Source organism: Mycoplasmopsis columbinasalis (assembly GCF_900660705.1).
Lineage (GTDB): Bacteria > Bacillota_I > Bacilli_A > Mycoplasmatales > Metamycoplasmataceae > Mycoplasmopsis > Mycoplasmopsis columbinasalis.
This window is the reverse complement of sequence record NZ_LR215043.1, coordinates 807,400-849,456: the sequence shown is the minus strand read 5'-3', so window position 1 is coordinate 849,456 and position 42,057 is coordinate 807,400. Positions and strand designations below refer to the sequence as shown.

Below are 42,057 nucleotides of genomic sequence, written 5' to 3'. Positions count from 1 at the left end.
ACTACCTTTAAAAATGTCAGCTCAAAACTCTGTAATTTCCAAGTTGATGTTGTTGGCAGCAAAGTCGTAAGGAGCATTAGCTTTGCTTCAAACAAAGGTCGGAAAAACAGACCATTGTGCTAGATTATTGTTTTGATTTGGGTTTGCCAAAAGGTTTTGCTTATTCGGAACTTCTACACTAAGCGAGGCAGCAAGTTTATTTAAGGCCACTGTGGTAGCGCTTTGGAAACCAGTGAGCGTAAAAGTTTTAGTAAGTTCTGTGGTACCGGCAAAATCGTTAGCAAGTGCTACTTCGAGTGTAAGTGTACCAGTTTGGTCGTGTGGAGTTAAATTTTTAATTTTAGCTCTGCGATCTTTGAGGGCACTAAAGTCACTATAAGCAGCTTCGTTTGCTGTTCATAGTATTAATTGCTCAGGTTGAACTTGACTTGGTTTAGTATTACTTGGATTTCTATTAAAAGTAACTCTAGTAATTGCTGCTAATTCTTCGGCGGCAACTTGACTAAAAGTTCTAAAGTAATTATTGAATGTTATTTCTTTAGTAGCACTTAAGGTTGGGTCTTGCTTGTTAGTAAAAGTAACACTAACTACAAAGGTGCCACTGTCAGGGTCGGTGCTACTAATTTGATAAGCAACATCAAAAAAGTTTTCTCAGTCGGCAATTGTGCTAAGTGCTCCTACTTTTTGCAAAATTAAGTCATTACTTTCAAGTTGGTAGGCCACAGCTTTCGTGCGGTCAACACGGTCACTGAAACTAAAGTTTTCATTAGTCACAGCGGCAATTAATTGAGTTAACATTCGTTTAGTAGTAGTTGTTAAGTTTGTTAACGCAAAACGTTTTTGTTGCGCAAAGTTATTGATTGTGGCGGTAATAATAATTGTAAGTGTGCCAGCATTATCATCAACATTTTCAAAGGTATAACTAAGTTTAATGTCAACAGCTGGAGCACCCTCAGGTGTTGGGTTGGTGCTTGTATCCAAAGTCAAAATTGTATCATGTTCTTGGTCTCATGTTTGCAAGGCTGAAACTGTTTCTGAAGGTAATGCTTCTGAATCGTTAATTTTTATGCCTTTAATTTCATTTAAGGCTCGTTCAAGTAGGTGATTGTAATAAAGATCTGCAGGCGCAAAGCCAGCTACACTTACACCTGTTCGAGTTTGTGTTGCAGTGTAGGTTTGTTCTGCTTGTGAATTCGAGTAACTAAGAACAACGTCAAAGAAAACCAAGCCATTAGCGTCATCAGCGCGAAAGTTAGTTAAATTGAGCTTTAAGTGTGTGTCAGGATTCACAAAAGGTTGTTCATCAACACCAAATGGTTGAAATCTTTGCTGAAGTTCTGGACTTGCAACAATTTGGGAAGGTAAAAAGTTTTGTGCAGACTTTTGTTCAGGAGCATTTCATTTAAAGGCTGCTAGTTGTCTCATCGCTGAATTCACTGCATAAGTTTGCTTAGTTTCTAACTGTGAAATTTTAAAAGTTTTTTGTGTAGTTGCACTAAAGTCGCCGGCAATAAATTTAACTTTAAAAGTGACAGTGTCGACAAATTCATTGGCAACTAAATCAACAACTTCATAATTTAAAACTGAGTCAAAAGTAAGTTTTTGTCCATCACCGTTCAAAAATGTTAACTTGCTAGCAATAAAGTCGGCTAAATTCGATTGTGTGAAAAATTCATACTGCTTAGTACCTTCGTAATTGATTTCAACTGCTTGTTTAGCAGCATTATTCACAAGTTGTTCAAGTTGGTGATTTGTTTGTGTTTGTAAACCGGTTAAGAATAAAGTCTTTGGACTTTGAATGTTAGGGAAATTTGTATTGCGAAGGAAAAAGTTAACTGCAATTTGACCTTGCTGGTCTTTTGGTTCGATGTTAGCTGGTTCAACTACTAATTTAAAATCATTATTATTGTTGTACTGTGTTGCTGATAATTCATTATTATCGATAACAAAAATTAGGTTTTGCACAATTTCTTGTTGATTAAAACTTGATGGTAAGTTGTTTGGAAATTTTGCGGCTAATTCGTCAACCACTTTAGCTGCAGTAATTTTATTTAATTCTGTAGCTAAAATTTCATAGTCTGCAGTCTCTTTGGTTTTAAAACCTTCAACAATAAAATCTCTTGAAGCTGTCGCTTGGCCTTTAGTAAGAGTCACAGTAACTTTTACACTGCCATCCGTAGAAGTTGGTTCCGCCACAATTGTCTTGGTGATTAAATTAAGAGCAACTTCATTGTTATTTTGGTCAATAAGTAAAAAGTTGTCATTTGGATTGTTATTGATTGCCTCAGCAACTCTGATTTTACTTTTGTCGGTGCGATAATCTACTTTCGCAATATCTTGTTTAAATGTTGAATCAACTAATTCTTTGTCTGCATCAGCTTGTGTTTTAAAACCAGACAATTTAAATTTGCGTGTTTCTGTTTGGTAAATTTCGTTCATATTAGCGACTTTTAGTTGCAAGTTAACTACCAATAAGCCATTAACATCGCTACTTTCGTTTCGATCAATTGCAAAAACCGGAGTAATAGTTGAAGTTTGATCTTGATACAATTCACTAAAACTAACAAACTGACCCGCATCTGTAAACTGGCCAAAACTAAAATCAGCATCACTTACTGCTGAAGGTAAAATTTCTTTTTCGTTTTTAGTATAAACAACTTGATTTTTAGGATTTTTGATTAGAGTATCTGCAAATTCATTTAAGTTTTGACTTGCTTTTTGTTCAACTTTAAAGCCAGTAAAAAGTTCTTGTCATTCAAATGTTTGTTTAATAGTTTGGTCGTTTTTACTTCTAATCGTTAAAATTAGACGCGCAGATCCAAGCTCTACAAAATATTCGTCAGGTTTAAAAGCAAAAATCACTTCATATTCAGGATAAGCTACTTCAAAATTAACACTTGTACCGTTTGATGTGTTTTCGTACAATTTAAAATTACTAAGTTTTGCTTCGTTTAAGCTAATTTCATTTAATTTTTGGTTTGGAATTTCACTTTGGTACTTAATAGTAAATGAATTGGTTTCAAAATTTGTCTTAATAATCGTTTGCAATTCATTACTAATTTGTGTTTGTTGATTAGTTTTGATTTGATTTTCGTTTTGTTTTTTAACTAGAGTGTAAGTTGTACCGCTAATTCCTCCTGAGAGCGCAAGAATGCTGCCAATAACTCCAAGAGAAACAATTTTCTTTCTGGACATAAGTACTCCTTTAGTCAATTTTATTTAGTTACTTGTATTACTAATATTTATATATACAAAATATACTGTTTTATTACACATACGTTAATGAAATAGTTAAATTAAAAAATCTTTAAATATATTTTATGGTTTTATTTTTATTTTTCATTCCGGAAATTTTTAGATGTTCTTTTCGCAAAGTTTAAAACCTATATTCTCTCCGATAGGTATCAGTATCATTGGGTGTTCTTCAGAGTTTGATCTTATATGTACGTATTAAAGAAACTTTAACAATACTTTCTTCGTAACCTCAATTAATTCCGCGATCATTATCAGGATCGGGTAAATTAGTGTATTTGTAAACCAGTGTTTGTAATTTTTCAAGGATTTATTATTTCTTCAAAAATTTCTTGGCCAATTTCATCAAGTTTTTTAATTGTTAGAGTTCATCTGTTTCTATAGTTTAAAATGCATCTGCAAAAATTATATTTTGTTTTATTCGGGTGAACAATTATGCGTGAAGGAAACTTATGAATTCAAAATTTTTTGTGCGGTTGCATTTGAAAGATCAAAATCATCAATGGTAAAAGTAAATGTTTTAACTATTGAACCGTCGCGCAATTACACAATTACATCGAGTGAACCGGTTTCATAATTTTTTTGTTCGATTTTATTTAACAAAATTTTGAGTTTAATTTTATTTTATTAATTGTTAGCAAATAGTCTTTTTCCTTACGATTGAAAATTTTCAGAACTATTGTTTATTCAGGCAAAATTTTAAAAAAAACACACACAAATTTTGTGTGTGCTGACAAACTTATTGGTTTGTTTGCGTTAATCTTTATTTGGTTTCTGAATTTTAGTATCAAACTCAACGTTACGATATGCATAAACTGGGCTCATATAACTACGTCATCCAAATTTACCTTCGTAACTATCAAAATTAGATGGATCAGGTGAAAGTTGTAATTCCACATCTGGTCCTGAGAAATCTTTTCAATCCAGTGTGTCTTGTGCAACAAAGTATCCAATATGGTAAATTTCATTATATAAAAAGGTAGCTGTGTAATAAATTTGCAGAATTGGTTTGCGTTCACCATTTGGTAAAGTAAGATGCGTAGCAACCAGTTTTTGAAATCTGATTCATGCTGTGTCAACATTGATGCCTTCGCCTGACACTGGATCGCTAAGGTATTTTCCTTCGCCGAAATATTCGTCTCTCCCAAAGAATTTATTAAGCGCAAAAGGAACAGGTGAAGCAGGTTGACCAGTTTCAAGGTCAAGTTCGTTCGTATACTTGCCAGTTCCTCACAAAGTCACTCTCTCAGAATCACCTTGCCAATCAGTTACGTCAAAAACACCAGGCAATAAGTGTCAGTGGTAGCTATCGTTGTCATTTATAGCGGCATTTTTAGGAAGAAACTTAATTCTTAGTGAGTAAAGCGCATTCTCATTGCGACCTTCATTTAGATTTTGGTTACGCAATTTCTCAATAAATTCCACAGGACTAAGTTCTGTTGGTTCGTTTTTATCTTTTGTCCGAATGATTTTAGTAGGTAACTCCGTGTTAGTGTCAGTTAAGGTGTTAAATATATTGTTTTCGTTGGTGTCGGAATGAAAACCCACTAACGCAGTCGACCAGTTGGCAAGATATACATTTTTAATAGTTACGCCCGAATCTACACTTAATCAGCCTGGCGTTTTGAACTGGAATGCAAAATGAAAAATTTTAACTCGATCATATGGTGGTGAGTAAGATAAACCTCCGTTAAGTGCCATTTCATAATCAGCGCGTGAAGCAAATAATAGGATCTCAGGATAAAGACTTGTATTTTTTGCAAAAATGAAATAACCAGCATCTCATGGATTAACGTTGTTTTGGTCTGGATTTCGGAAGGTTAAGACTCAATTATTACGATTTTGTTCCGCTAAAGATTCCTCAATGGTAATTTGACTTTGATTTTCACCCATATAGTTAAGATCGTCAATTAATTCTAATTTCTCCATACTTTCTTGGTCGTTTAATTTAAAACCACTTAATTCACAAACAACTTTAGTTGTAACATTGTTTATAGTTAAATTGATGTTTGCTACTAATTTGCCTTCCACAGATTCAGCACGATTCCAACTATCAAAAGTAATTGTCGCCCCAGTTTGAGCAATATTGTTGTTATTGAGTAATTTGATAAGTTGGTCCTGACCATTTTTAAAGTAGAATAAATTCTCTGGTTGATAGCTTGAGTTATGGCTATTTTCATTTAGTAAGTCTATAAATTCACTCGGAGTGAAGTAATAAAAATCTAAATGCGCTTGGTCTTGGAAAAGCGCTTTTGTGTCTAGACTAGCTTTGCGAATTTGTTCTGTTCATAAAGCAGTTAATTCGGAAGGAAGCGCCAAGCGCGGTTCGCCAAGTTCAAATTGAACTTCATTTGTATCTGTCATTTCAATTGCTTGAATTTCGAAAGAAGCTTCTAAACGAGTCAGTGATGGATCTGTTCTTAAAGAATTCAATTCAATAGAAATACCTTTTTGTCTAAAGTAATCATTATTAAGTAATTTTATTAAGTTGTTATTTGCATCCTGCACATAAATGAAATTTTCGATTTGATAAAGTGCATCCGCGCTATTATTGTGTAAAAGGTTAAGGAATTTTTCTGGCGTAAAGTACTTAAGACCGCCAGCGGCTTTTACAAGAGGTAGTTCAGCGGCGGTTTCCCAAGAAAATTTAACCTTGCGGTTGTTAAAAAGTCTTTGAAGTTCTTCGAATTCAGCTCGTACTTGTTCTGCGTTAGCAAAACCATCAAAAGTGAAGTTAAGTTCACGCATATAGGTGCCAACTCGTAACACAACGACAGCTGTAAGTTGTGTTTGTGCCACGGGATCAGCATCACTTGTCGGCGTGATTCAATTGCGGAAAGTAAAGTGAATTCCATGTTCAGCGAGTTTTTGGTTTCCTAATAATTGAGCTAGATTATAAGTAGGTGTAGTCAAACGAATGATATCAACACTTCTATAACCGGCGTGATTAGCATATTCGTTGAAAATTCGAACAAATTTTCGTGGTGTATAAGATGCTAAAGTACCTTGTTTATTTAATTCAGGCGCACTAGTTGTGTTTAATTGTGCGTGGTAAGACAAACTTAATCAGTAATCAAAAACACTTTGGTCGGTCCCAAAAATATCATCTAAGTAAATGTCTTTGGTTTCTGATTCTAAGTTATAAACTGTATCAACTAATTTGATTGTAAAAATAATTTTGTCATTGGCAGTGTCATAAGTTGTGTTTGTAAGTACGATAGCAAGATCTTGAGGCAGTTGGTAATGATCAAAATTATTTTGGTAGAACAATTGCACATCTTGGAAAAAGTCCACTTGGTGATTAAATAACCCTTGCGCTGGTGTGGTACCTTTGTATGTAGCGAATCTACCAATTTTATTGAGGTTAGCTGCTAATTCAAGGCGTTTGAATTCAAGCAGTGTTAAAGGTACATCAGGTTGATTTTGTGGGTTGGTTTCAGAAGTATTCACGGCGTTAAAGCCAGTAAGTTCAAAATATTTAGTGCGTACGAAGTCGTCTTTGCGAATAGCTATCGCAAAGAATAAGGTTCCGGTTTGATTGTCGCTAGTTAAGTTTTCATAAGCGACTGTAAAACCATCTTGCGCTAAAGCTTTAAGATCAACTGGTTGGTTGTTTTGGTTAACAAAAGTTAACAACTCATTAGCAAAGAAATTTTCTCTTAGTGTTGCTTCCACTGTACTTGGTCAAAGTGTTTGCTTGTGTGTGATAGTAGCCGTTAGGTTAGTCAAAATTGTTTCGGCACGGTGTTGTGCTTGCGTTTTAAAACCATTGATTTGAGTTGTGAAGGTAAAGTTAATGTTGGTGTTGACTACAACCAAGTTTTGTTTGTAAGTAACACTACTAGTGTCATCGTGTGGAATTAATTCAGCTGGACCTGCAAGAGCAAAGTGAGCACTTGGTACATATTGTGTATCACCATTTAATAATGTGAAAGTGTTATTTTGTTGGTTTCGCACCGCTTGACTTGGCAAAAAGTCACTTGCAGTGCCACTAAAATGTGCTCGTAAGTTAGCTTTTTCACGAGCAATTACATCTGCTAAGCGTGCAAATCCTGCTATTTTAAAGGTGCGTTGGTCAGATCAAATATTTTGACGACCTAGTTGAACAACTAAAGTTAAAATTCCATTTTCAATATCAAGTGTTGGGGTTGCTTGCACTTGTAACGAATTTGCTTCACTAGTCAAGTTCAAGACTTGACCGTTAGTTGTTCACGCTAAGTTAAGTTCACGATCTCAACTTTCTTTGTTAAAAGGCATTGTTGGGTTGAGTAAGGTGTTACTTTTGTTCGCAGCATCAATATTAAGTTGCGCAAGTAATTGGTTGAGTTCTAGTTTTTGTGCACTATAAAAACCACCTAAACTTAAGGTTTTTGTTAATTTATTACCATTGTCACCAGTTGGAGTTGCGCCTTGATAAGTTAATGGCACGGAAATTGTAGCTGTTACTTCATTGCGTGCTTCATTTGCTTCAAGCGTTTCAATTGTTGGCACTAAACCAAAAGCTGCCAAAACACTTGCTTGATATTTATTAGTATTGGTTCAAAGTTCAAATCAACTTTTGTGCGCGGCCGCCTGTGTAGCAGTGAACTCATTAGGCACACGATTTTCGCTTAATTTCAGTGCAGTAATTGAATCGAAAACTTCGTGGGCAAAGGCTGCAAAAGTTTTAAAGCCAGTGAATGTTAACGCTTTGGTTTGGCGTAGGTTTGGTTGATTGATTGGTCAAAAACTCACTGTCACAACCACAGCGCCAGCATTAGCATCACGCTGTGTGATTGTGTAACTAACGTCGAAGTCATCTTTGTATTCACCAAGAATATTGGTGAAAATGTCATCTTTAAAGATTAAATCAGTATCAGCTAACACTAATGGTGAAGTTACTTCTTTGTCAATAGTAGCACTAAAGGCAACGCTCTCAGTGGTTGTTGCGGCAACAAGTTTGTTCAAAAGATTTTGGTTGAAAGTTGTAAAACCTGTAAGTGTGAAAAGCTTTTGGGCGCTGAAGCTATTTTTAGTCGCATGCACATAAATTTGCAATTGGCCAGTAGTCTCATCGAAGTTGCGCACACTAAAACTTAATGTCACATCATTTGGTGATTGGTAAGTAGTAGTTTGTTGTTCGTCACGATAAAGTTTAATAACTGTTCTTGCTTGAGTTGGATCGGCAACAATTGCGGCGGCTTGCGAGGCTAACATTGCATAATTAGTAAAAGCAACAGTTTTAATTTGTGCTAATTCATTTTGTAAGAAGTTAGTGTAGAAACTATTGCTGGTAGCAAAACCATAAACTTCAAAGTTTTTAGTAATGCTCTTTGCGACACTGTCGCCTTCGCGATAATTAAAGCGCGTTTCAAAAGTAACAGCACCTTTCTTATCGTCAAAAAGGAAATTAATCGTGGTGATTGTAAGGTGTTGATTTTGGTTCTCGAAAACTTGACCATTTGGTTGGTAGGCAACAAAACCTTTGCGTAATTCAAAGTCGCTAACCACTTCTGATGGTAAGTGGGCGCTGGCTGGACTTTGGTCTGGCGTGTTTCATTGATAATAACCTAATGAGTTAGCCGCTTGTGTAAGTACATAATCTTGGCGAGTCTCTAAATTATTGATTGTTAATTCTTTTGTTTCCAGTGCAAAATCATCATAACTAACACGTAATTTAAAAGTAACACTCTCATGGAAAGGACTAGGATTAAAAGCGACTACTTCATAGTTTAAAGCAGAATCGTAACTTAACAATTGATTATTACTATCAAATGCTTTGAGGTTGTTGAGTATTAAAGTAGTTAAAGTTGCTTGGTCAAGCGCAAGAAAGTGCTGATAATCTTTAGAAAGTGGAAATTCAATGTGGTCAAGAGCATGCACTCAAGTTGTGATTGCTTGTTCTTTTTCTAGCTTATTTGCGGTTTTGAACCCACTTAAAGTAAAAGTTTTGACTTCACTTTTGAGTTGACCGTTGTCAAAATTCGTGTTAGTAAGATAAAAATCAACTAAAAGTTGGCCATTTTGATCAACAGGACGCATTGCTGTTTTTTCAACATTAAGTTTAAAATCATTATTGTTGTTGTACTGAAGAATTGTTTTTTCACTCTCGTCAACACTAAAAATTAAGTCTCCCAAAATGAGATCTAAGTCAAATTGCGAAGGCAATTTTTGTGCGAATTGTGTTTGTAAATCTGCAGAAACGCGTACTCTAGTGAACTTATCAAGTTCAGCCGCTAAGCTTTCTTCTTGCACGTTCCGTACAGTTTTAAACCCTTCAACAAGGTAAGTTTTAGTTCTAGTCACATTATTTTTGCTTAAAGTCAAATTAATCTTTATGCTACCAGCAGTAGCTGATGTTTCAAGCACTTCTTTGGTTGCAAGTACATCAGCAGGTAAAACTACTGGTTGGTTTTGGCTATCATATAAACCAAAATTATCCAATTCTGTTTGTGCTTGAGCTACTAAGACCTGATTTTTAGTTTCTGAAATGTAGTCCAAAGTTTGAATTGTTGTTAAAAGTTGTTCAAGTTGTGCGCCGTCTGCATCAGTTTGTGTTTGAAAACCTGAAAGTTTAATTCATTTGACTTTAGTTTCATAACCAGTAGCTGGAATTTTTAGTTGCAGAGTAACTGCAAGTTCACCTGTGCGATCGTTACTTTTTGCTTGATCAATACCTAAAACTGGGATGATGCCACCTGTTTGATCACCGTAAGTTGTACGAAAGTCTTCGAATGTATTTGTTGCCGTAGTAAAACCAAACACAAGTTTTGTAGCAGAGGCTTGTGAAGGTAAAATCTTAGCAACATCGCCATCATAGACTACTGTAGCAGCAGGGTTAGTTAACAGATTATCCGCAAATGTTGGTAAGTCTGTTGAACTGGTTTGTTCAACTTTGAAACCGCTAAAAAGTTCTGGTCATTCAAAAGTTTTTGACACGTTGTGATTTAGTTTGTTGGTGATGGTAATAATTAACTTTGCCTTACCTAGAGCAACATAAAACTCGCTTTCTTTAAAAGCAAAAGTAACATCATAATCAGGATAAACTTGTGTAAAAACAGTCGCAACTCCGCGATCATTCGTAATCAATAATTGGAAATTATTGAGATCAGCTTCAGCAAGACTGATGTCAGCCAATTTTTGTGTTGAATTTGTTGGAGTATAAATTACATTTAAAACATCCATTTGGGTGTTAGTTTGTAATTCATTTTGTAGCTGTTGTTCAACATTATGTTGTTGCGCAAGTTGAGTTCGATTTTGCACAAGTTTGTATGTACCAGCACTAATTCCGCCTGAAAGTGCTAAAATTCCGCCAATAACTCCAAGTGTGATAATTCTTTTTCTTCCCATAATTACTTCTCTTAAGCATTTATTCAAGAGCCATTTATAGATTAGTTTTTGTCAAGAAAACTATCTTTTTTTGTAAATAGAAGGTTAATTAATACGAATCATTTCTTTTATTTTATTATAAATAAATAGTAATTTAGCAAATTTTAGAAATAATGCTTACAGCTTAATTAATAAACGCAAAATTTTTAATTTCAAATTAAAAAACACAAATTGTTTAGGAGTGTTCTTGAAACTCAAACTAAAGCTTAAAAGTATGTTGTCTTTTATGTTACTTTTTGTTTTTTTGTTTTTACAAACAAACTAAATACGTTTGCTTTGTTTAGACTTGTTTGTTACAAGAGTCGCTCTGTTATAGTTAAAAAACATTTTTGTAGGTGTGCTTTTCTCGGCAATCTTTATTTACTGCTCAATCACAAAGCAAAACAATAACTTTTATGTGTTTAGTTGTAATTTTTTTAGATAAAAACCACGGATTTATCCGTGGTTGTTTACAAATGAGTAAGTTGTTGTTGTTTTACAACTTGTAATCTAGAAACACACGCTAATAATTTTCATATGTTTTTGGGTTGGTTTTGCTTAATGTCGATATCATCTACGCTCTATCGGTTTTGTGTCAACATTAAAAGGTTGATCTTCAAGAACATCCGCTAAATATTGACGCAATCCATATTCGCCATCAATTTCATCAAGCGCAACTGGATCAGGTGAAAGTTTTAATTCTACATCTTCACCGTCAAAATCTGCTCAGTCCCGATCATCCTGCGCGATGAAATAAGCTGTGTGGTAACTATTATTGAATGAAAAAGTGACTGAAAAATAAATTTTAAGCACAGGAACTCGTCGTGGCAAGTTAGCATAATCAAGGTGTGAGGCAACAAGTTTTTGAAATCTGATGTAAGCGTTTTTGATTTCAATTTGATTATCCGGGTTGTTTCGATCTTGAAGTGTAACATTAGAGTTAGAGAAGAAATTATGTAAAGCGCTTGTAACATTGGCGTTATTACTGAGTGGAGTTACGATTCAATCACCAATATTGGCACTACGCACGCTGCCACTGCTAAGAAAAGTTATTTTTGGTTTGTAAACAATTGGAGCATCTGGATCAGCATCGTGTTGGTGCCTTATTTTTTTCAATGAATTCAACTGGACTGATTTGGTCAGGTTCGTTATCATAAAGCGAACGAACAATTCCTTCAAGAGGTAACTCTGTACTTGGGTCTCAAGTTTTAAAAATATTTTTTGTACTTGTTTCGTTGGGAGCAAAAGCAACTACGGCTCTAACTCAATTACTTTGAAATGATTCTTTAATAATTTTACCTTCTGGACTATCTAGTCAAGCGGGAATTCTAAAGTTAGAAAAAGGAAAGTCTTTACTTGGACTATTAGCTGCCGAATTGACCGCGATATGCATAATACTGTCACTACCTACAACTTCTGGTCGGATAAAATATCCGTGTGCTCATGGGTTTGTGATTGTTTCAGTTTGGTCGGAATCGGTTTGGAGTGTTAATTGTCACAATTCCCGATTATTTTCGGCTGTTGCTTCGTGAATTGTTAAGTTTTCGGATTCGTAACCAGTATATCTTAGACCGATGATTTGTGTAAGTTTATTGTTTTCTTCCTCACTATTCAAAGCAAAACCATCAAGTTCTCAAGAGAATTTTGTGCCAAAGTCTCGGGTACCTGGGGGAGCATCTACGTACCTGAATTCAAATTCACCAACGAGCTTGCCGCCAATTGATGCTTGTGTGTTTCAGCCTTTAAAGGTAATGTTAATACCAGTGACTTTTCTACTTTCATTATCAAGTAATTTGTAAGTTTCGTCAGAATCACTTGGACTGAAGTAGAACAAATTCTCTACACTAAATGCTGGTTCATCGCGATGCGAGTTTAACAAATCGATAAACTCTTGTGGTGTGTAATTAGCTAATGATCCGCGCTCCAAAATTGGTGTAAGTGCTTCTAAATTAAGTTTAGCGTTTCGAATATTGGCGCTTCATAAGCTAAGCAATTGCATAATCTGTGAAAATGACCTAAATTCTTTTTTCACAATTTGTTCAGCGTCGCCCACGCTAAGTTTGAAAATAGCAACCGCAGTTTTAGAACTAAAGTAGGGAAGCGAAGTGTCTTCTTCTTCTCAACCTTCTAAAGTGATTTTTATACCAGATGCTGTAATCCCATCATTCTGAAGTAAATTTCTATGTCCAAATGATTTAGCAATACTGTCACCTGAAAGTGAAAATAAATATTCTAATTCTGAATTAACAGCAGCAGTATTTTGGTTTCACGCTTTGATAAAGTTACGCGGCATGAAATATTCAATACCGTGTTGTTCTTCAACTATTGATAAGTAAAAAGGAGTAAAAGAAACATTTTTAATTTCTTGTGTTCAAAATTCAAACAATTTGTTTGGTCTTGCGAATTGTGCAAAACTAACTTGCACAGTTTCAGTGAGATCGGCCACACTCAGAGTGAAATTTGCCACTACTGTTCCATTAGTTGAAAGTGTTTTGTCTCAACCAGCAAACGAAATTGTAACCCCAGATTGTTCGAACTGTTTATTCTTGGTAATTTCAATTAAATTGTCATTTGTATCACGAATAGAAAAAATTGGTGTACGTGCAGAAGCTGGATTGCCAGTCTCTTCTGTTTCCATCAAATTAATGAAAGCTTCCGGTAGATAATAACCAAACAAGTCAGTGTTGCGAAAAAGAGTGCTGCCAAGCTGTGCTGTTTGCGATTTTTGTGTTCAAGTGTCAACGAGTTCAATTGGCGTAGCAAACCCGCTAAAGTGAATTTGAATTTTTTTGGTCGTCTCGGAGAGACCAAGCACTAAATTAGCAATCACTTCATTGCCGCTGGTACTTCAGTTGTCAAAGGTAATATCAAAACCAACACGAGTAAATTCTTGGTTTTCAAAAAGTTTGACTACTTGGTTTTGTGAATTAGTCACATAAATTAAATTTTCCGGTTGGTAAGCTGGTTCATTTGCATGTGATGTTACGAGGCCAACAAAACCTTCAGGAGTCAAGTTAGCAAGACCGCCTTGCGCTGCGGGTATGGCACTAACATCAAGAGTTGCAGTTTGCAGTTTTGGTTTTCAGAGGTCAAAAATTTGCGGTATTTTGCCAAAACCAACAAAACAACCCTCAACAACTACGGAAACACCATCAACTTGTGCATTCAAATGAAGACATATATGTTCAGCATCAAATTCTTCACGTTCTCACCTTACAAAGGAAAAGGTAATTCCAGCTGCAGTAGTCATTTGATTATTATTTAGCAGCACTAACTGACCTTGCTCATCTGGGATAAATAATCAGTTTTCTGGTGCGTATTGACTTTGGTCGGCGAGTTCATCTCAGTATGCTAAAAATTCTATAGCTGTCATTTTATCAAGACCACCCCCGCGCTTGGACAAATGGTAAGTCGTTCACTTTGATTACGTTAGATTCGAGATCTTCTAGTTTAAGTTTTCAAAATGAAAGCAGCTATACTGGTGAATTAAGTCCAGATAATGTGATTAGAAAATCATGGACATACGTACCAACTTTTAACTCAATTACCGCTTGGAATTTACCTTCCGCATGATCTGGGGTGTTAGTGTCGGGAAGTTGCCAATTTTTGAAACTAAAGTGAATGCCACGAGCTTCGAGCGTTTGGTTTTCTAATAGTTGTGTTGTAGGATCTTGTGTGTTAGTCACACGCAGAATATCTTGTGGGCGATAACCTTCAGCGTTGTTGTATGCTGCTAGTTTAGATAATAAATTATGTGGCGTAAAAAACTTAATTTACCCAACTTATTGAGTTCAACTGCACTAGTAAGATCTAGTTTACCTTCCAGATTCAAATTCGAATAGTAATTAAAAATAGTTTCATCGGTACCAAATTGTTCATCTAAACGAATTCTTTTCGCAGCAGAACTTAAATTTGCTTGACGATCAACTAACTGGATCGTAAAGAAAATCACCGGTAAGTTATCAATTTGTTCGTAGGAAGTGTTGACTAATACTAATTCCAAACCTGCGGGCACTTGGTATTGGGTGTTAAATTGGTTATTGACCAAACCAACATCTGTAGAAAAGTTAATAAATTCCTTCCTGGTGGCAGTAGCAGGCATTTTGCCTTGGTAGCGCGCTTGTGTGCTAATTTTAGCTAGTTCAGCATCTAATTTTTGTTGCACTTGTGTTTGCGTTAACGGAGTCAAACCTGTTAAGGTCATCAATTTTTTGGCACTGTAGTTACCTTTGCTAAGCACTACGAAAAATTGCACTTGCCCTGTTAAATCGTTAGTGGTGACAACTTCAAAGCTGAGCTCGAAGTTTGTTTTAGGTTCAAATACAGTTGTTTTAGCTGCGTCTTGATAAAGTGTCAAAAAGTTGTGCACTTGGTTTGGATTGCTAATGAGTGCCGCCGCAGCTGTAGCGCTCATGTCGTAATTATTGACAGCGCTAGTTTCAATTTTGGCTAATTCACTTTGTAGTAAGCCTGCGTAATATGTATTGGTTTGTGCAAACCCACTAACTTGGAAGTGTTTGAGTTGACTAAATGTGGTTGCCTCTCCACCTTCGCCTGGACCTTGGTATTTAATTTCCACATCAAAGTCAACTTGCCCGGTGTCATCGTTAGCACTAAAGTTAGTTAGTGTGAGTGAAATTTCTTTGCTGATACCTTCGACCAACTGTCCGTTAGTTTGGTAAGGTGCAAATCAACTTTTGAAAGTAGAACTAGCAATTATTTGTGAAGGTAAATGTGTTTGTGGTTGTGAATTATCTTGTGGAACTCATTGGTAGTAAGCTAAAGTCTTTTGGGCTTGACTTATAATGTAGTCTTTGTATGGTTCCAAATTAGGAATAGTTAAAGGCTCGCTTTGCGCGCTAAAGTTTTGGTAACTAACTTTTAATTTAAATGTAGCTTGTGTGTCATAAGGATTAGCACTAAAATCAATTAATTCATAGTGTAAATCAGCATCGCGAGCAAGTAAATTGTTGTTAGCATCAAACATTTTGATGTTATTTAGTACTAATTCTTTTAATTCGTTTTTACTTAAAGCGTTAAAGTTCAAATAATTTTTTGGTAATGGGAATTCAATATGGTCAAGCGCTGCAGTTTGGGCTACAATCGCTTCTTTTTGTGCACGTAAAGCTGTTTTGAAACCAGTTAGTACAAAAGTTTTAGCTTCACTTTTGAGTTCACCTGAAGCTATGTTAGTAAGGTAAAAACTACCACGTAATTCACCAGTTGTATCATTTGGTTGGGAAGCAGTTAAATCTACGTGAAGAGCAAAATTATCGTTATAGTTATATTGCGTTACACTTTGTTCAGTGTTGTTGATAGTAAAAATCAAACTTGAATCTAAACCATTCAAATTAAATTTTGAAGGTACTTGGCTAGCAAATTGCGCTTGCAAAGAGTCGGGTACACGTACTTTTGAAGCATCAAATTTAGCAAGTTCAGCTGCTAAAGCTTCTTCTTCCACGGTTAAAACAGTGCGAAAACCATTAATAATGAATATTTTTTCTGCATTTACACCATTTTTACTCAATGTTACTTTAATTGCGACACTACCGTCAGGAACAGCAGTTTCTTCAGCAACGGTTTTAGTAACTGTGATGCTTTCTGGATAAACTCATGGTTCACTAGTTACAGCATACAACTCAAAATTATTAAGATCACTTTTAGCATTAGCTACCAAAGTTTTGCTCTTATTTTGTGTGTAGTCTAAGTGATCGATTGTGTTAATTAATTGTTCAAGTTCGTCTTGATCGGCACTTGCTTGTGTTTTAAAACCTTCAAAGGTAAATTCCTTTGGCACTGTTTCATAACCTGTAGTTTTAACTCTTAGTTTCACTGTGCCAACTAATGTACCTGTTTTATCGTTACTTTTAGCTTGATCAATGGCAAAAATTGGCATAATTTCACCACTCTGATCGCCATAAACGGTGGTAAATTCTTCAAAACCATTGTTTTTAGTTTTAAAACCAAAAAGAAATTTTTGCGACATTACTTGCGAAGGTAAAAAGTTAGCAGCGTCATCACTGTTATAAATTACAGTAGTTGCTGGGTCGGCAACTAAACTATTTGCAAATGCATCTAAATCAGTTGTAACTGGCGTCTCAACTTTAAAACCGCTAAACAATTCTGGTCATTCAAAAGTTTTGGCTACGGGTTGCAACTGTGATTTATTTGAACTTGGATTGATTTCGTTAGTAATAGTAATAATTAATCTAGCTTTTCCAAGTGAAACATAAAATTCGCTTTGTTTGAATGCAAAACTTACTTTAAAACCAGGATGAGCATTTGTAAATTCACTCTTTACACCATTTGAGTGAACGGTAAAAAGGCGAAAGTTATTCACATCCGCTTCGTTTAAAGTGATATCACTTAATTTTTGGCCAACCACTGTTGGGACATAACTAATACTTAAGTTTTCGAATTGAGTACTGCTTTGTAATTCATTTTCCAATTGTGCAGCAGCGCTGTTTTCAACTATTTTATTGTTTTGGTGTTGCACTATTTTATAGGTACCAACACTAATTGCGCCTGAAAGCGCAAGGATGGTTCCGATTGTTCCAAGAGTTACAAGTTTTTTTCTTCCCATAATAAACCTCTTTCAATAAGCACGAAAATCTATGAATTGAAAGCTTATTTTAATTTTAAATATTAATATTTTAGAATTATATGTTATATATGTAAAATGCATTGTTTGATTTTACATACATTATCTAACTAACAAAATTTTCAAGAAACTACAGATAATGCTTTGTTATAGCTATATTCGCTACTTTCGATTGACCAATTAATTTTGTTTTGCAAAATTTAACATTGATTTTTTGATCGTTTTAACAAAAGTGTTCTAAATAAATTTAAATTTATGTAAGTGCTTTAATTTTTATAAAAAAGCAACTTTTAAAAGTTGCTTAATTTTATTTTTTGTCGTCGTAAACAAAACCAAATGGATTCGCATTAAATTTAGGTTTTGGTTTTTTCACTACTGGAGTTTCAGTTGCTGGTTGTTGGTTAGGTGTTTCTAGTTCTACTTGTGGAGTTTCTTCTAAAGGCTCAATGTTTTGTTTAGCACTATCTTGTAGAATGATTCGTTCCACGGTTACTTCTGGTTTTGGTTCAGTTTGCGGCGCAAAACTAACCTCTGGATTAACCGTTTCACTTAGTTTAACTTCAGCATCTAACTCGTGTTGTGTTTTGATTAGTTCTTGACTTAGATCATTAATTACTAAGTCAGCAACTCCGGCATTTTCAACTTTTACAGTTTGTACTTCTTGTGATACTTCTTGCGCTGCTTGTGCATTTTGTGTCACAGTACGCATATCGTTAAACATTGCTAAAATTTGTTGCTCGTGTTCTTCAATGCTGCGGTTAGGGTCACGAATTAAAATGTTGGAAATTTGTTGGAACAAAGGATCACGTAAAATTTCTTCTGGAATCAAACTGACACGACCTGTAGCATCGTTAAAGAGATTATGAACTACATCATAAGCGATGTTATCAAGCATTTTGTAAAAGTACTTAGTACCTTCGTCGGTGTAAATTTGGTAAGGATTTTTTTGTGCGTACTGCACTAAGTTAATGTTAGATCTAAGTTTATCCATTAAATCGATGTGGTTTTGTCAGTAGTTATCCGCAATACTAAGGACTAACCCTTTTTCTTTATAAATCGCCGAGTCAAAACCTAATAATTTCACCGCGTTGGTGTGTCAAAGTTCAAAAACAGTAGCAAATTTAGCGGCCAAAAATTCATTAATGTCGTTATCGTGAACTTTTTTGAGTTCTTTTGGCGTAATTAAATAATCAGGGAATAATTTGAGAAACTTTTCGTTTACAAACGTAAGCAAAGCATTATAATTCACACTTCCGTTCCGGTGACGGAATTGACTAAATTTAGCCAACTGACTAGCTACGTTTGTAGCCATTTTCTTAATAATAAAGGAAACATCATCATTAACTAAGATTAAATCTCTTTGTGCGTAGAACAAATCACGTTGTTGACGAATGACATCATCATAGTGCAAAACACTCTTCCGACTATCGTAGTTAAAACCTTCAATTTTCTTTTGGGCGTGTTTAAAGGCAAAGAGTAAGTTTTTGTTAGTGATTTCCTTGTCGCCTTCCTTAGCATAAGAAGCTTTAAATTCTTCGTAGTTAGCAAACCTTTGCATTAGTTGGTCATCAAGCGAAACAAAGAATTTTGAGGCGCCGGGGTCACCTTGCCGTCCCGAACGACCACGTAACTGGTTGTCAATTCTTCGGCTTTCAGCTCGGTCAGTACCAATCACATACAAACCGCCAAGTTCAATCGCTTCTTTTGATGGTTTGATGTCAGTACCACGACCAGCCATGTTCGTAGCAATAGTCACTGCTTTAACTTGGCCAGCACGGGAAATAATTTCTGCTTCAGAAGCATTTTGTTTAGCGTTAAGCACAGTGTGAGGAATTAATGCACGTTTCAAGTATTCATGCAAAATTTCCGAGTCTTCGATTTGGGCAGTACCAATGAGCACCGGTTGACCTTTGAGGTAAAGTTCTTTAACTTTCGCAGTGACAGCTTCTCACTTAGCTTTGTACGAAGAAAAAATGGCGTCTTCGTAGTCTTTTCGAATTAAAGGACGGTTAGTTGGCACCTGGTTAACACGCATGTTGTAAATGTCAATAAATTCTTGTTCTTCGGTTTTGGCAGTACCAGTCATGCCACAGAGTTTATTGAACATTCTGAAAAAGTTTTGGTAGGTAATAGTAGCTAAAGTTTTAGTTTCAGGTTCGATTTGCACCATTTCTTTAGCCTGCAGTGCTTGTTGCAACCCTTCTGAGTAAGCACGACCTTCCATAATCCGGCCAGTAAAAGCATCAACAAGTTCAATTTTGCCTTCACGTACAATGTATTCAACATTGTTTTTCATAATTTTGTGGGCGCGTAACGCATTTTGCATACGGTGCACAATTTCACTATTAGCAATGTCATAAAGGTTGTCAACTTTAAAATAATTATTGGCTTTCTTGATGCCATTATGAGTTAAAGAAATGGCTTTAGATTCTTCGTCAATTTCATAGTCATCTTTGTTTAAAATCCGCACAAATTGATCAGCTTGAAAGTAAAGTTTGGTGTCATTACCTTCACCACCAGAAATAATTAAAGGTGTTTTAGCTTCGTCGATGAGAATTGAGTCGGCTTCGTCAATTAAACAAAAATGGAGACCACGTTGAACTTTCTCGGCCATATTAGTAACCATATTGTCACGTAAGTAGTCAAAACCAAGTTCCGAGTGTACTGAGTAAGTAATGTCACAGGCATACGCCTTGCGCTTGTCAGCTGGACTCATTTGTGCTTTGTTGATCCCAACAGTCAAGCCCAAAAAGTTAAAGACTTGCCCCATTTCAGTAGCGTCCCGTTCGGTTAAATATTCGTTCACAGTTGAAACAATTGCACCCTTACCACTAAGTGCATTTAAATACACAGGTGCAATCGAAGTAATTGTTTTTCCTTCCCCAGTTTTCATCTCGGCAATGGAACTAAGGTCAAGCAAGGCACCACCCAAAATTTGCACGTCGAAAGGTCTTTTGTTCAACACCCGTTTGGTTGCTTCCCGGCAAACAGCAAAAGCTTCAGGGCGAATTTTTTCTAAAGTTTCGCCTGCGGCCAAACGCGCTTTGAATTGTGCGGTTTTATTTTTTAAGTCTTCGTCACTTAACTTAGCAATTAAAGGTTCATATTGATTCACCTTGCGTAACACACGCTCTGCGATTTTCATTTCAGTCGATTTAATGTTTAAGAACTTCATAACTTAATATTTTAAACTAAAAGACTGCTTCTGCTGTAGATTAGCATAAGTCTAACTAGTTTTTATCCTTTCTTGGTTGACTGGCTAGTTCGCTAACGCCTTTAAGTAAGTCAAAACGAATCCGGTAGCAAAAATCAAGTACCGCTTCACTTAGTCCACCTTGACTCATGCGAGCCGTATGTAAAAATTTGACACGAGTATGATAAGCTTTTGCTTCGAAGTCGGCAGAAAGATAACGGTGGAGCAAACGACTGCGTTGTGTTTTGGTTAAAGCGCGAAAGTTAGTTGGTGTTAAAAGTGTCATAGTAAAAGTGGTCGTTGTCGCTGGCAATTTAGGTCAACTTTGATAAATTTGCAAACCAACTGTAGTCGGCACAAATTCGCCTAAATTAACGAGTGCAAATTGCGTATATTGCTTTAATGTAGGGTTATTAGTTAAAAAATCAGTTCAAATTTTATGAATTTTAGTTAGTTCTTGCGCATCAACTTGATCACAAACAATTAAAACTTGTAAATTCATTGGTTACTTAGTATTTTCGCTAGCAAATGAACGATTTTTTAACCAATCTCAATCCTTTTTGAGCAAGAAACATTCAAAAAAGATTGCGAATTCTTCGCTTGCTAAAATTTCTTCGTAAAACACTCTGCACAAATCTTTTTGCTGTTGTGCTAAAGTTTCCGCACTAAGGTCTTTGTTTGTGGTCACCAAGTACATTTGGTTATAAAGATTAGCCAAGTGAGTTTTGAATTTTTTAATAAGTTGTCCAGGATCGGGGTGATATTCAGGCGTAATATAAACAAAAAAGAAGTAATTGAGTATGTGAGAAAAACCAGAATCAAAATATAATTCGCCAACTCTGTCGCGAAAAGTAGTTGCATTCATTTGGTAAGTTGCATTCGCATAATTAGCATCTTGTCAAGCTAAACTATCAGCACAAAAAGCAACAAGTCGACTTAATAATGCTGATGTTTTGTGAACTTTTGGATATAAATCCGGGTTGTCCACATAAGCCATAAGATAAAAATTAAAAGCATCATGTTCAATCAAACGGTTTGTATAAACATCATAAATCTTACGCATACCACTAGAATAACTAATTACTTTGGGATAATCCGACTTTTCCGGACTATAGATTTCAAGCATTGCCAGCATTAATGATTTAATGTCAGTTAAATCAAAATATCCTGATTCTGTTTGGCGGTTAAACCTACTAAAAATTAATGACTTATTGTTAGTAAGTAACATTACAGGTGAAGTTGTGTGTTTAGTGGCTGGTTGCCCCTTCTGGTCAAGCATGACTTCAGCATTACCGTGGTCAGCAGTAATAAGTAAAACTACATCATTTTGGTTTGCTCACTCCAACACGCGTTTAATTTGGGTATCAAGAAATTCAATTGCCTTAATTGTTGCTTCTAAATCACCAGTGTGGCCAACCATATCTGGGTTCGCATAGTTCATAATCACTGCATCATACTCCAAACCATGGGCAAGGAGATAATCAGTAATTTCTTTAGCAGACATTTGTGGTGCTTCGGCATATGACTTAACTTTAAGTGAAGGAATCATTACTCGATCTGTGTTTGGTAAAGTTAATTCCACGCCGCCATCCATAAAATAGGTTACGTGGGCATATTTTTGCGTTTCTGCTAAGCGCAACTGTTTCAAACCAGCATCAGCAATAATTTTGCCAAGTGGAAAGTCGACTTTATCTTCTTCAACAGCAACAATTGTGTCGAGCCCCTCGTATTTCATCATCGAAAAGAATTTATCAATTTTAACTTTGTGTTGAGGTTGTTGTTTGTAGAGCTGACTTTGAATAAAAAAGTGTGTTAGTTGACGTGCGCGGTCAGGACGAAAGTTAAAGAAAAACACAGAATCACCATCTTCAACAAAATGTCCATTTTGTTGCATGGCTGGTGCTAAAAATTCGTCGCCTAGCCCTTGTTCATACTGTGATTGGACATATTCAAGTGCGTTTGTAAAAGTATGTTCGCCTTTACCTAACATTGCATTGTAATGTATTTCGACACGATCGAACATCTGGTCACGATCCATGCCGTAAAATCTACCACCAATGGTAGTGATTTCATAACCATAATTGGCACATTGTTGTATTAAAGTTGGGAGTCATTCAGTAATTTTACGTGGTGCCGTATCGCGTCCGTCACCAATTAAATGTAATGACACTTTACTAAAACCATTAGTATGCAATTGTTGTAACAAAGCTGTTAAATGGTCCATATGCGCGTGGACACCGCCATCACTAAACAAACCAACTAGGTGCAAACGTTTGTTTTTTGCTTTAATTTCGCCAAGGGCTTGACTAACTTTGCCTTCGGCAAACAACTTATTTTTATTAAAGTAATCATCAACTAATGTAAGACCAGTTTTGACAATGCGACCTGCACCGATGGTAAGGTGTCCTACCTCGCTGTTACCCATTTGTCCGGCGGGTAAACCTACAGCTGTACCACTAGCTAAAATGGTTTGCAAATTAGGGTAATTTGTTATTAAGTCGTCAAATGTAGGGGTATTGGCTAAAGCAAAGGCATTGCCTTCAGTTTCACTTCGAACACCAAGACCATCAATAACGATGAGAACTGTTTTTGGCATTTGATTCCTTTCCGTTTGGTAATTTAAATTTTGTCGACCATTTAAGCTTAATTATAAAAAAACTATGTAAAATATCTATACATTTTAAAGGAGCTATATGTCTTACAAAGCACTTTACCGTAAATATCGTCCCACTAGTTTTAGTGAAGTAATGGGCCAAGATCACATTGTGCAAACCCTTAAAAACGCCATCATTTCTAACACAATTTCACACGCTTATCTTTTTAGTGGCCCGCGTGGTGTTGGAAAAACTTCTGTAGCCAAAATTTTTGCCAGTGTAATTAATTGTTCACATAGTGATGATGTCACGGTAGCATGTGGTTCTTGTTTAAAAAGTTTAGAAAATAGTCTCGATATTATCGAAATGGATGCTGCTTCGAATAATGGAGTTGATGACATCCGCAGATTACAAGAAAAAATCGAACATTTACCGTCAAATAGTCGTTACAAAATTTATATTATTGATGAAGTACATATGCTCTCTAAAGGTGCGTTCAATGCGTTGCTTAAAACGCTCGAAGAACCACCTGCACACGTGATTTTTATTTTAGCAACCACTAATCCACAAAAAATTCCACTTACGATTTTGTCAAGATTGCAAAGACATAACTTTAAAAAAATCTCTAATAAAGTTTTAATGGCACAAATTGAAAAAGTTTTTCAAGCTGAAAATGTCAAATACGAACCAGGCGCAATTGCTTACATTGCACGTTTAGCTCAGGGCGCAATGCGCGATGCGCTTTCCATTAGTGAACAAGCAATCGCTTATGGCAATGGTGTGGTGAAATTGAATGATATTATTTTCTCCTTTGGCATAGTTGCAGTTGAAAATTTAGTGACAATAATTTCAGCTTTACATACTGGCGATGTTAAAAGTGCACTTGAATTATTTAATTCCCTTAAAACTGATGGCATTGATCCAGAACAATTTGTTGAAAGTTTATTTGGAGTGCTTGAAGATTACTTGGTTTACCAAAAAACTTATAATATAGAGTTAATTGAATATTTAACAGAAGAAATTCTGTCGCAAATTCAATGAGATAGTTTGTACGTTTTACAAGCACTTGACTTAGTTTTCAAACTTAGCAAAGATCTTCGCAACACAGAAAATCCTTTTCAGTTAATTGAAATTTGTTTAATCAAAATGGTTGGTCAAGGTACAGTTGAGGTAAGAAAAAATACTAATTTAAACGCAACAATGGTAAATAAACTATTTACTCAACAAACTGAATCAAAAACTGTTGAGCACTTACCTAATCCAACACCAAAAGTTGAAAGGGCTTCAGTTCCTGTGATTGCGCCAAGTGTGAAAAGTGAACCAAAACAAACATTTGCTAATGAAAAATTTGATACTAATCCAATGAGTGAACCTGAAACACCAAAATTTACTGCCACTCCGTTTGATATGGAAACTAGACCCTCTCAAAAACCAAAAGTTTTCAATGATAAAGAACAACATAATAATTCAAACAAACCTAAAAAAGAAAGTGAGATCGCATCTGATTTAGATTTATTCTTGAGTAAAGTTTTAACAACTAAACCAGAACTTAAATCAGAAGAAAAACCTGTCACTAATTATGCTTCTCCATTTGACAAAATTAATGAAAAAACCTATGATATAGATATATCTAAAGAATTAGAAGCATCAAAAAATCTCAGTATGACTGTTGATGACATTTTGCAAAAATCACAAGAATTCGTGTTGGAAACGAACGCTATCAAAGAAGATAGAAGTTTTCTACAAAATGAATTACTTTCTAACGATAACGAATTTAACCAAGAAGACACTATTGTACGTACCACTGAATTTGATTTGCGCGACAATTTTGTCAGTGAACCTGTAATTAATAAAACACAGTCAATCACAACTAACAACAAATTGTTACCATCTTTGCAAAATTATTACAACACCAGTTTTACTGATTACTTAACGGCAGCTGACTTCGATCGAGCTTTTGGCAACTCAAAAAATACTAAAGAAATTAGCTTGCAAATAAAAGTTTTACTAGCATCACAGTTTAACCAAAAGGCTTATAGTGATTTACTTGAAGTTCTTAGTAACTTAAAACTTATTTCGGGTGGTGACAAACATTTATTGTTTTATGGTGACTCACTAACCAACCCAGCTTACTTAGAATTTTTAAAAGTCAACGCTTATGAAGAACCTGTGCAAGAATTTTTAAAAACAAATTTAGGTTCTTACAAACACATTTTGGTTGCAAGTTCAGCATTAAAAAATGAAATTGAACAAGCAAAACAACGTTACTTAGAACATAAAAAAACTGACACACCACTTGACGTTCAGCCCTATCCTGAAGTAACATTCGAATCGAAACGTAAAAAAGCAACACAAGCATTATTTGAAGATTTAATGTCATAGTTAAAGGAGCAAAATATGGATGCACAACAATTAAGAAAAGCAAAAAAATTACAACAAGAAACAATGGCTAAACAAGAGACTTTTGAAAAACAAGAATTTTCACTTGAAAAACACGGCATCGAAATTAAAGCAAATGGTGCTAGAAAAATCCTGGCACTCAAAATTAAAGACTCAGTGTTATTTGATCCCGAAGATCCTGAAACACTTGAAGATCTTTTAATTCTCACCCTTAACGAATTATTCGAAAACATTTCTGACGAAGAAGATAAATTATTACCTAACATTCCCGGTTTCTAATCAAGTATGACGGCGGAACTCAGCATTCTAACGAAGTTACAAACTAAGCTTACAGCCTTACCAGGCATTACTAAAAAACAAGCAGAAAAAATCATTACTCACCTTTTGAAAACCGCCAAAAGTGAAATTGAGGAGTTGGTTACTAGCTTAAAAGAAGTAAAAGCAAGCGTTGACTTTTGTCCTAAATGTAACTTTTTACGTCACAATGAAAGTTGTTTGAACTGCGACCAAGTGCACAACCCCAAAATTATTGTCACTGAAAGTATCGCAGCTGTACAAAAACTCAAACAAATGGATTTTTTTGATGGTTATTTTTATGTGTTACCAACATTATTCACAAATAAAACTAAACCAATTAAGGAATCTGAAAAAGAAACTCAACATTTAATAAATTTTCTTCTTTTTAAGGAAATCCAAGATGTCATTATCGTGCTAAGTCCTACAATTGATGGAGAGATTACAACTTATCGTCTGATGGAACTACTTAGTGAAGCAAATTTCAAAGTTTCACGTGCAGCTATCGGCATGCCAGTTAATTCTAATCTTGATTACTTAGACACTTTTACCATAAAGCAAGCAATCGAAAATCGTACAAAATAAGGAGTCTCATGTTTATTTCTTTTGAAGGCCTTGATGGCAGCGGCAAAACAACCATCTTAGATCGTTTAAACCAGCAATTAACTGAAGAGTATCCCACACTCGAATTTGTTACAACCCGTGAACCTGGCGGCAATAAAGTTGTCGAAGCAGAAAAAATTAGAGACATTATTCTCAGCAAGAAAAGTCGTCTTTCGCCCACCGCAGAAGCTTTGCTCTACACCGCATCACGTCGAATTCATTTAGATCAAGTTATTTTGCCAGCACTTCAAAAGAAACAAATTGTATTTTGTGATCGCTATGTTGATAGTTTTTATGCTTACCAAGGCTTTGGTCGTCAGTTAGGATTAGATTTTGTGCGCTCCTTAACTAATTTAGCAATTGGTAACATTGTACCTGATGTAGTGTTTTTCTTTGATATTTCACCTGAACAAGCATTAAGCAGGTTAAATGTGCGCAAACTAAAAAGCGAAGCCAATCGCTTGGATGAAGAACTCACCAACTTTCACAAACTTGTGTACAAAGGTTATCAAACTTTAATTGATGAAAATCCTGCTCATTTTATTAAAATTGATGCTACTTTATCAGCTGATGATGTGTTTGTTAACGTATGGAAAAAATTGCATAATTTGCCAGCTTTTCAACAAAAACTCAAGGAATTAGGTTACACTCTTAAGTAAAATGAACAATTTAAAATTAGAAAAAATTATTCATAATTCACTTCAAACCAACCACATTAGTCACTGTTATTTACTCAAAGGATATGAAGAAGTTGATTTTACCAAATCAATTCTTTTTATTATTAACAGTTTAAACAATTCAAACCTTGAATCGCTCGCAACTGAACAATTACCACCCAACATCAAAATATTTGATAAATTCAATGAAAATGCCTCTTTAAGTAAAAGTGATTTAGTGACCGAATTTCAAAATTCAACTTTAGCTTCATTTCAAACTAACGAACGTAAATTTTATGTAATTCAAGGTATTGACCAAGCTTCTTCGGCCGCTCTCAACGCTTTACTCAAAACCATTGAAGAACCTTCGCCAAATGTTATTTTTATTTTTACAACCACTAAAATCAGCCGCGTACCAATTACAATTCAATCACGTTCGCTAGTAATTTCAGTTCCTAAAGAGTCACCTAAAGAAATTTTGGAAAAACTTTTAAATCTTAACTATGAGCAAAAAAAAGCAGAATATTTAGCACATATCTTTCCTTCTTTAACTTACATTCTTACAAATGTGACCGATGAAACCTGGTGACACATTCGAGAGTTGGAAAAACAATTTTTAGACTCATTTAAAAATTTTTCAGTGCTTTATACTTATTTAGCTAAATTCATTAAAAAAGATACAAAACAAATTTTTATTAATTTGTTGTATGCACTTAAGTTTTTTTACGCACAAAAATGAAATTTAGAAAAATACAAAAACGAACAACTCAAAGCACTTGCCTTGGCAGTTCGTAAAACTAAATTTGATGCTTATGCCTGTTACATAGAGTTATCTGAATTTTTAGATAATAAAAATGAAAATTATAATTTCTTTCTCCAAGTAGAAAAAATGCTAATTGCATTGTCGGAGTATTATGAGTAAAATTTACCTTGTTGGCACTCCTATTGGCAATTTACAAGATATCACTTTACGTGCCCTCGACACTTTACGCAGAGTTGATGTGATTGCTTGTGAAGATACACGCCAAACACAAAAGTTGTTACAACAATTTGAACTCAAGAAAAAATTAATCGCCTACCACAAAGATAATGAAAAGAATTCAGCTCAGGGAATTCTTAATCTCGTGTTAAACCAAAATTTATCAGTTGCTTTGGTTAGTGATGCTGGTATGCCACTTATTAGCGACCCTGGTTTCGAATTAATTAAGCAAGCACGCGAACAAAACGTTCCAGTTGAAATTATTCCTGGCGTGAGTGCCTGTGTAACTGCTTTAGCTTTAAGCGGTTTTGCCGCTACTTTTACTTTTTGAGGCTTTCCCAAAGAAAAAAGTGAAGCACGACTGAAACAAATTCAAGCACTAGACACGCAGCATGCTCACATTTTCTATGTCGCACCGCACAAATTAATGAAATTTTTGAGCGAACTAGACCAGGTTTGAGGTGCTGAAGCAGAAGTATTTTTAGCTAAAGAACTAACTAAAGTATTTGAAACACACTTTTGCGGTGCTGCTAAAAATATTTTGCTTGAGTTGGCACAGCGTGAAACAATCAAAGGCGAATTTACGTTAGTAGTTAAATTAAATGTACCAAAACGTACCAAAGTTAATAAGTACGAACAATTTTCTAAAAATCAAACACAAAAAAACTAGGTCTGTACCTAGTTTTTTGTTTAGTTGTTAACCTTTGAGTTCTTGCAACATCTTGTTGTCAAATACTTTCACAAATTCAGTAATCAAGTCAAGTGTGGCTTGAATATCTACTAGTGAAGCTACACCGATTGGTGAGTGTAAGTAACGTTGTGGAATTGATAAGGTGATAGTTGGCACTCCACCTAAACCATATTGTAATTGACAACCGTCAGTGCCACCACCTTCGGCGATATAGTTATAAACTGGAATGTTGTGTTTTTGTGCTAACTGATGTAACATTTTAACAAGTTTAGGGTCTGTGAGAATGCCACCATCTTGAATTAAAAGTGAAACACCTGCACCTAATTTTGGTGTACCTTTTGGACAATTAGTAGTATCGTGTGCTGCGCCGGTGTCAATGGCAAAGGCCACGTCAGGATTAATTAAACCAACAGAAGTTTTAGCGCCACGAGTACCTACTTCTTCTTGCGCTGTTCCAACAATATAAGTTGTATTTGGTAAATCTAAATCTTTAATGTTGTTGGCTAAAAAGTCAATGACAGTCACCCCAGCACGGTTGTCAACAGCTTTACCACTAATTAAATCATTTGGTAAGTCAAGACTCTCACCATGCATATAAATTGGGTCACCAATTTCAATTCCAAATTCCTCTGCTTCAGCTTTTGATTTAAAACCAAAGTCAACGAAAAGTTCCTTATTGGTTGGTGATTTCATAATGTCTTCACGTTTCATAATGTGAATTGAAGTGTGACCAAATACCCCGTAGGCACTTTTACCAGTACGGTTTGAAACAACCTTAGCTCTTGTGCCAATTACTGCTGAAGTTCACACACCACCTACAACTGAAACAAGCATTTGACCATTGTCTTCAATTGAACGTACCAAGTAACCAACTTCATCCATATGAGCAGCAATCATAATTTTTGGTGCATTTGGTTTGGTTTTAGTTTTTATAATCAATGAACCAAGACCATCACGTGAATATTCAAAGTTTTTTGAAGCAGTATTCTTTTTAAGTGCTTCAACAACTGGTTCTTCATAACGACTAATAGCTTCAAGTGCCATATATTCTTTCATTCTGGCAGCTAATTTCGCATATTTTGACATTTCTTATCTCCTCGTTTTTTGATAAGTTTATAGATGTAATTAATTATATCTTAAGACTTAAATAGATAAATTGGTAAACAATATTAACAGGATAATTTTTGTTTTAAACCTGTGTTATAGACTTAAAAACAAAAAAACACCTGGCCAAGGTGCTTTTAAAATCAATATTAATAATAAGAACAATAAATTGGAAAGGAAAGGCTTGTTCTATTTTTTAAAAGAGAATATGGTTTTTAATTTGTTAAAAAATGTTTTGCGAGGAAGCGGAAAGTTACTAATGGTATTATTTTGACTATTGTCTTCAATTTTGAAGTGTTCTAAATAATGCATTATACCTTGTGTTTGCAAGGATACTTCGCTCTCGAAACCTTTAATTACTTCAAAATGTTTTGCTCACTTACCGAGCGCTACAGCAAGTAATTTTTGGTTGTGACCAGCAATGTAAATGTGGTTTCAACCAATTTTATTTTTTAACATAAATTTTTTGATCACATCGTTGGTTTTGCTTATTAAGTGTTCAATAATTTGCAAACACAACTTTTGATTTTTCGACAAACTAGTTTTATCTAAAGTAACTAGTGTATCGTAATTCTCAAGTGTACTTTTAAGTAATAATTCACAAATCTGCACATCTAAATTAGTGGCTTGTTGCACTTTAGAAATAATGTCAGCAATACTAAATGTAATAATCTTAGTATCTAAAACCGCATTATTAATGACCAAACTAAAAATCAAAGAATTTGCTTCTAATTTAATCAAAATTTTCTTAGTAACTTCGTTACTATTATGATTAAAAAGTAAAGTTTGATTGTTTGCAAAAATATAGTTTAAATTAAAACCATATTCTTCAAACAAATCTATAAAATAGGCTAATTTGTGATCTTTATTAACATACGTTGATAGCGCAAGTTGTTTCACAGTTGAAGCAATTTTACCTTGTGGAAAATGTTGATAAATTTTTTGTTCACCTAAATTAGTTGTGGTTTGAAAATAGATGTTTTGTTGATTAAGTTTGCTAAAAATTTTAAGATCTAAATCTTGTTTAGCCATTAATGCGTCTAATTCAGATTTCTGAAAGAACTCCACCAAGTTACTTTTAACGAAAATTTCTGCTTGCTGAAGTTTAAAAGTCAGTTGGTCATTGAAAGACTCATCAATAATTAAACTTGTAATTAGTTCGTTTTTCTTTTTCTCAAATCTTAATTTGCTTTTGCACAGTGTTTTAAAACTTAAAAGAATGTTTGTGAGTGCTTCAAGATTTTGGTAAGAACTTTTTTGTTTATAAACTAAAAAACTATTAGTAGAGCAGAAAGCTACTACTTCAATTAGAATCTCATTTGTTGTTAAATGAAAACTAAGATAATATTTTTTAGCCATAATAGTCCTATTTTAATCTTGTCAGTACACGTAACTTCGCACTACGCGAACGATTGTTTTCGGCGAGTTCCGCTGCGGAAACTCGAATCACCTTAACTTTAAAGTTAGGGTCTTCTTGGATCGGAAGTTTCGGATGATGTTTTGGTTTTGTTAAGTTACCAAAAAATTGTTTAATCATCACATCTTCTAAGGAATGAAAAGAAATAATGGCTAAGGAAGCCCCGACTTTTAACAAACTCACTCCTTGTTCTAGAAATGAACGCAAAGAGTTTAACTCATCATTTACTTCAATTCTAATAGCTTGAAAAACAGCTTTGTTAGGATTTTTTTTGCTTACAACTGCCGCTGGTAATGCACTGCGTACAATGTTTGCTAATTCTAACGTCGTATTTATTGGTCGGGAAGTAACGATCCTACGAGCTAGACTACGAGCAAATTTAACTTCGCCATAGTTGTGCAAGACATTTGCTAGTTCATCTTCAGTGTAGTTGTTTACAACGAAATGTGCGTCTAAAGTTTGACTTGTATCCATTCGCATGTCAAGGCGCGCGTCTTTACTATATGAAAACCCGCGTTCGCCTAAATCAAGTTGCGGTGAAGAAACACCTAAATCAGCCACGATGCCATCGACACTTTCAATTTTAAATGTTGCTAATTTTGTTTTCAACCAACAAAAATCACTATGAATTAATTCAAAGTTACTTCCTATTTCACTTAAACGTTTGCGACTTTCTTCTATCGCAAATTCGTCTTTATCAAAACCAAATAGTTTTCCCTCTGGAATTAACTTTAAAATTGCAGCCGCATGCCCACCGAGACCTAATGTTGCGTCAACATAAACTCCGTTTGCAGAGAGATTTAGGGCCTGAATACATTCATTGAGTAAAACAGAATAATGTTTGTTATTCATTTTTACCTTCTTTAGCAGCTAGAGTTTCAGCTGCAGTGCGTATTTGCTCGAGACTAAGGTTTGTTTGGTAATTATCAAAAGTTTCCTTAGCTCACAATTCCACAATATCTCCTACTCCTACGAACACAAGATTTTTTTGAATAGCAGAAGCTTCAATGAATTGTTTTGGCAACACAAACCTACCTTGTGTATCAAGTTCGATTTCCTGTGTGCTACCTAATCACATTCTTTTGAGCATTCTAGCGTTCATATCGAAATTACTTTGAGCATTTAACTTAGAAGCAAAAACATGAAATTGTTCCACATTACGCAGTTCAATTACGTTTTCAAGTCCTAAAGTTATGAAAAAAGTAGAACCCAAAATATCTCTGATTTTGGCTGGTAAGATTATTCTATTTTTTGCATCAATAGTTCTTTCGTATTGTCCGTACACCACAATCCTCCACTATTCACCACTATTTTACATTTTTTATACCTAAAACTAAGAATAAAGTTTGTTTTTTAGGGGATGTTTTGAAGAAAACTAACTCGCGTTTGCTTAAGTTAAAACTGGAAAAAACAACCCATTTTAGTTTGTTTTTTGAGGTTATGAAAATATAAATTGACCTATAAGCGTAGAACACAGTAGTAAATAAAAAATGCAAAAAATTCAAAAAGACAAGTGTTACATATTTTCACTTGCTTATTAGCATTTGTTTTAAGAAATAAAAAACAATTTTATAACCACATCGTTTCTAGAGATGTAAACACAAAATTGTTCGTGCACAAAATGAAAATGAATTATAAAGTTGAATTAATCAAATCAACATCTTCGGCTGTAACTTCAGTTTTAGTCTCGAGATCCTTGATAATATCTTGCGTCTTAGCGATATTACCTTTGATTTTACTGATTTTATCCGTTAAGTTTAAAAAAGTTTTGAGAGCGATTAAAAAAGTGATGATTGAAGATAAAATGGCAATTGTCACAAATAAATACATTGTGCTTTTAGCGTAAGTGTTAAATCTAATTGAGTAAAGGTTTAACATAATAATAACCGCAGCCATAATTATGTTTAAGATACTCAATGTCGAAAAAACTCAGCGACCAATCTTGTATTTTTTATTAATCGTGTTTTTCAACTTTGTGATTGATTGTGTTGATATATTTTCCATATTTACCTCTGGTGAAATTTTCATCAAGAACAGTGTGTTCGAAGAAATCTCTCTTGTAACGATCAAGATTTAAGATTACAAGCACTCTTTTATAAAAAAGGTGAGTTGCGATCGCTGGAGTTAAATTTAAATAATAACCTTGTCTATTTAGATAAAAAATATATTCAAATTTCATTTTACTTAGTTGCAACATTTTTTCTTGATACTTCAGATTGACAACAAAAAATGAAAGTAAGCCAGTACATAAGCTTGTTAGTGAGTTAACTATCGTGATGGTAATAATGTAACTCGAATTGGCATTAAGTCAAGACTTGTAAGGATTAGGATTTAAATAAGATGAAGCACCAGCTAAAAAGATAGTACCAATAATTCCGGTAAAAAGAGTAAGCGCATAAGTTGCGATATTTAAACCATAATAACTAAAACCATAAATAATCACACTAGTCTTAAGTTTTTGCAAGCGCAAATTATAAAATTCAATAGCTGTTTTAATTTTCGTTATGTGTTATGTACCTTTTTATTAATAAAATGTTCTTTGAGAACCTTAAATAAAACAATTTTTTTGCGTTTGTTTAGTTGTTGTCAAAGTAAAGCGATACATCTTTCAAGTTCTGCTTCATCAATTAATTTACTTTTGTATTTCAAAGAAAGATAATACAAAGTGTTTTTTATTTTTTTATATTCAACAAAGCGAGTATTTTGTTTATAAATTTCTAAAGCAATGTTTAAAACGAACGAAATAATCATCATAAAAACTAGTGCGAAAATAATAGAAAAAACATTGTCATTGAGGTTTTCTTTTCTAATTTGAAACATATAAGCTAAGGTATAGATAGCCATAACGATAACCGTTAAATTAAACAAAGTTATCGAAACACTAATCATTCGCTCAGAAATTTCGAAAAATTTTAGTCGCTTTTTATCGCGTTTGATTTTATTTTTTAAACTTTGGATAATAGGTTCCATAAATATCATTATATTATAAAAAGACGAATTTTACTTAGTCTCCAATATAGCTATGTTATAAGCGTAAAAGTCAAATTTATTACAATTTTTTTAACAATAGTTAGGGATTAAAACTTTAATAACACTTATTATATTTTTGCATTGAAAATTTAAATTTTCCAGCTAAACTAGTAAAATTGACTTTTTATTTTTTAATGTTGCTAGTTGTGGTAATGAACAAATTTGAAAAAAGAAATAATAAAAAGAATCGTTTAAAACTTTGAGATTTAAACAAACTTTTTTATAAAAAAAATGCGTTCTCTTTTCTAAGCAGAGAAACGCGCTTTTATAGAAATTTTATAATAATCATTTATTTTCAAATCAAAGCATTTATATTATTTAAAGCAAAGCAAATTTCACATTAATAGCTTTAAAATAGATGAATTAGTTAATTAGAATTTTGTTTCTGGTAAATATAAATTACCATCAACCGAAGCAATATTGTTAATCGTAATCAACGCATTGTTTTCATCAACTTTACGAATTAATTTAATAAGTCGAGGGACTTGTTTATAAAGCGTAATGCAAGTTAAAACACGCATTTGGTTACCTGAATAACCGCCAATTCCTTTACTAATTGTGAAACTATTGACAGTTTTTTTATCAGTAATGATGGCTTGACGAATTGCTGACATATGTGGCGAGTAAATTTTCACTTGGACAATTTTAAATTTAGGAAAAAGTTTGTTAAGAACTGCTGCAAGCACAAAATTACAAATTAAAGTTGAAATCATATTAGGTGAAAAATACATTTGACTTAATCATTTATATTGCGTAATTTTTTTGATTGTTTCTAAGTCTGAACTTGATAAACCTTGAATTGAATTAACTCTGCCTGCTAAATCTTGCAAAATGATGCTTCCAGCTAAGAACGTTCCGATAAAAACAGAAATAGTCATAATAACTAAATTAATATAAGCGTTGACTGTACCGAAACTTTTTTGTTTAACAGTTGAATAATATTCACCAACAATACCTGTTACACCAGCGGAACCACCCATAATTGCAACTACAGCGAAGAAAAATGCTAACATCACACCGTAAACAATAGCAAAAATAATTTGCGCAATTATGTTGCCACCATCAGTTCATTCAAGTGGTACTAAGTTTCAAATTTGTTCTTTACCAGCTCATAATTGATTGGCAATTAATGTTTTTCCTTCAGCACTAATTGAAGAAGTTGAAAAATTCCCCATCAAGTAAAAGTTGTTTAAAGCAGGAATTTGTCCAAGCATAAATGACACTAAACTGCTGATGATAAGAAATTCCAGAGTAATTCAAGTGAAGTTTTTACCTACCTTTTTAAAACCGAATCAAAAGATTGGAAAACTAATAATTAAATAAAGAATTCAGAATAATGAGTGGTCAATGATATTATAAATGGTTGAATTGACACCTTGATTGGTTCTAAGAAGCACATTTACAATTTTTGATAATGCTTGGCCTATTGCTGCAGCACCAAAGTTATAAATTCCAGGATTTTTCACAAATAAAATACCAATTATTCCGAATATTACTGCAAAAACGGCTGTAAACACAACAATTTTCGAAATAGGCATTGGAGCGTAAAAACGTGAAAACCTAAGCACAAAATTAGACATTTTAGTGTAACGATATTTTGTGTTTGTTTTTCTGATGATTTCTTTGACGTCATTTTCACCTTCTTTGGCGAAAATATCATATTCTGGTAAAGAATTATCTTGGTATTCACGACGCGGTGCATCAGATGTGTTTTTTGAAGTTGAATCTGTGGTTACATTTTTAGGTACAGATTCATCGTTGTTTAAATTTTGAATCATTCAGCTCCTTTCTTGGGTTAAAAAAAGACCAAGAAACTGGTCTTGTATTTAACTTAAATTACGAAGCTTTTTTATGTAAAAGTAAAAAAACTATATATACATTTTAACACAAACTTTAAAGACTTTATAATATAAGAGACTATGCAACTCAACTATATTCAAACTAAAAATTACAAAATACCAATCTTTTTTCAATCAGCTGAAAGTGATACGACTTTTTTCTTTTTGCATGGTTTAAATTCTTCTAGTGATTTTTGTTTGCCTATAGCCTTGCTTTCGCCTAAATTCAACATTGTTGCAATTAATTTTCCAGGTAATAAATATTTTGAAGACGTCGACCCCACTACTATTACTGTCGAATGATGAGTTGAGGCCGCAAAAGAAGTTTTGCAACAGATTAAATCTAAAAAAATCATCCTTGTTGCACATTCAATGGGTGGCGCAGTTGCACTAAACTTAACTAGCGATCCACGCATTAAAAAAATCATTATGCTTTCAACTATTCATCCTTTCGTAACTGAAACTAGTTCTTATTCTTTACTAAAAAAAGTAATTCAACCAATTACATTAACGCATAAAATTGTTGGCAAAACTGTTACTTCTTTTTTTAATAAATTTAAAAAAGGCAAAAGATTAAATGAAAGTTTTTCAAGAGAAAGTAACTGGTTCAATTTACTATCAAACTATGTTCTTAATCCAGAATTTTTAGCAACACTAGACCAACTTTATCATGTCAACAAACACCTTTTAGTTGGCGTAGTTGGTGCGAAGGATAACATTATTGGTGCTGAAGCTTTTAACAAATACTTGGATACTTTGAATGTTTTTTGCGCCAAAATTGGTAAAACTCATTCACCGATTAAAGATGATGCACAGAACTTTTTTGCATTTATTAATAATTTTTGTGAACCAAAAAAATTGCGCTGACGTAAAAAAATAGTTAAATTCGCAAAAAACGTTCAAAACTTTGAATCAAAAGTAATTAGGTTTGATAAAACTACTGAAAAAATGATTAAACTAATTGAACAAAATGAAACACAAGATACTGTTGAATTAAAAATAGCTTTAAATAGTGACGATGTTAAAGGAAGTCCTGATGAATTTTAATGATTTTAGCAACGAAATTAAATATCGTTTAACAACAAACCGTGGTCCTAGAATGTTAGAAAAATTAATTGAAGCACCGGATCGTTTTTTTAATGTTTTAACTCCACTAAATTTTAAAATCAAATTAGAACAATCATTTTTGCGTACACAAGAAAATGTTTATTTTAAATATCTTTGTGAGCTAGCAATTAATTTTTTTATTGGTGTAAAGAAATTTTTAGCGTTAGAAAATCGCCCGCAAATAGTTGTTATCGATACTGCGCCAGATGGCACACACAATGCATATGAATTTAAATTTAATTTTCATATGGCTTTTGGTGATGAACAAGGAAAAACAATTTATTATGTAATTCGTAAGAAACGAGATTCGTTGTCAAAAACTGAAGCTGATGAATTTATTAAACATATCCTTGATTATCAATCTAAACTCTATAAAATTGACGTTGTAAACGATAACAAAGTGGAATTACTAATTTGGTTTGTTGATTCTGAAACTAAAAGAAACAAAGAATTCTTTGAAAACACTACAGCGCAACCAGAATTTATAGGAAAAAATATTAAATTTTTCTATGGCGGTGAGTTATTTGAATACTTCCAAGATAATGATTACTGATTAAATATTAGTAACTTTTTAAAAGAGTTTCACTCACAAAATCATGATTATTTTTTGACTTTACCAAATTTAGATTCTGATCGCGAAACCTTGGAATATTTAGTGCGATTATCAGAGCAAAAATGGAATAAATTTAATTCAGTGGAACCAATTTATGTATTAATGCGTAAGCATATTTTTGATCAGACAAATGCAAAATCAAACTATCTTAAAGCTGTGAAAATGCGGCATGAACTTCTAAAATATGATGATTCAAATCCAGAAAAAGATGAATTAATTAAGATGATTTTAATACGTGATCAAGAGCAAGAAAGCGAGCAGTAAAATGAAAAGATATGGTGTTTGCGCCTATAACACAGAGACAAAGAATTTTGTATGTAACAAGGAAATGGTCACAAGTTATGCTAATTATTTAGTTAAATGATTACAAACCAAAGTTCGCGATGCACACGCAAAAGGTGTGATTGTTGGACTAAGTGGTGGCATTGATTCGACCTTAGTTGCAGCACTTGCGCAAAAAGCATTTCCTGATAACCATCTAGCAGTAGTAATGCCAATTGATTCGATGGCACATGAACAACATGATTTAAAAGCAATTATTTCACACTTGCATTTAAAAACAATAACAGTTGATTTAGCTGCTTCTTTTCAAACACTAACAAAACAACTGATGCAATTTACTAACCTGGATTTATTACCACAAAGCAACATCAAACCTCGTTTGCGAATGACAACCTTGTACGCATTGGCGCAACAACATAATTATTTAGTTCTTGGCACCGACAATGCTGACGAATACCACATTGGTTATTTCACCAAATTTGGTGATGGTGGCGCGGATTTGTTACCACTGGTACATTTACTTAAATGCGAAGTTAGAGCATTAGCTAAACATTTAGGTGTACCTGATAGTGTAATTCACAAAGCGCCATCAGCTGGTCTATGAGAAGGACAAAGTGATGAAAATGAACTTGGTTTTTCTTACGCAGACCTTGACGAATACTTAGCAACTGGGCACTGTAACCCAGTTAGTCAAGCAAAAATTGAACGTTTACACCAAAGTTCGCAACACAAACGTGATAAAATTTATCAACCTTTGCCATTTGCAGATGTCTGCGAGTGTCGCAAAAGTGTAACGGAAAAAGAGTAGATATCACTTATAATACTTATATTAATATTAAAAGCGTGTAACCCACAAAATAAAGGAGACTTATTATGGCAGGACACTCACACTGAGCTGGCATTAAACACAAAAAAGGTGCCAACGACGCAGCCAGAGGAAAAATTTTTCAAAAATTATTTAAAGAAATTTATGTTGCTGGAACAGCAAACGGCGCACTTCCTGACCCTGAACTAAACCCTGCTTTGAAGCTTGCTATTTCGAAAGCTAAAAGTAAAAATATGCCAAAAGCAAATATTGAACGTGCTTTGGCAAAAGCTAAAGGTGAAGGCAAAGATGGTGTTAGTTATACTGAAACCTTATTCAACGGCACAATTAGTGGCGGTGGCACATTCTTAGTTAAAACTTTAAGCGACAATATGAAGAGAACCACTTCACAAATGACAATGTACTTCAACCGCCAAAATGGTTCGCTTGGTAAAACAGGACAAGTACCATTCCAATTTGACCACAAAGGTGTGCTTGAAATTGCTAAAAACGCAATTGATGAAGAACAACTCACAATGATTGCACTTGACAACGGTGCTGAAGATATTCAAAACCTTGAGGGTTCATACTTAATCACAACCTTGCCAGAAAACTTTAGTCTTTGCAAAAGTGCCATTGAAGATGTACTTGGTGTAACAGAATTCTTACAATGTGAAGTAACTTACCTTCCAAATACCACAGTAAGTTATGATGCGGAAAAATTAGAAAAAATTAGTGAATTCCTTAACACACTTGAAGATGACGATGACGTCCAAGAAGTGTTTCACAACATCGAATTTCCAGAAGATGACGAATAAGCCTATTTTATAGGCTTTTTATATTAATTAATTGTAGAAATAAATTGCTTTTAAATGAGAACATTTTTTACTAATCTAATTGAAGCTTTAAAGGGAGCGCGCGCTAACTACGGAATTATTGACTGGAACCAAACTAGTGAAACGAACTTAGCCAAATTTTATTTTGTCTTAATTGCCGCCTTAATCTTTCTGGGCATCCCGATTTTACTAGTTGTAATTCTTACTTTTATCAAAAAACAGCAATTAAGTAAAAAAGGTACCGTGATTCTTTATGCCTTTGTTACAGGCTTTTTCATCACACTGGCTTTTTTTGGATTCGCTCGCGAAGCACTCGAAATTAGCTCGACACAAGCAGGTGCGAGAGGTTATACTACAAACCAAATTTATGGTTGAAACATTCTGTTAGTTGGTTTTGGACTTGCTTTGGGCGTTGGTTTTGGTTTTGGTTTGAAAAAACTCGTTGACTACATCGCTAAATCAAAAGTAATTCGCAATGATGCACACGCAAGTGCGTTTGTGCATTCACATGATTTACTTCACGACAATGATGCGCACGACCACACTAGTCACAGCTATGCACCAGATCACTCAGTAACTATTGCCACACAAACTCAAAGTCAACAAAAAAATAAAATTGTCGCCTTGCTTTTAATTCTGACCCACCGGATTCCAGCAGGACTAATCATTGGCTATAGTTTAAATAGTTTCTTCGAAGTAGGCATTGGCAGTTTCAATGCCATTAGTGGTGCCTTTTTAATAAGTTTTGTCTTACATTTAATTCCTGAAATTTTAATTTTTTATTTCCGTCAGTTGGAAATGGGTGTAACTCGTGCCAAAGCTTGCGGTTGGTCAATTGCTTCGCTCTTAATGTTGATTCCACTCATGTATATTGGTATTTATCTTGGTAAATATATTAACCAAGTTTGACAACTAAGCGCCTTTTTACAAGCTTGTGTGGGTGGTATCTTTGTGTTTACTGGTGTAATTGAATTTTTACCTGAGTTCTACCACGCACACCACGAACCTAAAATTTTTAAACGTGTAATGTTTGCCTTTTTCCTTGGAATTATCGTTTGTGTGATTATTTTAGCCTTCCACACACATAAATAAAATCTGCGAAACTAAAGTTCGCAGATTTTTTTAATTGTTTTAGCAAAACCGCCATTGCGGAAGTGTTCTCCAATGTGGTCAGCGTAAGATTTGATTGAGTCCAAAGCGTTATCTAATAAAACTAAGTCAAAACCTTGTTCTTTAACACAAGTGTCATTACCTGAATCACCAATATGAAGTGCTTGTGTAGGTGAAATTCCTAATAAGTCACAAACAAATTGATTACCAATACCTTTTGATGATTCTTTACTTGTGATTTCTAACGAAAGTCCATTTGAAACTAAAAAAGCCCTCAAATTAGGAAATTGACTTTCAATTTCGGCAGCTAACTCACAAGTTTGAGTTTCTGTCGCTAAACCAAAAGCTAACAAACGATTAATTGGCATTTCTAATTCGCCTATAATATAGGGTAATTTGACAAATTCTTTTGCTCAAGGACGATTTAATTTAATTGCTTCAGGACGACAAGTAAAAATTTTCTTTAAACCATTTATGGTGTAATGAATTTGTTTTGCTTCTAAATATTTTTTAATGGCGTTAGCATCAGCTGAAGAAATTAGGTTATTACGCAAAATATTGTTATTTTGGTCAACGATAATAGCGCCATTTTGACAAATAACATACTTTGAATTTGTTTGACGAGCTAAATTCATCACAAAATCACTATTAGTTCGTCCTGTCGAAATAATGAAATGACTATTTTTGTTTAATTCACGCGCCATATCTAAATTAACTTGTGAAACAGGATTTTCATAATTTTCGTAATTATCTAAAAATGTACCGTCTAGATCAACAAAAACGGCTTTATAACTCTTTTTCATAGTGAAAATTATAAAGAAAAGTGCAAATTGTCAGTTTTTAAATTATTAATTATAGTTATAATGTATGATAGCGTCGTAATTAAGAGACTTTGCAAGTATTATAGATTTTTTTGGAAATTAATCAAAAATTTTTTTATTAGTGTTCAAATTTTAGAAACACGTAACACTTAATTTATTTCGTACTTATATTTATACATATACATATTAAAATAAAAAACAAAAAATACCTCCAAGGTAAATTTTTTGTTTTTTATTTTTTTTACTATCACTATATATGACTTATTATGTATCTGTTTAGATATATATGTATGTATATGTTAAATACATCAATATAAACATAAGAAAAGAATGTTCCAAATACATTCTTTTCTTATGTAGTGTATATTACTGTAGTAAATCAAACAACAGTAGTAACAAACAACAGTAGAAACAGTTGTTTGTTGTAATAAATCAAACAACAGTAGTAGTAACAAACAACCGTAGTAACAAACAACAGTACAAA

The 42,057-nt window shown here is 34.0% G+C and carries 28 protein-coding genes and 1 pseudogene; 11 read left to right on the top strand and 18 right to left on the bottom strand.

Annotation, left to right across the window (positions count from 1 at the left end; genetic code table 4):
* The 9 genes and pseudogenes from EXC55_RS03305 to gpmI all read right to left on the bottom strand — a co-directional run.
* A partial coding sequence (locus EXC55_RS03305) for a lipoprotein 17-related variable surface protein (protein ID WP_129623245.1) occupies window positions 1-3,195 on the bottom strand: 3,195 nt, incomplete at its 3' end.
* An 813-nt stretch (window positions 3,196-4,008) separates the two neighbouring features.
* Entirely contained in the window at window positions 4,009-10,581 is a 6,573-nt protein-coding gene (locus EXC55_RS03300; RefSeq protein ID WP_129623244.1) for a lipoprotein 17-related variable surface protein, read from the bottom strand.
* Window positions 10,582-11,157: 576 nt separating this feature from the next.
* A complete protein-coding gene (locus EXC55_RS03295) occupies window positions 11,158-11,715 on the bottom strand; it encodes a hypothetical protein (RefSeq protein ID WP_129623243.1) in 558 nt (185 codons plus the stop codon).
* Window positions 11,639-13,972: a hypothetical protein gene (locus EXC55_RS03290; protein WP_129623242.1), complete on the bottom strand. Its 2,334-nt coding sequence runs from the start codon at window positions 13,970-13,972 to the stop codon at window positions 11,639-11,641. The genes EXC55_RS03295 and EXC55_RS03290 overlap by 77 nt, the downstream gene beginning before the upstream one ends.
* Before the next feature lie 100 nt (window positions 13,973-14,072).
* Window positions 14,073-14,285, bottom strand: coding sequence for a hypothetical protein (locus EXC55_RS03285; RefSeq protein ID WP_129623241.1), 213 nt, complete (start codon window positions 14,283-14,285; stop codon window positions 14,073-14,075).
* Between the two features lie 47 nt (window positions 14,286-14,332).
* Window positions 14,333-17,182, bottom strand: a complete 2,850-nt coding sequence (locus EXC55_RS03280; protein ID WP_165001871.1) for a lipoprotein 17-related variable surface protein — start codon at window positions 17,180-17,182, stop codon at window positions 14,333-14,335.
* 325 nt (window positions 17,183-17,507) lie between these two features.
* The gene (gene secA, locus EXC55_RS03275; RefSeq protein WP_456299099.1) at window positions 17,508-20,345 is read right to left on the bottom strand and encodes a preprotein translocase subunit SecA; all 2,838 of its coding nucleotides are present in this window, start codon (window positions 20,343-20,345) and stop codon (window positions 17,508-17,510) included.
* A gap of 85 nt (window positions 20,346-20,430) precedes the next feature.
* Complete coding sequence (locus EXC55_RS03270; protein ID WP_129623238.1) at window positions 20,431-20,895, bottom strand: hypothetical protein; 465 nt, start codon at window positions 20,893-20,895, stop codon at window positions 20,431-20,433.
* Window positions 20,896-21,498: 603 nt separating this feature from the next.
* Window positions 21,499-22,989 (bottom strand): annotated as a pseudogene (gene gpmI / locus EXC55_RS03265) (2,3-bisphosphoglycerate-independent phosphoglycerate mutase); the annotation flags it as partial.
* Between the two features lie 97 nt (window positions 22,990-23,086).
* Here gpmI and dnaX point away from each other — a divergent pair.
* Genes dnaX through rsmI form a run of 6 tightly spaced genes read left to right on the top strand, consistent with a single transcriptional unit; the run spans window position 23,087 to window position 28,589 of the window.
* A complete protein-coding gene (gene dnaX, locus EXC55_RS03260) occupies window positions 23,087-25,369 on the top strand; it encodes a DNA polymerase III subunit gamma/tau (protein ID WP_129623236.1) in 2,283 nt (760 codons plus the stop codon).
* 15 nt (window positions 25,370-25,384) lie between these two features.
* Window positions 25,385-25,666 (top strand): YbaB/EbfC family nucleoid-associated protein, encoded by a 282-nt coding sequence (locus EXC55_RS03255; protein WP_129623235.1) that lies wholly within the window; start codon window positions 25,385-25,387, stop codon window positions 25,664-25,666.
* A 6-nt stretch (window positions 25,667-25,672) separates the two neighbouring features.
* The gene (locus EXC55_RS03250) at window positions 25,673-26,266 is read left to right on the top strand and encodes a toprim domain-containing protein (protein WP_129623234.1); all 594 of its coding nucleotides are present in this window, start codon (window positions 25,673-25,675) and stop codon (window positions 26,264-26,266) included.
* Between the two features lie 8 nt (window positions 26,267-26,274).
* On the top strand, window positions 26,275-26,943 hold the full coding sequence (tmk, locus tag EXC55_RS03245; RefSeq protein WP_129623233.1) for a dTMP kinase: 669 nt from the start codon (window positions 26,275-26,277) through the stop codon (window positions 26,941-26,943).
* Window position 26,944: 1 nt separating this feature from the next.
* Window positions 26,945-27,862 carry a hypothetical protein gene (locus EXC55_RS03240; protein WP_129623232.1) on the top strand — a complete coding sequence of 306 codons (918 nt, stop codon included), beginning with the start codon at window positions 26,945-26,947 and terminating at the stop codon, window positions 27,860-27,862.
* Entirely contained in the window at window positions 27,855-28,589 is a 735-nt protein-coding gene (rsmI, locus tag EXC55_RS03235) for a 16S rRNA (cytidine(1402)-2'-O)-methyltransferase (protein ID WP_129623231.1), read from the top strand. The genes EXC55_RS03240 and rsmI overlap by 8 nt, the downstream gene beginning before the upstream one ends.
* A gap of 27 nt (window positions 28,590-28,616) precedes the next feature.
* On the opposite strand, the gene EXC55_RS03230 is transcribed toward rsmI, so the two are convergent.
* The 8 genes from EXC55_RS03230 to EXC55_RS03195 all read right to left on the bottom strand — a co-directional run bounded on the left by EXC55_RS03230 (window position 28,617) and on the right by EXC55_RS03195 (window position 35,939).
* Entirely contained in the window at window positions 28,617-29,696 is a 1,080-nt protein-coding gene (locus EXC55_RS03230; protein WP_129623230.1) for a M42 family metallopeptidase, read from the bottom strand.
* A gap of 207 nt (window positions 29,697-29,903) precedes the next feature.
* Complete coding sequence (locus EXC55_RS03225) at window positions 29,904-31,073, bottom strand: MAG3720 family protein (RefSeq protein ID WP_129623229.1); 1,170 nt, start codon at window positions 31,071-31,073, stop codon at window positions 29,904-29,906.
* A 7-nt stretch (window positions 31,074-31,080) separates the two neighbouring features.
* Window positions 31,081-31,983: a 16S rRNA (cytosine(1402)-N(4))-methyltransferase RsmH gene (rsmH, locus tag EXC55_RS03220; protein ID WP_129623228.1), complete on the bottom strand. Its 903-nt coding sequence runs from the start codon at window positions 31,981-31,983 to the stop codon at window positions 31,081-31,083.
* Entirely contained in the window at window positions 31,976-32,419 is a 444-nt protein-coding gene (gene mraZ, locus EXC55_RS03215) for a division/cell wall cluster transcriptional repressor MraZ (protein ID WP_223211685.1), read from the bottom strand. Before mraZ ends, rsmH begins: the two co-directional genes overlap by 8 nt.
* Window positions 32,420-32,763: 344 nt before the next feature.
* Window positions 32,764-33,027, bottom strand: coding sequence for a hypothetical protein (locus EXC55_RS03210; protein WP_223211684.1), 264 nt, complete (start codon window positions 33,025-33,027; stop codon window positions 32,764-32,766).
* Between the two features lie 58 nt (window positions 33,028-33,085).
* Entirely contained in the window at window positions 33,086-33,595 is a 510-nt protein-coding gene (locus EXC55_RS03205; protein WP_129623226.1) for a hypothetical protein, read from the bottom strand.
* Window positions 33,596-33,633: 38 nt separating this feature from the next.
* Complete coding sequence (locus EXC55_RS03200) at window positions 33,634-33,975, bottom strand: hypothetical protein (protein ID WP_129623225.1); 342 nt, start codon at window positions 33,973-33,975, stop codon at window positions 33,634-33,636.
* A gap of 557 nt (window positions 33,976-34,532) precedes the next feature.
* Window positions 34,533-35,939 carry a DUF2179 domain-containing protein gene (locus tag EXC55_RS03195; RefSeq protein ID WP_129623224.1) on the bottom strand — a complete coding sequence of 469 codons (1,407 nt, stop codon included), beginning with the start codon at window positions 35,937-35,939 and terminating at the stop codon, window positions 34,533-34,535.
* A gap of 141 nt (window positions 35,940-36,080) precedes the next feature.
* On the opposite strand from EXC55_RS03195, the gene EXC55_RS03190 reads away from it, so the two are divergent.
* The 5 genes from EXC55_RS03190 to EXC55_RS03170 all read left to right on the top strand — a co-directional run bounded on the left by EXC55_RS03190 (window position 36,081) and on the right by EXC55_RS03170 (window position 40,734).
* A complete protein-coding gene (locus EXC55_RS03190) occupies window positions 36,081-37,046 on the top strand; it encodes an alpha/beta fold hydrolase (protein WP_129623223.1) in 966 nt (321 codons plus the stop codon).
* Window positions 37,036-37,983 (top strand): HpyAIV family type II restriction enzyme, encoded by a 948-nt coding sequence (locus tag EXC55_RS03185; RefSeq protein WP_129623222.1) that lies wholly within the window; start codon window positions 37,036-37,038, stop codon window positions 37,981-37,983. The genes EXC55_RS03190 and EXC55_RS03185 overlap by 11 nt, the downstream gene beginning before the upstream one ends.
* 1 nt (window position 37,984) lies before the next feature.
* Entirely contained in the window at window positions 37,985-38,809 is an 825-nt protein-coding gene (nadE, locus tag EXC55_RS03180) for an NAD(+) synthase (protein WP_129623221.1), read from the top strand.
* Window positions 38,810-38,874: 65 nt separating this feature from the next.
* Window positions 38,875-39,624 carry a YebC/PmpR family DNA-binding transcriptional regulator gene (locus tag EXC55_RS03175; RefSeq protein ID WP_129623220.1) on the top strand — a complete coding sequence of 250 codons (750 nt, stop codon included), beginning with the start codon at window positions 38,875-38,877 and terminating at the stop codon, window positions 39,622-39,624.
* 54 nt (window positions 39,625-39,678) lie between these two features.
* Window positions 39,679-40,734, top strand: a complete 1,056-nt coding sequence (locus EXC55_RS03170) for a ZIP family metal transporter (RefSeq protein ID WP_129623219.1) — start codon at window positions 39,679-39,681, stop codon at window positions 40,732-40,734.
* Window positions 40,735-40,745: 11 nt separating this feature from the next.
* On the opposite strand, the gene EXC55_RS03165 is transcribed toward EXC55_RS03170, so the two are convergent.
* The gene (locus EXC55_RS03165) at window positions 40,746-41,555 is read right to left on the bottom strand and encodes an HAD-IIB family hydrolase (RefSeq protein WP_129623218.1); all 810 of its coding nucleotides are present in this window, start codon (window positions 41,553-41,555) and stop codon (window positions 40,746-40,748) included.
* Window positions 41,556-42,057: the final 502 nt, after the last annotated feature.